This window comes from Devosia riboflavina, assembly GCF_000743575.1.
Taxonomy (GTDB): domain Bacteria; phylum Pseudomonadota; class Alphaproteobacteria; order Rhizobiales; family Devosiaceae; genus Devosia; species Devosia riboflavina.
Window position 1 is genome coordinate 1 of record NZ_JQGC01000024.1, and the last position, 57671, is coordinate 57671.

At 58.6% G+C, this 57671-nt stretch carries 48 protein-coding genes and 1 tRNA gene (1 of these 49 running past the window's edge); 23 read left to right on the forward strand and 26 right to left on the reverse strand.

Going from position 1 to position 57671, the window contains the following annotated elements:
* Window positions 1-78 precede the first annotated feature (78 nt).
* The 4 genes from JP75_RS19675 to JP75_RS19690 all read left to right on the forward strand — a co-directional run bounded on the left by JP75_RS19675 (window position 79) and on the right by JP75_RS19690 (window position 5593).
* A complete protein-coding gene (locus JP75_RS19675) occupies window positions 79-582 on the forward strand; it encodes a hypothetical protein (RefSeq protein ID WP_035086230.1) in 504 nt (167 codons plus the stop codon).
* Window positions 583-773: 191 nt separating this feature from the next.
* Window positions 774-2972 (forward strand): mechanosensitive ion channel domain-containing protein, encoded by a 2199-nt coding sequence (locus JP75_RS19680; RefSeq protein WP_051960958.1) that lies wholly within the window; start codon window positions 774-776, stop codon window positions 2970-2972.
* A 213-nt stretch (window positions 2973-3185) separates the two neighbouring features.
* Window positions 3186-4388, forward strand: coding sequence for a lytic murein transglycosylase (locus JP75_RS19685; protein ID WP_051960959.1), 1203 nt, complete (start codon window positions 3186-3188; stop codon window positions 4386-4388).
* A 209-nt stretch (window positions 4389-4597) separates the two neighbouring features.
* Window positions 4598-5593, forward strand: a complete 996-nt coding sequence (locus JP75_RS19690; RefSeq protein WP_244446363.1) for an alpha/beta hydrolase — start codon at window positions 4598-4600, stop codon at window positions 5591-5593.
* Window positions 5594-5699: 106 nt separating this feature from the next.
* On the opposite strand, the gene JP75_RS19695 is transcribed toward JP75_RS19690, so the two are convergent.
* On the reverse strand, window positions 5700-6113 hold the full coding sequence (locus tag JP75_RS19695) for a VOC family protein (protein ID WP_035086234.1): 414 nt from the start codon (window positions 6111-6113) through the stop codon (window positions 5700-5702).
* Between the two features lie 210 nt (window positions 6114-6323).
* Window positions 6324-6809, reverse strand: a complete 486-nt coding sequence (bfr, locus tag JP75_RS19700; RefSeq protein ID WP_035086236.1) for a bacterioferritin — start codon at window positions 6807-6809, stop codon at window positions 6324-6326.
* 507 nt (window positions 6810-7316) lie between these two features.
* Here bfr and JP75_RS19710 point away from each other — a divergent pair.
* Entirely contained in the window at window positions 7317-8258 is a 942-nt protein-coding gene (locus JP75_RS19710) for a diacylglycerol/lipid kinase family protein (protein ID WP_051960961.1), read from the forward strand.
* Complete coding sequence (locus JP75_RS19715; RefSeq protein ID WP_035086237.1) at window positions 8255-9082, forward strand: metallophosphoesterase family protein; 828 nt, start codon at window positions 8255-8257, stop codon at window positions 9080-9082. The genes JP75_RS19710 and JP75_RS19715 overlap by 4 nt, the downstream gene beginning before the upstream one ends.
* On the opposite strand, the gene JP75_RS19720 is transcribed toward JP75_RS19715, so the two are convergent.
* Window positions 9051-9695, reverse strand: a complete 645-nt coding sequence (locus tag JP75_RS19720) for a pseudouridine synthase (protein ID WP_244446366.1) — start codon at window positions 9693-9695, stop codon at window positions 9051-9053. The genes JP75_RS19715 and JP75_RS19720 overlap by 32 nt on opposite strands.
* A 97-nt stretch (window positions 9696-9792) precedes the next feature.
* Between JP75_RS19720 and JP75_RS19725 the strand changes: the two genes are divergently transcribed.
* On the forward strand, window positions 9793-11061 hold the full coding sequence (locus tag JP75_RS19725) for a tetratricopeptide repeat protein (protein WP_160194737.1): 1269 nt from the start codon (window positions 9793-9795) through the stop codon (window positions 11059-11061).
* A 29-nt stretch (window positions 11062-11090) separates the two neighbouring features.
* Here JP75_RS19725 and JP75_RS19730 read toward each other — a convergent pair whose 3' ends face one another.
* Together JP75_RS19730 and JP75_RS19735 are read right to left on the reverse strand one after the other, a co-directional pair.
* Window positions 11091-11822 carry a DUF599 domain-containing protein gene (locus tag JP75_RS19730; protein WP_084587809.1) on the reverse strand — a complete coding sequence of 244 codons (732 nt, stop codon included), beginning with the start codon at window positions 11820-11822 and terminating at the stop codon, window positions 11091-11093.
* Window positions 11823-11851: 29 nt separating this feature from the next.
* Window positions 11852-12889, reverse strand: a complete 1038-nt coding sequence (locus JP75_RS19735) for an aldo/keto reductase (protein ID WP_035086239.1) — start codon at window positions 12887-12889, stop codon at window positions 11852-11854.
* Between the two features lie 261 nt (window positions 12890-13150).
* On the opposite strand from JP75_RS19735, the gene JP75_RS19740 reads away from it, so the two are divergent.
* Window positions 13151-13227, forward strand: a tRNA-Met gene (locus tag JP75_RS19740).
* Here the strand turns inward: JP75_RS19740 and JP75_RS25990 are convergent.
* From JP75_RS25990 to JP75_RS19790, 9 genes are all read right to left on the reverse strand, one after another.
* Window positions 13184-14980: a recombinase family protein gene (locus JP75_RS25990; protein WP_084587814.1), complete on the reverse strand. Its 1797-nt coding sequence runs from the start codon at window positions 14978-14980 to the stop codon at window positions 13184-13186. The genes JP75_RS19740 and JP75_RS25990 overlap by 44 nt on opposite strands.
* 296 nt (window positions 14981-15276) lie before the next feature.
* A complete protein-coding gene (locus JP75_RS19755) occupies window positions 15277-15678 on the reverse strand; it encodes a hypothetical protein (RefSeq protein WP_035086244.1) in 402 nt (133 codons plus the stop codon).
* An 8-nt stretch (window positions 15679-15686) separates the two neighbouring features.
* Window positions 15687-16118 carry a hypothetical protein gene (locus tag JP75_RS19760; RefSeq protein WP_035086245.1) on the reverse strand — a complete coding sequence of 144 codons (432 nt, stop codon included), beginning with the start codon at window positions 16116-16118 and terminating at the stop codon, window positions 15687-15689.
* Window positions 16115-16576, reverse strand: a complete 462-nt coding sequence (locus JP75_RS19765) for a hypothetical protein (RefSeq protein ID WP_035086246.1) — start codon at window positions 16574-16576, stop codon at window positions 16115-16117. Before JP75_RS19765 ends, JP75_RS19760 begins: the two co-directional genes overlap by 4 nt.
* Window positions 16569-16820 (reverse strand): hypothetical protein, encoded by a 252-nt coding sequence (locus tag JP75_RS19770; RefSeq protein WP_035086248.1) that lies wholly within the window; start codon window positions 16818-16820, stop codon window positions 16569-16571. Before JP75_RS19770 ends, JP75_RS19765 begins: the two co-directional genes overlap by 8 nt.
* Window positions 16813-18522, reverse strand: coding sequence for a type IV secretory system conjugative DNA transfer family protein (locus JP75_RS19775; protein ID WP_035086250.1), 1710 nt, complete (start codon window positions 18520-18522; stop codon window positions 16813-16815). Before JP75_RS19775 ends, JP75_RS19770 begins: the two co-directional genes overlap by 8 nt.
* The gene (locus tag JP75_RS19780) at window positions 18519-19043 is read right to left on the reverse strand and encodes a hypothetical protein (RefSeq protein ID WP_035086252.1); all 525 of its coding nucleotides are present in this window, start codon (window positions 19041-19043) and stop codon (window positions 18519-18521) included. Before JP75_RS19780 ends, JP75_RS19775 begins: the two co-directional genes overlap by 4 nt.
* Window positions 19040-20290: a hypothetical protein gene (locus JP75_RS19785; protein WP_035086254.1), complete on the reverse strand. Its 1251-nt coding sequence runs from the start codon at window positions 20288-20290 to the stop codon at window positions 19040-19042. The genes JP75_RS19780 and JP75_RS19785 overlap by 4 nt, the downstream gene beginning before the upstream one ends.
* 78 nt (window positions 20291-20368) lie before the next feature.
* Window positions 20369-21094 (reverse strand): hypothetical protein, encoded by a 726-nt coding sequence (locus JP75_RS19790; RefSeq protein WP_152565919.1) that lies wholly within the window; start codon window positions 21092-21094, stop codon window positions 20369-20371.
* 259 nt (window positions 21095-21353) lie between these two features.
* Between JP75_RS19790 and JP75_RS19795 the strand changes: the two genes are divergently transcribed.
* From JP75_RS19795 to JP75_RS26340, 3 genes are all read left to right on the forward strand, one after another.
* Window positions 21354-21608 carry a hypothetical protein gene (locus JP75_RS19795; RefSeq protein WP_035086258.1) on the forward strand — a complete coding sequence of 85 codons (255 nt, stop codon included), beginning with the start codon at window positions 21354-21356 and terminating at the stop codon, window positions 21606-21608.
* Complete coding sequence (locus JP75_RS19800) at window positions 21605-21937, forward strand: DUF3768 domain-containing protein (RefSeq protein WP_035086260.1); 333 nt, start codon at window positions 21605-21607, stop codon at window positions 21935-21937. The genes JP75_RS19795 and JP75_RS19800 overlap by 4 nt, the downstream gene beginning before the upstream one ends.
* 111 nt (window positions 21938-22048) lie before the next feature.
* Window positions 22049-23317: a hypothetical protein gene (locus JP75_RS26340; protein WP_152565920.1), complete on the forward strand. Its 1269-nt coding sequence runs from the start codon at window positions 22049-22051 to the stop codon at window positions 23315-23317.
* Between the two features lie 164 nt (window positions 23318-23481).
* Here JP75_RS26340 and JP75_RS19810 read toward each other — a convergent pair whose 3' ends face one another.
* The 4 genes from JP75_RS19810 to JP75_RS19830 all read right to left on the reverse strand — a co-directional run bounded on the left by JP75_RS19810 (window position 23482) and on the right by JP75_RS19830 (window position 32242).
* Complete coding sequence (locus JP75_RS19810) at window positions 23482-26772, reverse strand: DEAD/DEAH box helicase (protein ID WP_035086262.1); 3291 nt, start codon at window positions 26770-26772, stop codon at window positions 23482-23484.
* Window positions 26765-27565, reverse strand: coding sequence for a hypothetical protein (locus JP75_RS19815; RefSeq protein WP_035086263.1), 801 nt, complete (start codon window positions 27563-27565; stop codon window positions 26765-26767). Before JP75_RS19815 ends, JP75_RS19810 begins: the two co-directional genes overlap by 8 nt.
* 428 nt (window positions 27566-27993) lie before the next feature.
* Window positions 27994-31602: a hypothetical protein gene (locus JP75_RS19825; protein ID WP_035086265.1), complete on the reverse strand. Its 3609-nt coding sequence runs from the start codon at window positions 31600-31602 to the stop codon at window positions 27994-27996.
* 61 nt (window positions 31603-31663) lie between these two features.
* Window positions 31664-32242, reverse strand: a complete 579-nt coding sequence (locus tag JP75_RS19830; protein ID WP_035086266.1) for a recombinase family protein — start codon at window positions 32240-32242, stop codon at window positions 31664-31666.
* A gap of 225 nt (window positions 32243-32467) precedes the next feature.
* Here JP75_RS19830 and JP75_RS19835 point away from each other — a divergent pair, with 225 nt between their 5' ends.
* Together JP75_RS19835 and JP75_RS19840 are read left to right on the forward strand one after the other, a co-directional pair.
* Complete coding sequence (locus JP75_RS19835) at window positions 32468-32779, forward strand: hypothetical protein (RefSeq protein WP_035086267.1); 312 nt, start codon at window positions 32468-32470, stop codon at window positions 32777-32779.
* A complete protein-coding gene (locus JP75_RS19840; RefSeq protein WP_035086269.1) occupies window positions 32779-33516 on the forward strand; it encodes a hypothetical protein in 738 nt (245 codons plus the stop codon). Before JP75_RS19835 ends, JP75_RS19840 begins: the two co-directional genes overlap by 1 nt.
* On the opposite strand, the gene JP75_RS19845 is transcribed toward JP75_RS19840, so the two are convergent.
* Window positions 33509-34132 (reverse strand): recombinase family protein, encoded by a 624-nt coding sequence (locus JP75_RS19845; RefSeq protein ID WP_051960963.1) that lies wholly within the window; start codon window positions 34130-34132, stop codon window positions 33509-33511. The two genes, JP75_RS19840 and JP75_RS19845, sit on opposite strands and share 8 nt — an antisense overlap.
* A 675-nt stretch (window positions 34133-34807) precedes the next feature.
* On the opposite strand from JP75_RS19845, the gene JP75_RS26345 reads away from it, so the two are divergent.
* The 3 genes from JP75_RS26345 to JP75_RS19860 all read left to right on the forward strand — a co-directional run bounded on the left by JP75_RS26345 (window position 34808) and on the right by JP75_RS19860 (window position 38807).
* Entirely contained in the window at window positions 34808-37042 is a 2235-nt protein-coding gene (locus JP75_RS26345) for a hypothetical protein (RefSeq protein ID WP_152565921.1), read from the forward strand.
* Window positions 37043-37151: 109 nt separating this feature from the next.
* The gene (locus JP75_RS19855) at window positions 37152-38132 is read left to right on the forward strand and encodes a hypothetical protein (protein WP_152565922.1); all 981 of its coding nucleotides are present in this window, start codon (window positions 37152-37154) and stop codon (window positions 38130-38132) included.
* 75 nt (window positions 38133-38207) lie between these two features.
* A complete protein-coding gene (locus JP75_RS19860; RefSeq protein ID WP_152565923.1) occupies window positions 38208-38807 on the forward strand; it encodes a hypothetical protein in 600 nt (199 codons plus the stop codon).
* A 19-nt stretch (window positions 38808-38826) separates the two neighbouring features.
* On the opposite strand, the gene JP75_RS19865 is transcribed toward JP75_RS19860, so the two are convergent.
* Together JP75_RS19865 and JP75_RS19870 are read right to left on the reverse strand one after the other, a co-directional pair.
* Window positions 38827-39744: a nucleotidyl transferase AbiEii/AbiGii toxin family protein gene (locus tag JP75_RS19865; RefSeq protein ID WP_035086275.1), complete on the reverse strand. Its 918-nt coding sequence runs from the start codon at window positions 39742-39744 to the stop codon at window positions 38827-38829.
* Window positions 39734-40573, reverse strand: coding sequence for a type IV toxin-antitoxin system AbiEi family antitoxin domain-containing protein (locus tag JP75_RS19870; protein WP_035086277.1), 840 nt, complete (start codon window positions 40571-40573; stop codon window positions 39734-39736). The genes JP75_RS19865 and JP75_RS19870 overlap by 11 nt, the downstream gene beginning before the upstream one ends.
* 384 nt (window positions 40574-40957) lie before the next feature.
* On the opposite strand from JP75_RS19870, the gene JP75_RS19875 reads away from it, so the two are divergent.
* Window positions 40958-42790 (forward strand): ParB/RepB/Spo0J family partition protein, encoded by a 1833-nt coding sequence (locus JP75_RS19875; RefSeq protein WP_084587810.1) that lies wholly within the window; start codon window positions 40958-40960, stop codon window positions 42788-42790.
* Between the two features lie 10 nt (window positions 42791-42800).
* Here the strand turns inward: JP75_RS19875 and JP75_RS19880 are convergent, their stop codons facing one another.
* Window positions 42801-46961 (reverse strand): NACHT domain-containing protein, encoded by a 4161-nt coding sequence (locus JP75_RS19880; RefSeq protein ID WP_152565924.1) that lies wholly within the window; start codon window positions 46959-46961, stop codon window positions 42801-42803.
* A 293-nt stretch (window positions 46962-47254) separates the two neighbouring features.
* Here JP75_RS19880 and JP75_RS19885 point away from each other — a divergent pair, with 293 nt between their 5' ends.
* Complete coding sequence (locus JP75_RS19885; protein ID WP_051960968.1) at window positions 47255-48049, forward strand: competence protein CoiA; 795 nt, start codon at window positions 47255-47257, stop codon at window positions 48047-48049.
* Window positions 48050-48119: 70 nt separating this feature from the next.
* Here the strand turns inward: JP75_RS19885 and JP75_RS19890 are convergent, their stop codons facing one another.
* Both JP75_RS19890 and JP75_RS19895 read right to left on the reverse strand, forming a co-directional pair.
* On the reverse strand, window positions 48120-49379 hold the full coding sequence (locus tag JP75_RS19890) for a relaxase/mobilization nuclease domain-containing protein (RefSeq protein WP_051960969.1): 1260 nt from the start codon (window positions 49377-49379) through the stop codon (window positions 48120-48122).
* The gene (locus tag JP75_RS19895; protein WP_035086305.1) at window positions 49376-49753 is read right to left on the reverse strand and encodes a hypothetical protein; all 378 of its coding nucleotides are present in this window, start codon (window positions 49751-49753) and stop codon (window positions 49376-49378) included. Before JP75_RS19895 ends, JP75_RS19890 begins: the two co-directional genes overlap by 4 nt.
* A gap of 279 nt (window positions 49754-50032) precedes the next feature.
* Here JP75_RS19895 and JP75_RS19900 point away from each other — a divergent pair, with 279 nt between their 5' ends.
* Window positions 50033-51454 (forward strand): mannose-1-phosphate guanylyltransferase/mannose-6-phosphate isomerase, encoded by a 1422-nt coding sequence (locus JP75_RS19900; protein ID WP_035086279.1) that lies wholly within the window; start codon window positions 50033-50035, stop codon window positions 51452-51454.
* Between the two features lie 141 nt (window positions 51455-51595).
* Here JP75_RS19900 and JP75_RS19905 read toward each other — a convergent pair whose 3' ends face one another.
* Window positions 51596-52990 (reverse strand): L-serine ammonia-lyase, encoded by a 1395-nt coding sequence (locus JP75_RS19905; RefSeq protein ID WP_035086282.1) that lies wholly within the window; start codon window positions 52988-52990, stop codon window positions 51596-51598.
* 113 nt (window positions 52991-53103) lie between these two features.
* Between JP75_RS19905 and JP75_RS19910 the strand changes: the two genes are divergently transcribed.
* The 3 genes from JP75_RS19910 (at window position 53104) to JP75_RS25515 (ending at window position 56677) form a co-directional block, all read left to right on the forward strand.
* Window positions 53104-53703 (forward strand): alpha/beta hydrolase, encoded by a 600-nt coding sequence (locus JP75_RS19910; RefSeq protein WP_035086285.1) that lies wholly within the window; start codon window positions 53104-53106, stop codon window positions 53701-53703.
* A gap of 106 nt (window positions 53704-53809) precedes the next feature.
* Window positions 53810-55555 carry a sensor domain-containing diguanylate cyclase gene (locus tag JP75_RS19915; protein ID WP_035086288.1) on the forward strand — a complete coding sequence of 582 codons (1746 nt, stop codon included), beginning with the start codon at window positions 53810-53812 and terminating at the stop codon, window positions 55553-55555.
* Between the two features lie 84 nt (window positions 55556-55639).
* Window positions 55640-56677 carry a DUF3298 domain-containing protein gene (locus tag JP75_RS25515; protein WP_051960970.1) on the forward strand — a complete coding sequence of 346 codons (1038 nt, stop codon included), beginning with the start codon at window positions 55640-55642 and terminating at the stop codon, window positions 56675-56677.
* Here the strand turns inward: JP75_RS25515 and JP75_RS19925 are convergent.
* Window positions 56674-57228: a tetratricopeptide repeat protein gene (locus JP75_RS19925; RefSeq protein ID WP_051960971.1), complete on the reverse strand. Its 555-nt coding sequence runs from the start codon at window positions 57226-57228 to the stop codon at window positions 56674-56676. The two genes, JP75_RS25515 and JP75_RS19925, sit on opposite strands and share 4 nt — an antisense overlap.
* 128 nt (window positions 57229-57356) lie before the next feature.
* Between JP75_RS19925 and JP75_RS19930 the strand changes: the two genes are divergently transcribed.
* Window positions 57357-57671, forward strand: the 5' portion of a protein-coding gene (locus JP75_RS19930) for a RidA family protein (RefSeq protein ID WP_152565926.1). 60 nt of this gene lie beyond the right edge of the window; the window shows 315 of its 375 coding nt (coding positions 1-315); it begins with the start codon at window positions 57357-57359; its stop codon lies off the right edge, out of view.

Sequence of the window (57671 nt, forward strand, 5' to 3'; positions counted from 1 at the left end):
CGATACAAAACTAAAAGCCTCCGCCAAAAGCGGAGGCTTTTTGCGTTTATAAGCGCGAAATGAAAGGGAGAAGCACAAGTGGAAACCGACTTTTCCGCCGATTGCGGCAAATGCTTCGCCCTTTGCTGCACGGCCCTCTCCTTCGAGCGGGGACGCCAGTTCGGACACGACAAGGCGGCCGGCCAGCCCTGCCACAATCTCGCAGGTGACTTTCGCTGCACCATTCACGCCCGGCGCGAAGAGCTCGGCTATGATGGTTGCGAGGAATTCGATTGCCTGGGCGCCGGGCAGCGGGCATCGGCCATCTTCGCCGCGGAGAACTGGAGGCGCGATCCCCCCATAGCGCGCCGGCTCTATGCCAGCTTCTCCTTGCTACTGCGTCTCCAGGAAATGCGCCGGGCGCTGGTGACGGCAGCGGAGCTGGACATCGGCGAGGATTTGCATGGTGAACGTCTGGCCCTGCTCGAGCAACTGGCGACGCAGGCGGATAGCCTTCGCGAAGACATTGGCGAAGAGGCAAGCAAACTACTGAAGGCATGCCGGGAATTTCTGCGCCAGTTGCGGTTCGTCATCGCTGCCTAGACGGAAGATTGCACCTGCACTGATATTCGGCCGCGCGCCGCGGGCAGTTGGCGATCCGAGCCATAAGGCCGAAGGCCGCCTCAGGTTTTGTCTTTAGGCGGCCGCAAATTGGGCTGGATGACGATCCGGGCTTGACCTCAGATGCGTAGGCGCCATGTTGAGGCCAATTTTCTTGGCCACTTGCGGTGCTTATGCAGCTCATCATCCGCCTTCTCATCGCTGTCTTCCTGCTCTCAACACCGGCCTTCGCGCAGGTGCCGGGGGTGACAAGTGCCCCTGCGAACGCCGAGGCCACGGCCACCGAATCGAGCCAGGCCGTCGACGATCTTGTTCGCATCCTTGAGGACGATACGGCGCGAGCCGCGCTGATCGAGCGATTGAAGCAGGCGGCGCCAGCGGCGGCTGAGGAGACTGCCACCGAGGAAATTCTGCCCGATCTCAGCATTGCGCGGCAGTTGGCGGAATATACGCGCAGCGTGGCGCAGGGGGCGTCAGCCACGGTTCGGGCGGTCGGCGGCATCTTTGTCAATTTCAGGCAGGCGGTCGATGGCACGCTCAATGCGGACTATGAGATGCTGGGGGCGCTGGCGGTCAATCTGGGGATCGTGCTGGCCGGGCTTTTTGGCAGTTTTTGGCTTTTGCGGCTGGCAACGCAGCCGCTCATGGCGCGGATATCGCGCGGGGCGGCCAATCGTAATATCTGGCAAAAGCTCGGGATCATTGCTGCGGGGACCTTGGTCGATACGCTGAGCGTTGTCGTGGCCTGGGCGTTTGGCTATGTGCTGGCGCTCAATTTCGGCACGACGCCGCGCGGCGAGATGGGGATCAATCAGAGCCTGCTTCTCAACGCCTTCCTTGTCGTGGAGCTGTGCAAGCTGGCTGTGCGAATTCTGCTGGCGCCGCGGCATACGAGCCTGCGCTTCCTGCCTGTCACCGATGACAATGCGGCCTATTGGTCGTTCTGGTTGGCGCGGTTAGTTTCGTTGCTGGGCTACACCTTCATGTTCGTGTCGCCGATGCTGGCCTCGGCGATTTCTCCCGCGGCCGCCACGGCCGTGCAGATCCTGATCATGATCACGGTGGTGACCGTGGGCGTGATCATCGTCTTGCAGAACAAGGACGATGTGCGGGTCTGGCTTTCCGAGGTCGCCGTGCGGCGGGGCAATGCCGGGCTCTGGCGTGTGCTGGCTGCCGTGGGGCAGCAATGGCATGTGCTGGCCATTGCCTATCTGCTGGCGCTTTTGGTGGTCTGGTTCGCCAATCCCGAGGAGGCGCTGCCGTTTATGCTGGGGGCAACGGTGCAGTCGCTGCTGGCGATTGTCATCGGCTCGCTGATCGTCGGTTTCATCGGACGTTTCGTCAATGTTGGCCTGCGGCTGCCGCCCGATATCAGCCAGCGCCTGCCGCTGCTCGAGAACCGGCTGCAGGCCTTCGTGCCGGCTGTCATGGCCGTTGTGCGCTGGGTGGTGATTGCGGGGGTGATCATATCGGTTGGGCAGGCCTGGCAATTGTTCGATTTCGCCAATTGGATTGGCAGCGACGAGGGGCTGGGCGTGGCCGGGTCGGTGGTTTCGGCGGCGCTGATCGTGCTGATCGCCATTGTTCTCCACGTCGTGGTGGCGTCCTGGGTGGAATATCGGCTGAGTTCGAGTTCAGGCAAGGCGCCGACGCCGCGCGAAAAGACGCTGCTCAATCTCTTCAAGAACGCCTTTACGGTGGCGCTGGTGATCTTTGGCGTCATGCTGGCCCTGGCGCAGATCGGGGTGAATATCGCGCCGCTCCTTGCCGGTGCCGGTGTCGTCGGTCTTGCCATCGGTTTTGGTGCGCAAAAGCTGGTGCAAGACATCATCACCGGCATCTTCATCCAGTTCGAGAATGTGATGAACGAAGGCGACGTGGTGGAGGCGGCCGGGCGCACGGGCGTGGTTGAAAAACTGACGATCCGGTCGGTGACCATTCGCGACATGACGGGAACGGTGCATCTGATCCCGTTCTCGTCGGTCGATCAGGTATCGAATATGATGCGTGGCTTCTCCTTCTATGTGTCGGAGGTGGAGATTGCCTATGACAGCGATATCGAGGGCGCCAAGCAGGCCATGCGCGATGCCTTTGCCGTGGTCATGGAGCATCCGGACTATAAAAATGTCATTCTCGATGATCTCGATCTGCAGGGGCTGATCGCCATTACGCCGGCTTCGGTGACGCTGCGCTCGCGCATCAAAACCTTGGCGGGCAAGCAATGGGGCGCTGGGCGTTTTTATAGCGAAACGCTGATGCGGCTTTTTAGCGAGCGCGGCATAGAAACGCCGACGCCGAAGATGCGCTATGTGCCTGGCAAGGGCGGAAAATCCTATCCGGAGCTGCCGCCCATGGGCGAAGATCCGAGTTAAAGCGCTAGGCGCTTCAACTTCTGTTTTTGCGCATATCTTTTCCCGAAACCGGTGACCACTTTCGGGAGACATGCTTTGAATTCATTGTGATCGGACCAAAGCCTTGCCTTAAGGTGATCTTAATCGGGTGCGTTAATTCTTTGATACGCGCGCCCGATGCTGTTCGGCCGGCGCGCCCGTGACTTTCAGTTAGCGCGTATCACGAGGCTCGACATGATCCGATCCAGCGGACTTTTTGCCTTTGGCAAAGCCATAGCGGCTTTTTCGCTTGTTCTTGGCCTGGCCGCGCCGGCCCATGGCAATAGCGCCGATTTCGTGCGCGGCCTCTGGCCGGATGCGCAGGCCATTGGCGTGAGCCGACAGGCGTTCGATGCCTCTTTTGCCGGCTATTCGCCGAGTTCCAAGGTGATGGAGCTGACGCGCAAGCAGCCCGAATTCTCCCAGACAGTGCAGCAATATATCGACAAGCGCGTCACCGCCGCCCAGGCGGGCAAGGGCGCGGCCATGCGCAAGGAATGGGCGCAGACCCTCGCGGGGGCGCAGCAGCGCTTTGGGGTGCAGCCGGAGGTGGTCCTGGCCATCTGGGGCATGGAAACCAATTTCGGCGGCTTCATGGGCGGCAATAATACCATCCATGCGCTGGCGACGCTGACCGAGGGCGGCTATCGCGCCGACTTCTTCCGCAAGGAGTTGCTTACCGCGCTGCGCATCGTCTCGGATGGGCATATTGCGCCCAATCAGATGGTTGGGTCGTGGGCGGGTGCCATGGGGCATACCCAGTTCATGCCCTCGAGTTTCATGCGCTATGCGATCGACTATAATGGCGATGGGCGCAAGGATATCTGGAACTCGGTGCCCGATGCGCTGGGGTCGACCGCCAATTATCTCAATGCCTTCGGGTGGCGGCCGGGCGAGACCTGGGGCTATGAGGTGAAAATTCCCGCCGGCTTTGACTTTGCGCGCGCCCGGCAGATGGAAAAGGCGCCGCTGAGCCAGTGGCAGGCGATGGGGATTTCGCGCGTTTCCGGGCGGGCTTTTCCACGGGCGGGCGATGTGGGGCGGCTTTATATGCCGGCAGGGGCGAGCGGCCCGGCCTTTTTGCTTTTGCCTAATTTCGATGTGATCAAGCGCTACAATAATTCGGACAGCTATGCGCTTGCCGTGGGCCATCTGGCGGATCGGATCATCGGCGGGGGCAGTTTTGCGACGCCCTGGCCGGCGGGGGATTATGCGCTCAACAAAGAGCAGCGAACCGAATTGCAGAGCCTGCTGAGCCGGGCCGGCTATGATGTCGGGACGCCCGATGGCGTCGTTGGGCCCAAGACGCGGGCGGCGGTCATGGCGTTCCAGGCACGGGCCGGACTGCCTGCGGATGGGCATGTTTCGGGGCTGCTGCTCGATCGGCTGAAACGCTGAACGCTCTAAAGCGTGATAATACGTTAACCTTTTGTTAACCCCCGGAGAGTCAGACTCGGGGTGCTTAAGTAGAGGGCAGGCTAGCGCCAAGAACGGTGCGCCTGCCCTCGCCCATTGTGGGCGGGAGCTTTCCCAATCCACCACGTCACAAAATGTCCGGCATTGCCTCCCATAGTGCCGGTGCCCTCCCAACCATCATCAGTTACGCAATGACCAGACTTCGTATTTTCGCCGCGCTTGCGGTTCTTGTTTCGCTGCTGCCCGTGCCGGCTTTTGCGATTTCCATGATGGACCCGTTCAACCTGCCGACCTCGATGGATTCAGGCACGTCCAAGATCGGGGATGGCATTCCCTATGCCGATGGGCCGCGGCACAAGCTCGACATCTATGGGCCGGAGCAGCGTGGCGCGCCGGCGCCGGTGGTGTTTTTCATCTATGGTGGTGGCTGGAACCGGGGCGAGCGCAGCGACTATCAGTTTGTCGGCCGGGCGCTGGCCTCGCGCGGCTTTATCACCGTCATTGCCGACTATCGGCTGGTGCCGGAAGTGCGCTTCCCCGACTTTCTCTATGACAGCGCGGCGGCGATGCGCTGGGTGCAGGACAATATCGCCAATTATGGTGGCGACCCCAATCGGCTGTTTCTCGCCGGGCATTCGGCGGGCGCCTATAATGCGGTGATGCTGGCGCTCGACCCGTCCTATCGGCAGGAATTCGGCGTAACCATGCCGATCCTGGCCGTGGCGGCTTTGTCTGGTCCCTATGATTTCTATCCGTTTGAATATGGAGAGGTGAAGGACGCGTTCGGGAGTGCACCGAACCCCGAGGGGACGCAGCCGATCAACCTCATCACTTCGTCGTCGCCGCCCATGTATCTGGCGAGCGGCACGACCGACCCGATCGTGCGCGTGCAGAATACCAATCACTTTGCCGAGCGGTTGCGGGCGCAGGGCGTTTGGGTGACGACGCAATATTATGAGGGCTTTGGGCATATGGAGCCGGTGATCGCCATGGGCGCGCTCTGGCGCTGGCGCATGCCGGTGCTGGAGGACATGGTCGGCTTTTTCCAGCGGTTCGGGGCTTTCCCGAGCGGCGTACCCTATGTGGTTGCGACGCCGGAAGCGCCGGAGCAATTGCCGGAGGCCATCGCGCCGATGGACCAGATTGTGTCGCAGCTCAATTCGATGTTCCAGCCGATCGAGGAGTGAGGCGCTCAACTCCACCCACCGGCCGTCATCCTCGGGCTTGACCCGAGGACGGTTCACTTAAGTGCAGAGCCCTCGGGTCAAGCCCGAGGGTGACGACTTTGGGGTATTACCGCAGCGGCTCGATGACCACTGACTCTGCCGAGCGCTTGTTGGGGCCGTGGTAGACGGCTTCGATATTGTTGCCGTCGGGGTCGGTGACAAAGGCGGCGTAGTAGCCGGGGTGGTAGTCCCTCTCGCCCGGGGCGCCGTTGTCCTTGCCGCCGGCGGCGAGGGCGGCCTGGTAGAAGGCGTCGACCGTGGCCTGGTCCTTGGCCTGGAAGGCAAGGTGGACGTGACTGGGGAGAATATCGCCTTCGGTCTGGTCGACGAAAAGCTCGTCGGCCTGGAACCAGTTCTTGCCCGAAGCGGTGATCGGGATGTTGAGGACGGCGAAGACGGCCTTGTAGAATTTCAGCGTCTTTTCGAAATCATGCGCCCGCAATTGGACGTGATCGATGAGGCGTCCGGTATGGAAGGCCATTTTTTGTCCCTTTGTGCTGGTCCGGAATGGCGATCTATGCCATCCGGCCGATCTCAAGATGGGCCCCGGCCTTCGCCGGGGTGACAGTCAGTAGTGGAATCGCCGGACAGCAAAACGCCCGGACGAGCCGGGCGTTCCTGGGGCCTATTGGGTATCGCTGAACGGAAAACCGGTTTCCACTTTTCCGCGCGATACCTAGAGGTCGAAAAATTATTCGGCTTCGTCGGCCGAGGCCGAATTGAGCTGGCCGTACTTTTCCGGGCCGATCTTTTCGAGGAGATCGAGCTGGGTTTCGAGGAAGTCGATGTGACCTTCCTCGTCCGTAAGGAGGGCCTCGAACAGGTTCTTGGAGACATAGTCGCCAAGCTGTTCGCAAAGCTCGCGGCTCGCCTTGTAGGCGGCGCGGGCGTCATATTCGCCGGCAAGGTCGGCTTCGAGAACTTCCTTGATGGTCTGGCCGATCCGCAGCGGGGCCACGCGCTGCAAATTGGGATGACCTTCAAGAAAGATAATGCGCTCGATCAGCCGGTCGGCGTGATGCATCTCTTCGATGGATTCAGCGCGTTCCTTGGCTGCAAGCTTTTTATAGCCCCAATCATCCAGAAGGCGGAAATGAACCCAATACTGGTTGACGGCGCCGAGTTCGAGAAAAAGGGCTTCGTTAAGCCGCTCGATGACTTGTGCTTCGCCTTTCACGACGTACTCCACTGCGTTGCTGCTTAAGCTTCTCCAGCCCAGTCTGGAACGTCAAAACGTCCCCAGGCGGATGGGCATGCTGGGCGTGATAATTCTCTGTGACCTGGACGATAATGTCCACCACATTCGGCACACAGCCCGCGCATTTCGCACGTCGGTTGAGCTCGCTATAGACCTTCGCCGGAACCACCAATTGCCAAGGGTCTGCCTTGAGAAGATCCAGAACAATGTCCTCGATCTCTTGCGAGGTGATCATATTGCACTGGCAGACAAGCATTGGTGGGGCCGGAAAGTCGTCTCAACGGGCGGCAATAAACGCCCAACATAGTTGAATGTCAACATCATAAATTGCCGCGACGCGCGCTCGGGAGCCTCCGTAGCGCCGGGGCGTATGGCCGGTTTGCTTGCCCGCCAGGGGCGCTGCGTCCTAAAACTGGCGTCCTTCGGCAACCCCCGCGCTGCGTGCCCGTTAAGCACGGACGATTTCGGCTTTCGCGACGGGTACTTATGCAACAGACAGCGCCGCACCGCTTTCACATCATCCTCAATGCCAATTCGGGAACAGTGCTCGCGACCGGCATTTCCGTCGAAGCGCTTGAGGCGCTTTGCGCGGAAACAGGGCTCGATGCCGAGGTGGACGGCGATGTGGAAACCCCGCTGATGCAGAGGGTGGAACGGGCGGTCGAGGCCGGTGCCGAGGTGATTGTGGCGGCAGGCGGGGACGGTACGATAACGGCGCTTGCCGGCGCCCTGGCGGGGACGGATAGAGTGCTGGGCATATTGCCGCTCGGGACGGTCAATGCGCTGGCCAAGGATCTTGGCATACCGCTCGAGGTGAAGGCGGCCATAGCGGCGCTGGCCACGGGTGTGACGCGGCAGATCGATGTGGGCGAGGTCAATGAGCGCGTGTTTCTCCACAAGGTAGTGATCGGCGTGATCCCGTCGCTGGCGGCGGCGCGCGAGCACATTCGCGGGCAGGGGACCTGGAGCTCCAAGTTTGCCTTCATGCGTTTCCTGCTGCACCGCTTGTCGCGGGCGCGGCGCATGGCCGTGGCGATCAACCCGGAGGATGGTCCCGAGCATATCGTGCGGGCCAAGGCCGTGGCAGTCGCCTGCAACGAATATGAGGAGGGGCTCGGGAAGGTCTTTTCGCGCAGCGAGCTCGATGGCGGACGGCTCACCATTTATACGCTAAGCTCGTTGACGGTGGGGGATTTCGTGCGGCTGGCGAGCGGAATGGTGCTCGGCACCTGGAGGGATGCGCCGGCCCTGAGCATCGAATCCTCGCGCGCCGTGATCATCCGCAGCCGCAAGAAACTGCTCAAGGTGATGTTCGACGGCGAGGTGGAGACGCTGCATAGCCCGCTGCGCTTTAAGATAAGGCCACAGGCGCTGACCGTGCTAGTGCCTGCCGGGACCGGAGACAATGCGCAAGGAGGGGCAGCATGAGGATCGTCCATATTTCCGACCTGCATTTTGGGCATCACGATCCGGCGGTATCGGCGGGACTGGCGCAGGATATCGAGCTGCAAAAGCCGGACCTCGTCGTGGCGAGCGGCGATTTTACCCAGGTCGGCACCAGGGCAGAATTCATCGCGGCGCGAGACTTTCTCGACACGCTGACGGCCCCGGTCTTTGCCGTGCCCGGCAATCACGACGTGCCGGCAATCAACATTTTTCGGCGGTTTTTCAATCCCTATGGGCTTTATCGGCGCTATATCGCGAGGGAACTGGAACCGTTCCTCGAAATGGACGGCGTGGTGTTCGTGGGGATGAAGACGTCGCGGCGGGCGCGGCTCGAATGGAACTGGGGCCATGGAACGATTTCGGAAGATCAGCTCGAGCATCTCGAGAGCCGTTTCGCCAAGGCCTCGCCCGACGCGCTGCGGGTGATCGTCGCGCACCACCCGGTGATGTTTCCCACCGAGGCCATGGTACAGCGGACCAAGCTCGTCAAACGGGCCGATGATGCGCTGGCCACCTTTTCACGGCTCGGGGTGCGGTTGGTGCTCTCGGGGCATTTTCACCTCTCCTATGTGCGCAAGCATGAGCATCCCGGCGATATCAAAGAAGGCGCACCCACCGGCATGCGGACGGCAGCGGCGGCGCCGATTCTCGTGGCCCAGGCCTCCTCGGCCATCTCGACGCGGCTGCGTGGCGAGCCCAATGCCTATAACCTGATCGATATCAGCCCGGAAAAGATCACCATCACGGTGCGCGAATGGCGCGACATGAAGTGGTTTACCCGCGAGAAGGCTTCCGAGCCGACCTGATGTTTTGGGCGGGTTTGGGGGACGCGGTCGGTCGGGCGGGCGAGGGGGCGTCGCGCCATTCGCCGGGCGCGAGACCTTCCACAGTCCAATCCCCGATCTGCCAGCGCACCAGCCTGAGGGTCGGGAGGCCGACGGAGGCGGTCATGCGGCGCACCTGGCGGTTGCGGCCTTCGGTGATGGTGAGGGAGAGCCAGGTGTCGGGGACGCTCTTGCGATAGCGCACGGGCGGGTTTCGGTCCCAGAGGGCCGGGGGATCGATCAGCTTTGCCTTGGCGGGAAGCGTGGGGCCATCGTTGAGGGTGACACCCCTACGCAGCTTTTCGAGGGCTTCTTCGGTGGCAGTGCCTTCCACCTGCACCAGATAGGTTTTCGGCAGTTTGAAGCGGGGCGAGGAAATCTCGGCCTGCAGCTTTCCGTCGTCGGTGAGAAGGAGGAGGCCCTCGCTGTCCTTGTCGAGCCGGCCGGCGGGGTAGACTTCAGGCACTTTGACGAAGTCAGCCAGCGTCTCGCCCGGATTGCCGCCGGAAAATTGCGAGAGCACGTTGAACGGCTTGTTGAGAAGGATGAGGCGGGCCATGGGGCAGTGATAGTCGATCACGGCGGCGTTGACCACGGTCAAGCATTTGTTGACTTGAGGTCTTTTGTTGGTCGCAATGGCTGGGCTAACATCGGATGGCGGCCTCAGTGTGCAGTTCTTTTGGGAGAGAGCAATGAAACCGATCCGTTCATCGAGACGAGCCGTGTTGGTGTTGGCATCAGCCGGTTCGGTGCTGGCTCTGTCGGCAGCGCCGGTCCTCGCCGGCCCCGCCTTTGACGCCTGCGCCGCGGAGGCGTCGAGCCAATATGAGGTGGGGTTTGAATCGATCGGGCGGGAAACCTGGGACATCGACACCTCGGCTGCGATCAAGGCCTGCAGCGAGGCGCTGAAGGAAGAACCCGATTCAGCCCAGGTCAAGGGCTGGCTGGCACGCGCTTACTTTGCCGATGGCGATACCGAGAAGGCCGTGCCGCTTTTCGAAGAGGCGGCCGAGGGCGGCCATGTGATCGCGCTCGCCATCTATGGCGACATGCTGACGACCGGGGACGGGGTCGAGACCGATATGGAGCGCGGCGCGCAATTGCTGCTGCAAGGCGCCGAGGCCGGCTTTGCGCTGGCGCAGAACTCCATGGGGCTCTCCTATGATTTCGGCGAGGGCGTCGAGCAGAACTATGATGAAGCGGCGCGCTGGTATCGGGCGGCGGCCGAGCAGGGCATGGCCAAGGCGCAGTCCAATCTGGGGCTGATGTATCAGGAGGGCCTTGGCGTGCCGCGCGACTATGTGGCAGCGGCGGCCTGGTTCGAAAAGGCCGTGGCGCAGGGCGATGTGTCGGCACAGGTCAATCTGGGCAAGGTTTTGCAGGACGGACTGGGGCAGGACGTCGATATGGAGCGCGCCGTCGAGCTCTATCGGCTCGCGGCCGATGCCGGCGACATGTATGGCCAGAACAATCTCGCCTTCCTCCTCGAAAACGGCGAGGGCGTGGAACAGGATGTGGCGGAGGCCGCGGAACTCTATCAACTGGCGGCCGACCAGGGCATGGCGCTCGCCAAGCACAATCTGGCGCTGCTCTATGAAGATGGGCGCGGCGTGAAGCAGGACTATGCCAAGGCATTGCAGCTTTACGAGGAAGCGGCCGAAGGCGGAGAAATGCGCGCGGCGGTCAATCTCGGTCTTCTTTACATGGATGGGTTGGGGACTGAGGTCGACTATGCCGAGGCCTTGAAATGGACCCAGATTGCGGCCGACAAGGCTCAGCCGATCGGGCTCAACAATATGGGCCATATCTATGAAAACGGGCTGGGGGTCGATGTCGATCTCGACCTCGCCAAGAGCTATTATCAGCAATCGGCTGATCTTGGTTATCAGCTCGCCGTGGATAATCTGGCGCGGCTCAATAGCGGCGGCAGTTCGGGCGGCGGCAAGACCAAGTCGAAATAGGGTCCTGCGGAAATCGAAGAAGGCCTCGGCTAGAACTCGCCGGGGCCTTCTTCTTTTTTGATCTCGCTTTCGGCCAGCTTCTTGCGGTGGCGTGCAGCAATTACGGCTGCCGAGGCGGCGGTGCGGTGGGCCGTCGAGAAGAATTCGCGATGGGCGAGTACGAGGACGGTCGCAAGGCAGGCAGCGACGGCAAGCCATTCGGAAATGAACCAGGCGACGGTCGATACCGAGAAATAATAGGCGCGAATGCCGGAATTGAAATTTTTCGCGCCCAGCGCATTCATGCGGGTGATGGCGTCGATCTCTTCTTCCGAAGTGACCCGGTCGTGCTCAAGGGCGCCGAGCATGATGCAATAATGATTGAACTGACGCAGCGACAGGGTGAAGGCGAAGAAGGCCAAGACGAACATGGCCAGCATGACCATGAGGTGGATCTGCACATCGGCGATGGAGAAGCCGCTATCGACAGAGAGCGAGTCGAGCGTTTCCATCAGGGTGGGCAATTGGCCGAAGACGGCAAAGACGGCCAGCACCAGCAGGACCGAGGTTGAGGCCAGAAAACTGACCGAGCCCATGATATTGCCCGAGAGGATGGCGTCAAACGGGCTTTCGCGGCGCGTCGCATTGGTCACCCAGCGGCGGCGCTGCATGTTCATGATGGTCGAGAGCGAGGGGCGGCGGCGCTCGATCAGCGGCACGATGAGATTATAGGCGTAATAGGCAAGGAGCGGAAAAAGCGAAGTGAAAAGCGTTGCCGTCATGCCGGGCCCCCGAAGCGATCGATCACAACTTACAATGGGCGCGGGTGGCGGCGGAAGAGTGCGTCGATCTCGCCGAGGACTTCGGGCGAGAGTGTGAGATTGACCGCGCCGAGGTCGATGGCCAGTTGTTCTGTGCTGGTGGCGCCGATGATGGTGGAGGTCATGAAGGGGCGGGTGCGGCAGAAGGCGATGGCCATCTGGGCGGGATCGAGGCCGTGCTTTTTGGCGAGGGCCAGATAATCGCGGGTGGCGGCCTCGGAAAACTCGTTCTGGCGCCAGAATCCCTTCTGGTACTCCTTGCGGCTCCCCTTAGGCGTCTGGCCGTCGAGATATTTGCCCGTCAGCATGCCGGCGGCGAGGGGCGAATAGGCGAGGAGGCCGACATCTTCGTGGTGGCTCAATTCGGCCAGGTCATGGTCGAAGAGGCGGCGAAGGAAATTGTATTCGTTCTGCACGGAGGCGAGGCGCGGAAACCCCTTGGCTTCGGCGATGCGCAGCCACTGGGTGATGCCCCAGGTGGTTTCGTTGGAGACGCCGATGGCGCGGATTTTTCCTGATTTGACCAGCTCGTTCAGGGTTTCGAGCATGTCTTCGAGATTGGCGAGAATGTCGGCGGTGTCCTGCTTGTGCGGGGCATAGCGCCAGTAGTTCTCAAAATGGTAGTGGCCGCGGCTCGCCCAATGGATCTGATAGAGATCGATATAGTCGGTCTTGAGGCGTTTGAGGCTCCCATCAACCGCGATGCGGATCGAGGCGCCATCGGCGCGCTTGCCTTCGCGTAGGAAGGTATTGCCGCCGCCGCCGATCTTGCTGGCGAGGACCCAGTTTTCGCGGTCCTGGTGGGTAGCGAACCAGTTGCCGATGATCTCTTCGGTGCGGCCGGAGGTTTCGGGGCTGCCGGGAACGGCGTAGAGTTCGGCCGTGTCCATGAAATTGATGCCTGCATCGCGCGCCATGGCGATCTGGGCATGGCCTTCGGCTTCGGTATTCTGGCTGCCCCAGGTCATGGTGCCCAAGCAGATATCGGTGACCTCGATGCCGGTACGGCCGAGTTTTTTCATTTCCATGATGGGCGCCCCAATCCAGAATTTCCAGCGGCCGGACAGTTGGCTGTCCAGCGGGCCGGACGGTAGACCGTTCGACGCGACGGGGAAAAGACGGGAACGGGCCAAGGCGGAGTTTTCCACATGCCTTGCGCGGCAAGGCCCTGATTTTGCTGATGTCGGGGGTTGGTGTCAAAAAACCGTCACCTCATCCGCTTTGGGGGTTGAGGTCTTCGGAACTACCCCCTATATAGCCCTCACACCGCGCCGAGGCGCTGTGTTTGACGCGGGATGGAGCAGCCCGGTAGCTCGTCAGGCTCATAACCTGAAGGTCGCAGGTTCAAATCCTGCTCCCGCAACCAACACCACCTGCCGGTAACGGCTAGGCGAAGAGATGAAAGCCCCCTCACGGGGGCTTTTTTCATTTCTTGCCCCGTCACTATGATTGCGCTCGTCGGCAAACATAGCGTTTTGGTCGGAGGGACCTTCGAGGCCCGTCTCGTCAAACTGCCCGTTAGCATTAGAGTCTGGCACTAGGTTAAGGTCAGACAAGTCCGCCTTCACGGCCGCCTTGTCGCGGTTTGAAGCGATCGACAGAATACCTGCCAGATCGCCCACAAGATCGACAACCAGCCGGTCTCCGTCCGGAGCGGGCGTGAGAACGACTTTCTCGATCAAGCTTCTTAGAATTCTGGACGCCTGCATACGCTCCGCCGGGTCTTGCAGCGTCGTCACTAGTTCCCGAATCGCGTTGTGGTAGCGCTTGGCCATGTTGGGGTGGAAAATCACCGGCTCATCCGAAGTGACCTCCAGAATCTTCTGGAGTTCCTCCCGGCGTTTTTGCAGCGCGTTTGCCCGGTCCTTGATCAGCGATACGTCGATGCCTTCAGCAATCGCGCTGATTATCTTTTCGCGTTCACGCTCAAGCTTGTTGAGCTCGGCGCGATAACCGTCGCGGGCGGCATTGTGGGCAGACCGCAGCTCGTTCATCCGCCGCGTATATTCTTTGCAGAACAGATCGCAGAGAGCCTCGTCCATGAGGTGGACTTGCAGGGCGGACAGGACGGAGGCCTCCAGCTCCTCAACGTTCATTGCGAGGGCGTTGTCGCATGTGCCCTTATTCATGCGGTTGGCGCAGCGAACGCGCTTGCGGCCTTCAACTGTGTAGCCACCGCCGCAGCATCCGCAGCGCATAAGTCCAGTCAGCAGGTATCTTGGGCGGTTGTGAGAATGCAGTGGCGCTCGCTCTATCAGTGTCTGGCGTGATTTCAGCTCGTCCCACACAGCCTGGTCAACGATGCGCAGTTCCGGCGCTTCCGTGACCACCCATTCAGACGGCTCATTGAGGCGGGAAATGCGCTTTCCCGTGGAAGGGTCCTTCACATACCGCAGTCTGTTCCAGATGATCTTTCCGACATACAGCTCATTGTTGATGATGCCTGTGCCGCGACGGCGGTTACCGTTGATGGTGCTTGGCCCCCACGTGCCGCCGAGCGGACCTGCAATGCCTTCAGAGTTTAATTGCTTTGCGATGGCCGTGGGCGAGAGGCCCTTTAGATGCTCACTAAAAATACGGCGGACGATGTTTGCTTCGGCGTCATTAATCCGGCGCTCGCCGTGTGTGTAGTCACCGGTAGCGTCAACGCCGCGGACTACGTCATAGCCATAGGTCAGCCCGCCGCCGGATTTCCCCTTCTCGACGCGCCCGCGCATGCCGCGGTGGGTCTTTGCCGCAAGGTCTTTCAGGAACAGAGCATTCATCGTGCCTTTGAGGCCGATGTGGAGGCTTGAGATTTCGCCTTCAGAGAGTGTGAATACCGTGACGTTCGCGAACTGCATGCGCTTATAGAAGCCCGCGATGTCTTCCTGATCACGTGAAAGGCGATCCATCGCTTCCGAGACGACGATGTCGAATTTGCCGGAGACTCCATCCTGCATGAGCTTCTGAATACCCGGTCTCAACAAGCTGGCACCGGAGATAGCATGGTCGCTATAGACCTCTACCACATGCCAGCCCTCGCGCACCGCGCGCTCCTTGCAAATGCGGATTTGGTCCTCGATAGAGGCGTCCCGTTGGTTGTCTGATGAATAACGTGCATAGATCGCTGCGCGCATGGCTAGTCCCTTTCGTTCGATGAATTGCTTTGCGCCTTACCGAACTGCTGAAACTCAGCGAAATCGCGCTCTGCCGCGCTGGATGCCATTAACCGGACGAAAGCTACGAGCCGCTCGTCGGGCGCTGGCGAAATGGAATTTGGCGCTCCTCTCCGAGTGTCGCTGTCTTTAGGGGTCCGGGTCAACTTTTTCTTACGCCTTTCTTTTTGGTTTGGGGATGATATCTGTTGTTCTCAAATACAGAACAAACAATGAACAATGTTATAGGAACACTTTCCTATTTTGGCAAGGTAATTTTACTTTCCGAAATCTTCCTGCGTGGCCGTATGTGCAGCCGAATGGCCGGATTCTGCCAATTTCGACTTCGCAATCGCGGTGAAGATTTTTCGGGACCTGCCTGCGGTTGTAATCACGAGGGTTCGCGCATGGCCGGGTGCGTCGACCGACAGGACACCGACGCATGCCGAAACGGCCAAGAGCGCCAGGGGAGTTATGACTAAGACCGCCCGCTCTTGGTCAGTAAGGAGATCGGCGTAGACGGTGAGTGCTCCCCCGGCGAGCATGCCGATTGCGGCGGACAGCCAGAATAGATCGCGGCGCCGGCGCACGGTGGCATGGCTGAGGGGATAGATTCCGGTCGGTGTCGACAAGGCAGATCTTGTTACCGTGTAGCGGCCATCATCGAACTGAGGGTTCATGACATTCCTCATTTGCAGAAGGAGAGTGCGCTAACGGCAGCGCGCTCGCGAAGTGCGGCCGCCTCAGTGGCAGGTATGAGACGGAAGCTTGCCGTGTGAACGGCGTAGTCAAAGCGCAACTTCGTTGTGGTGAGGGCACCGCAAGAACAGCGCGCCAGTTTCTGGGCGCGAGAGAGCGGCTCCGGCATCGCACTATCGATGATGCGTGCCTCAAGATCGTCAAGTTCGGGCATGCCGAGCAGGGATCCTATCCCTGAACCCAAAACCGGGGCAGGGGTGTCTGCAATGCTGGCCTCTTCACAAAGCGCCTGGACAGGCTCGACCAACTCGCGCTGCAGGGCGCGATCGGCAAGGACCGCATAGTTGAACCCGAACCATGTCGCACCGGCTAGGAGGATGCCGAGGGCACTTTCCGGCAGTTTGGTGAGCAGATCGATCATTGCGAGGGGCTCCCTCTCTTTTGGCTGATGTTTTTGCCCGGTCCCTGACTCTGCGAAGGTGAGCGCGCCTGCAGGTTGCGGATGACCGAGTTGCTCATCCGCGTTCGAATGCCGTTGATGCTTGTGAGGCGCTGAGTCATGCGGGCCCGTACATTACGCCGGGCTTCCGTCATCACGCTCTGCGCCGTGTATTCTTTGGCCAGCGTGGGAAGGGCGGGCGTCACCTCGGCGAGGCCTGCCCGCTTCTTCCAGAGGGCAACACTTTCTTTGACGACCCAGGTCTCTTCGTATTTGCCGAAATGGGCCCGGGCCCGGGCCTTCACTCGCGCTGCCCTATCTTCGATAGCCCGCAGTTGCGTGATCGCCGCAGGGTCTCCATTCGCCAGGGAGAAGCTTTTTGGTGTCGTTGCTGTGAAGGACGCGGTGACGACCTTGCCGGGTGGAGCTTGCTTAGCCATGGAGCGCCCCCGCAGGTTTCAGCAGCATGACGAACGGACAATCGCCATGGCTGGGCGAGACGGTCTGTGAATCGCGCCCGACATAGTCGCAGCTCGTATAGTACTTGCTCTCGTAGCTGCCGGTGTAGCGGTAGTTCCAGAGCATGTGCGGTGTGCCGTAAAGCCACATCGCACCAAGGGCTGCCGTTATCACGGCGACCCACAATAGCTTTGACGGGCGGACCCAAAGGGTGCGCTTACTCATCTTGCGTCTCCGGCTTCAAATAGGGGGCAATTGTGAGGACAGGCTTGGAATAGAGCCGCGTGCCCGAGATCGGACTGGGCGCAACGTAGTCACGCCACCAATCCACCTCGCCGTAATGGACCATGCGAAGCTTCATGGGATTCATGCCGCGCACGAACACCCAGGCGTGGCCACGCTCCATTGAGAGGACTTCGTTGGGCTTCATCAGCGGCCGTGAGAACTCGCTCGTGGCGATGCTGATTTCGCGGGCGTGGCTCTGGTAGGAGAAATCTTGTTTGCGTAGCGTCGTATCGGAGAGGGTTTCCGATACCGCCTTGGCTCGTTCCGGACTGTTCAGTCCGGCGGTGATCCGCACGTCGCTATAGGCCTCGATGGAGCGCGCGGCATCGCGCCCGTACGCTTTCTCAAGCCCGGCGAACCCCTGAATGAAGAAATCCATGCTGACACCGAGACCGCGCAGCGTCTCCATGTCCGAGGTCAATTCGCTGAACCTGTAGTTCAGCGCCTCCTCGGCCACGATGTGGACCTTGTGCCCGTGCGGCTTCGACTTGCAGGCTTCAAGGATATTGTAGTTCAGCAGCGAGACGAGGGGCGCGAACTCCCGCGTATGGGTGAGCGGGCTCATGATGAACACGATCACCTGGCGCTCACGTAACTCACCCAGCCTGTGAAATGCCCTCTCTCCGTACCCGCTGAGGTGGCCGACGGGATTGAACGACAAGAGGCGCTGGCTGGCGCCTTCGACGAACGAGCCGAAGTTTTCTTCGTTCTTCTTCGCGCGGTCGATGAGGTTGAGCGCTTCCACCTTCAGGAATGCCACAAGCGCGTCGTTGGGATCTATGCCTTCAAGTTGAAAGGCGAGCAGCGCCAGCCGCTTTTTGAAGGCGATCGGGTCCGCGATCAGCGAATAGAGAGCCGAGGGCGTGCACTCTGCTGGATTGAGGAATGCTTCGCTCAGGATCGCGACGATCAGCACCCTGCGGCTGCCGTGGGCGAAGTACGGGTTCTTCTCCTCGTTGTTGAGGGGATAAAGGATGACCGCGTAGTCCATTGCTATCCGCACCGCGTTTTTACGCTCGTGCGCTTCACCATGAACGGCATCAATCACTGCCTGAAAGGCACCCAGCTCGACTTCGCCTTCTATGCCGAGCAGGCCGCCGGCGGGATTGACGGCCCAGACTTCGAATCCAAGCCTCCTGAGACCAGCAGAGAGCATAGGAAACAGCTCTCGCTTCGGGTCGGCAATCACCAGCGAGTAGCCGCCGGTAGCGCGGCTGATAATCCACGTCATAACGTAGCAGATGGATTTGCCGACGCCGGGAGGCATCTCGATGATCGAAAACGGCAGCGAGCGGGGACGCCATACCGGACGCCCCTTGTGGTCAAGGCCGAGCAGTTCGGATGGTTGATCCATACCTGCCGCCGAGCGCTCCGCAGGCGTCGCCTCTCTCGCCGACCCGTGGCTATCGCTGATGTCTTGCGAAATCGCGATATTTTTGCGCAGGCGATAATCTTTCAGAACATTGCGGCCTGCTGTCATCAGCAGGATGGCAGCCCCGGAGGCAAGGGCTCCTGCCATGACGAAATCCTGCCAGTGCTGGGCAGTGGGCCATAACAGTGATGCCGAGCCTCCCAGCGCCGCCGCCGCTATGACGGGCCGATTCACCGGCCCGCTTTTCGCGATGATCTTGACCGGCGTCATTCTTCGGCGCCCGGCAGGGTAAAATCAAAATTGCAGTGGGACCTGGCGAGCGCGGCCAGTGCGGTCGCGCCAAGCCGGAAAAGGTCAAGCTGCTGAGACGGCAAGCCTTCCAGACCGTGAAAGACCGGATTGTTCGAGCCCTGCTGATGGGCCAGGGTAATCTTGCGCTCGACTCCATCCCCGGCTAGTGCGGCGATGTAGCACCAGCGCGAGCCCACGAGATTTCCGGCAAGATCGGCGGGGCTGGCAAAGCGCACGCCCGTCGTCACCTTGAAGGGCAAGCCTGCGACGGGCGTTTCCTTGAAGAAGGTGATGTCCTTGGCGCCGGCAAGTGCCGGGACTTCTTCAAGGTTGGGAGCTACCACTGCAGCCTGTGGCTCGCGCTCGCCGAAGATCGCGGCCAATCTGCCGAAAATTAGGTCCTCGCCAGCGAGATCCATGGCAACGATGAGCCCTATACCGGCGACGGCGACAGCTGTGACGCAGAGCGCCACGCTCGTACCAAAGAGACGACCGATCATTTGCTCGCTCCTTCGCGGTGATCGTTGTTGAGGTGTTCGACTTCGCGCCGACCTGCGAGCTGGATCACGAGCAGTGCCAAGGGGCTAAGGTCGAGGAAGATGGACGCGATCCACTGGGGTAGCAGGGCCACCCAATAGGCGCGGATTGCTTCAAGGGCATCGAGGGGACGGGCGGGTCGCGCCGCAACTGCTTCGCCGTCCAGGTTTGCCAGAGCGTGCCGCAGACTGTCGGCAACCGGCTTCACCATTTCCGCAATGACACGCAGTTCGCGGTTCTGGACGGCCTCGAAATCGCTGCTGGCATCGCCCTGATCGGGCACCAGATTTTCAAGGATCGACAGCGTCGCTTCGATCGAAAGGACGTAGTCGTACTGGCGCACTTGCGCGAGCAGGCGGTCGATCTTGTCGGCTGCAATGGAGACGCCCCGCGAGCGTTCTCCGATATCGCCAGTAATGAAGACGTAGCTCTTCATCTCGGCAAGCGTGGTGCTGATCTCGCCTTGCACCTTATTGGCCTGCGCCATGCCGCCTTGGATATCGGTGCTCAGGGTGCCGAGAATTGTCGAGACCTGGCGGAAGGTTTCCGACACCTTGCCTTCGCCCTTGCTGCCTGATTGCGCGCCCGTGGCGACTTCGACATCGGCCAGTGATGCAAAGCGTGCGACCTGTGATGTCATCACGGGGACCAGCTGTGCCGCCGTGCTCGACTGCCCGGCTACGGCGGTTGTTATGTCCTCATAGGATTCAACCGTATCCGCCATCGATAGCTTCACAGCGGTGGGGCCGCCGAGGGCAAGAACGGAAAACGGTGCGTCGATTGCGGTGATGCAGAGGGCGTAAATGCTACCGGCCAAAATGCCGGTGAGCATCCTGCGTTTGCGCAGCCGCGGCACGATGCTGAAGATATGCTTCCAGCCGAGCCAGGCGAGGACAGCCACGATGGTAGCAAAGCTCAGAGCGTGGGCCTTGCCGAGGAGACCCTCTCCGGATTCCGACAGCGGCATTGATACGCCGGCATAAGTGAGGAGAAGGATGCCGACGCTGACGATCATCAAAAGGATCGATGTCAGGGCCTCGATGTAGTCGACTGTGACGTGAAGGCGGGTGCCCTCACGAGATTTGCCCGATGGTCGGAAGCGGGCTTCGCCGAATTTGCGAAGGCGTGAGAAGTAGCTGTTCCTGCGACGGACATCCGTTTCGGCGCGGTGGCCTACCTCGTCGGCAGGAATTGGCGTGTACTTTTTCATGGCGCACCCAAGGTTGAGTGCGCCTAATGTGTGGGTACCCACCAATTATGTCAAGTGGGTCCCCACGCATTTTGATTTCTAGGGTTCGATACCCAGCTCTTTGATAATCAGACCTTCAATCCACTCGTTCCGGGTGACGCCTTTGCTTTGGGCTCTAGCCTCAGCTGCTTCGGCCAAGGCCGGAGCTAAACGGAGCTTAACTTGTTGCTTGGAACGATTCTCTTCCGCCCATCGCGGCTTCTCAGGATTCGAAAGGGGGGTTGTGCGCCGACGACGGTCCGCCGGTGGCTCATTAACGGCCAGCCCGGTCTGCTCTTGCCCCTGCTCTGATTGACGCGGCGCGCTTTTGTCGAATTCGTTATCCAAAATGGACTTATCTGTGCGTCCAAGTAAATCGCTTGGCACGTCTCCATTCTTAAATGTAACAGTCTTTACGATTTTGTTCTTATCGTTCCAAAATCGAATCTGCAATATTTGTCTGTATGCCGTTGAAACTACGGCGTAATTTATTTCATCAATGTGTAAATACTTCGAGGCTAGATTGATGTCTCTGGCGAATTTCTCAATATCATTTGGCATTCCAGCTTCATCTGTTTCGACAAACACTAGATTTACCATCAGGGATGGGTGATCAAATGCGACTGCCTTTTTGGGGCGTTTGCGAAAGCTTTCAAGGGCGGCACGGCCATCTGGACTTGGTTGCCGTTCGCCCCGGAGGGAGGCCCGGTTCATGAGTTTTTGCCGCGTGTCCGGCGCATTAGGGATATCCTTGGAACCCCTTCCTGGGAGCTTGTTTTCGGTCACTTTTCAGCCTCCAGTTAAAGCCACGCCTTATACCACAATCGGTCCTATTGGTGCAGCGATCGATGAATTCCTAACGGCCGGAAGACCATCCAGCCAGTATCCGAGTGCGCCTACCGATCCCGTTCTCAGGGATCAATGTCGGGCCCGCTCCATTCGGACCTAAAGGTCCTCCCGTGTTCTCCATGACCCGTTCGCCCTAGTGCCCGGTCCTTCTCGCGCATCGGCTGGATGGTCCAGCCCATAACCGAAAGGAAATATCATGAACACGAAATCCAATAACGAACGACCGATGTTCCAGGTCAGCTTCGCCCGCATTACCGGCAAGGACGAGAACGGCAACGACATTCTGGCCCGCCCAAAGGAGATCGGTGCCGTCTGGCCCCGTCGCGGCGACAAGAAGGGCGCGATCCTAACCCTCGACATCATCCCGATCGAGCTTACACAGCGTCAGGGTGTCATCTTCCTGGTTCCGCCGCTGGAGCCCCGCGATGGCGACAGCGAGGGCTCGAAATGAGCTCTCGCACCGAACAGATCGCGAAGCTCAACGATCTGCTGCGTGCCACCTTCCTCACAGGGAAGGTGGTGCTCACCGAAGGGATCGCTTCACTGGATGACGACCGACGTGCCGAAGTTCTTTCGCGGGTGCAGTCGTTCAGCAACTTCTCGACCGACAACGATCCCTACGGGGAGCGCGACTTCGGAGCATTCGAAGTCGCAGGCGCGGGCAGGGTCTTCTGGAAGATCGACTACTATAACGGCACCCTTGACGGCGGCTCGGAAGATCCGGCTGACGCCAAGAAAACCACGCGCGTGCTGACGATAATGCTCGCCAGCGAGTACTAACAGGAACGCCGCCGCAAGATTTGGCGGCGTTCTATTCCATTGCGGATAGGCCCACGGGTCCCCTCAAATTGACAGTTTGCGAAGTTGAGCACGTGATGACAATTTGAGAGCATGACCGACATCTTAGAGAAAGACCGTTACGCTGGCACCCTCACTGTGGGGGGACACGCACTGCCGCTAGGGTTCCAACTGAGTGCGGGAGCCGACGGGCGCTTAGTGTTTGAACCCGAGCCCATGGATCCCAGACACTATATGCAAGTCGTTCGGGCCGGTGGGCGGCCCGGGCAAGAAAGAGAGCACTTTCATCTGTATGCAGAAAGCACCACCGGGAAGAGTGTTTCCTCCGAAAGTGTATACCTTCTTGGCCACGGTTCCGGCGCGGAAGGTCTCACCGTAAACTTTGGTGCGAACGTCGCCACTGTAACTCTTCCGCGTTTGAACCCCGTTGCAAGGCCCTGCCTGCAGTTGTGGCTCCGGTCCTTTAGGTCATTTAGGAATTCCCTTGTCAAAACCCCGCTTGGCGACGTTGCGGTGTACGGGGCGGACCGCCCCGAGACGCAGGATTCGCTTTCCGGTAGCTTAGTTGTTCAGGCCGCAACTGGCTCACCTGGTCCGACTTGGCGGGAGGATGCCGATGGGCTTCTGAAGCACCTGCATCAGGGGATGGCACTGGCCCATGGCGGACGCCTCCAGGTTCCGATCGTGGAATACGCCTCAGGCGATCTCACCGAGGCCAAATTCTATGCTGGCCAAGGGTCCGCGGCTGAGTTCGCCGTTTTCCCCTATCTGAATCATGGGCCATTTATCCAAGCCCTTGCCGACCGGTTTTTTGATAAAGGGCCGCTGCCCGAGACCTTGTGGACGGCGATGGTGTGGATGCATGCCGAAACGACGTTCGACGAAATTCGCTTCTTCACCGGCATGACCGCACTTGAAGCAATTATCGAAAGTCAGCTTGGGGAACGGCGCGGCACGATCATTCCCAAGCAAACCTTCGCGCCGCTCCGTTCAGCGATTGATCAGGTCATTGATGGTGCCGACGGCCTGTCGAAAGAGGCCATGGCGATTCTGAAGGGTCGCATCGCGGGCATCAACTCGAAGTCGTTCGGCGAAAAAATAGACGCGCTCTTTGACGAGTATGGTATCTCACGCGCGGACTTCGACGGCCCAACAATCGTTGGTTTGGTAAGGTTGCGAAATGAGATCGTTCACCGTGGCACGATTCCCGGTGACAGCAGCATTTGGCCCCAAATTATCCTCGTCAGAGAACTCATCACGCGGATACTGCTGAGCGAAATTGGCTTTGTGGGTCACTATGATTGCTACATCTCGGAGCGACATATGCGGGCGTTCCCGGAATGCGTGCCGATCTCCGATTGAGGTTGCGCCAGATGGCTGGCCTCGGCGGTTCAAGCCAGTCCAGATTAGGGAAAGTAAAGAAAGAATGCGTACCGCAAGATGTGCGCTGTCATACAGCGCGAAGAAACGGTGCATCTGCGATGAACCTGCAAGGGGGGCGCTGCGCCCCCCGTTGCATCCCCCCGTCAATCCTCCAGTGACGAGAAACCTTCAAGTACTCTTGCTTGCCGAAAACGATGAAGTGTTTCTTCGAAAGTTTCGTCCGCCTCGCGCGGCGCAAAAAGTCCCGCAAGTTCTTCGTATCGCGCTCGCGCCGCAGGGCGTGAAATCCCCCGGCCCAAGGCAATTCGAGCGGACAGCACTTCTGGACTATCAGCCCCCTCCTTAACGCAAGTGCCCAACGTCTCCAGAATCAAGCCAATCGGCAGACTATTGGGATCCATTTGGCGGCGTGCGGTGACCAAGCGTCCTGGAAGGCCTGCCGCGAAGGCGAGGTCCGGCACAAGACGCAACGAGAAGTGCCGGGCATGTTTGCACCTACTCGTATCAGGTCTATCAGGATAAATTGCCTCGAGAGAGCTTAGTGGTAGCCCCATCATCCAGAGCCTCAGGAGTTCGTGGATCACAGGGAGCGCCATATTTGCTCGATCTATGTCTGAGTCTAACTTCTCGTAGCTGGTTCCAAACAAGTCATCGACGTTTTCTGGCCTCACCAGTGAGAATAGGTGAAGGGGATTCTTTTCCAACCAAGAAAAGATCCGATCAATCGCCTCCATAGTTTCGATTTCAAGGCCCTCGTCTGGAAATAGGGCGTTGAGCTCCTGTAGCACTGCAACGGGTACACCAGTCAAACCCGCCACGCTTTCGAGCCAAGTAGGATTGCCGTCTGGTACCATGGATTTCCGCGCTGCCCGTGCGGTTTCGATCCTTGTCGTCACCCAGCTATCATCGCCCCGCGCCTTCGCCTTGAACGCGGCAAAGGATCCGCGAAGCAGTGTCTGAAATTTCTGATCGCCTTTGGGATCATCATTTTCGACATGGGGGAGCCTACTCAAGAGGTAAGCTGGCATCCCACTCCCGAAGGTTCCCGCATGAATGTCATCAAGAAGGCGGGTAAGCGGATCTTCAATATCGAGACATTGGTCACTTTGCGAAAATATTGACTGCAGCGTCATCCAATGAGAGCTGATCAGGTTTGTTTTATCGTCAAAGCTAACAACCCGGCTGGGGACTACCAGGACAAGACCTTGCGAACTTTCGCCGGCGCGCCCTGCGCGCCCCGCGGCATTCAGCAGCTCATGGGCCTCTAATTGGGCGAGCTTGTTCTCTGACGGATCAAACCGACTGTCGCCAGATATCAAGACCACTTCAGCAGGGAAATTCATGCCCTGTGCCACTGTCGATGTGGCGACCAGTACGTTTACGCCGCTATTCCGTTTGAATAGAGACTCATGCACGGATCGCTCTTCGCGCAGCAGCATGGAATGATGAGTCACTGCCCGACCAAGCAATGCCCCTTCCTCATCTAGCGGCGTGTACAGGTACTGTCGGCCTCCCATCTCTTCTTCGGCCAACTTAATTGTCGCTGCCTCTTCGTCAGTGAGAAGGACAGGGGGGGCACTGAGTTCTTGCCTCACCTCTGCGGCAGCGGACTCGGCCCATGGAACAGTTTGTACGAATAGAAGAGTTTTCATTCCTCCCTTCGAGGACGACGCTGCCAGAATAGCCCCTGTGTGGTTTCCATTAGGGGTTAGATACCAGCCCCGCGTTCCCTTTCCGGTTGAGAGCCGATGTTCGTCCTGAAACAGACTGAGCAGTGCGTAGTCGTTTCGATCCTGCGAAGCCCATGTCTGCCGTAAGCTGAAAAAGCCGTACGGTCGCGCATTGAGAGTACGTGCAATCTTGACAGGTAAGTTGTTTGTCTTGGGGTGATCTAGTCTGGCGGCCGCAAGGACATCGTTCAAGCTGTCGATGGCGGAAGATGAGTACACGACGCACCCGCGAACCTGCCGCGTGGGCTTCCACGCAATATTCAAGGGCAGGCAGGGACGTTCGGTTAACATGGCGATCCAACCAGATATCTCCTCTGCGTTCTTCATCATCGCTGACAAGAGAAGAAAATCTGCGCCTTTAGCAGCCGCGGCGAGGTTCAACACGGCGAGCATCGAATCGACGCTGCGCCGGCTCTTTTCGATTTCTCTCGGGTGTAAGAGATGGCATTCATCGAACGCCACAAGACCGAGATCGGTAAACGCCTCTGGTTGTGATGAGAGTATCATCAGACAACGTTCTGGCGTCGTCACTATCACTTCTGGCAACTCTATAAGCTCGGCTGCAGACGTTTCATCTTCGACGTCGCCGATAATTTCAAAGTCCGAGAATGTTTCCTTAAGTGCTCGGGTAGTTTGATCCACCAGCGCGTGTGTAGGAACGAGAAAGACTACTTTTTTCTTCCTAAGGAGCGACGCGGCCACCTTTAGCTCCGCCAGGGTCGACTTCCCGCCACCCGTTGGAAAGCTGATTGCTGCTGAGATTCCCGGCTCCAAGTATCCGCTTGCGATTGCGTCGCGGTGATTGCGCCATAGATAAGGGCGCTTCCTGGCCATCCTCCGCAGAATGTTCCACCAGCTGTTCCCATCCACTCCCTTGGGTGGCGGTGTTCTCGCAAGTGCGGACCCTCCTAAGTCACGATCTACCGCCAGCAGCAAATTCGCTAGATGTGAAGGGCCGGAGAAAGTGCTGAATATCGCGTGATCGGCAACGGCGTCACTGAGGTCCGCACTGCTTAATTCCCGGACTCTATTGAAGGTATTCGAGGCGGGCTCTATCCCGCCCGCGGCGACCGGGACGTCGATACGGCTGAGGATTCTTGCCGAGAGGCTCTGAACTCCTTTGTATAGTTCAAGATACAAAAATTCGATCGCTCGTTCCGCACGCTCTTCGGATGTCGGTGTGGGAATGTCCAGTTGCCGGACAGCATCAAGACGACCTTGGCACAACAAACGGATGGAGGTTAGCAGTCGTCCGATAACGGTGCCCTCGGAGCCGCCGTCCACCACGATCCTCTTCGCGCACTCTGCGGCATCGGCATGAGCGTCTGCGGCGAGGAAGAGGAGACTGGCAGAAACCTCAGGCGCGATCCCTGAGCCCGATAGAAACGATGCATTGCGTTCCGATTCAGACTTTGCCAACAACACGGCCTGGTGAGCGGAAGCGGCAACAAAAGCAGCGGCCACTCTTGTCTGATAATCTGGATGGAGAGCGACATGAGCTTCGTGAGCTGCCGCTAGCCGGCGCAACTCCGAGACTGTCTCCGAAAGACGCGCTGAGGCGCCGCTACCAGCTTGCCGCAGGGTAATTCGAGCGGTGACAATGTCTGCGTACGCTTCGGTCAGCCGCTTAGGAAGAGCGTCGAGGTCGAGACCGGTAAGCGCTGGCGATGACGAAATAATCCTGGATGTGATCTCATCAAACATTGGCCACCTCATCGATTTTTTTGGCGACCAAGTCGACAAATTCGGCCATCCAAACACGCAGGTCGTCAAAGTGCATTGTTTCCCCGGTTCGGCGTGACCGGTCCCCCAAAGCCTTTACGTCGAACCCGTCAAAGAGCCGCATACGGGCTTTGTCGGAGGAGTGCGTTGCACTCGTCGTGATGCTTACCCTGTAGCGCCGCATTTCCTGCCAAATGATCGTATCGATGGCCTGATCAACATCCATGTTGGGGAATCTAATCTGGTTCAGAGCAAGCAGGGTGGTCGCCTCGCTCGTCAATTCACCCACACGTTTCCCTTGCTCTAAATCAACGATATCGGGCCAAACTTCATCTCTGATAGTATCGCGTGGATTGTCGGTCGCTTTATCCTCGAAGATAACTATCGCCTTCACTGTTTTCTGATCATCCGCCAGTTCAAGCTGTATCCCGTCAAATCCTTTGTGGGCTTTGTAGATATGTGGTGCTTGGCTAACGGTATTCTTGCCTTGCTGCTGAAGCGCCGCCATCCACGACAAGACTTGAAAAATCCACCCGTCGCGATGCCAAGGCGAGCCGTCAGCAGCCAGCTCTAGCTTCAACTTGGCGTCGTTCGCGTGTTGTTGAGAACTTCGAGGTGGCTCTCCCGCCAGACCCTCCAAAATTTTGGATACGTGGCGGTATTGTCCCATCGCCACTCTCGCCACACTCTCGGCGAGTAAGTCTATATCTTCTACTTCCCACCGGACTCCGTTGCAGAGCTCCCCGTGGACTATAGGCGTAAGCTTGAGCGTCATTTCTTCCCCCAGAGTAGTCTAGGGTATTGTGGCGCCTAAAGAAAGTCGTTGAGGTTTCGCTAATTCTCAGTGGAAATTCCGTGACTTCACCTTAAACCGGTCAATATGTAGATCGGGAATATAGATGTCGCGCAGCTGGGGCGGTCGGTCTCGGCTATCGGGCGCGGTCCGCCGATGCGCACCTCGTCGTCGCGTCCCTCGTGAATCTGCATGCTACCTGATCTATCCCCGATCCGGGCAAGGTCGGCAGAGAGGTCGATGATCTCATGTGCGACGAGGTGGACCACCTCGCCCTCCCGTTGCACCTTGTGTTGATTGCCACTGAGAAGCCGCTGAAATGGTTGCCGGTCCTTGACGGCGAGCCCGACGGCGGCGATCCGCTGCGTCTTTCGCTTTAGGCGGATCAGGTCCGGCCTCGAGCGGCTCCGCTACGAAACTCTACGAAACACCGCAAACCGTGTGTCCGCGATAACATCTTCCAAATAGCTGGAGTCTTCACCCGGCCATGCTCGAAGGCGATCTATGTCGCGCCGCTGCCCGAATGTCCTTATTCCGCGCGCCACCACGTCCAGTGCTTGTTGCCGACTTTCGGTCTTGAGCCATTCCTCTAGATAACCTGCCACTACCTCCCAGGAAACGCCTCTCTTAGTCAGCCGCTCAATATCCCATTCGATCGGGCCCGCCTGGTATTTTTTAGAATACTCCTTCAACCCTTTCTCCAGTCGCTCTCGTTCGCCCAGGGAGGTCTCGCCCAATAGTGGGTCGAACAAATCCATGCGTAGCTTGTACCAACCGTTGTCGTTGCAAGCTTCGCTGAGACTGCGCAGATCTGAATTCGAAATCAGGGATAAATAAGGTTTCAATACCAAGACCTGGTGCTCTCGGTTGATGCCAACCTCTCCCTCGGTTCGAACACCGTAGGTCATGCATAGATGATTGAGCAAGGAGGGCGGTTCCGGATGCGATTTAATGACGCTATCCGCTGCGGATAAGAGCGAAGGAGTGCCGAAATATAAGGCCGCTTTGACGAAATTGGGGGTAGTTCCAAGTGAATCCCAATAACGCTGTAAAAGGGGTTCTGCATCTGAAGGTGAAAGGCGCAAAAGAACGCCAGTTATAGTATAACCGGCATTCTCAATTTTGTTCTGATCACGTTCGGTCGATAGTCTGGCTAGTGAACGATCCAACGCTTCGTACAGTTCGGGTGACCAAACATACCTCGCATAGTGCCAATAATGTGTATCACCTCGCTCAATCGCGGCAATCAGTTCGGGAATCGTGTCGGAGCAACCGAGCTCCAATCTTCGCTTAAAGATCCGATCAGATAGGGTGACATCTTCCTTATAGACATTCAGGATCGCCTCGTCCGATCTGCTGGAGTTGACGGCCCATAGGTCAAAAGCTGCAATTCGTAAGTTTTCTTCTTCCTGACAGTTCTGCCAAATTGAGCACAGAGCAATTTTTGACTCTACTGACATAGCCGATTGTTGGCGATCTTTGGTAAAGCGCCAGTGGTCGCGTGCTCGGTTGTTGACCGAATAATGGTCCAGGGAACGCCGCCTCCTTTCCGCGCTCTTGCGGACTTGAAACACAACCGCTTTTGGGTGGTCGGTGCCATGAAAAAGATACTCGATTTGCCAAGAAAGATCGGGCTTCGCAGCGCGCTCAATCAAGTAGTCCAGGGCAGCCACAGGGATTGCTCGTTCAACGGCCCATCGTACCGAGTGGCTTGCGAGATCATCTTTTGGAGACGGTTTCGAGCCGTCATTACTTTCGGGTAGGAGCGCCCATTCGTGACATACACCTTCCAACATAGGCGCTGCTTGATCTTCTGTTGCACACCGCATTAGTGCCCAAAGGTAGGAATCCAGTCGCGCGCCACGATTTGTGTCTCGCTCCCACATACTAAAGAGAGAATTACCAAGCTTCGGAGAGCCAAGGACGCCCGCAAAAGTCAGGAGACCTCCGCAGTATTTTGGGTCTTGGAAATGACACCGCTCAATCGCGGTGACTACATCAGCTATCAACTTGTCTGGATGGGTAGCCAGTGCATTTTCTACGGCGGCCCCAAGCCAAGCTGTCGCAGTGTGTATTTCGACCGTCATGCACAGTTCAATGCCGCCGCCGGCATCACCATTGTGCAACCGCGCTATTTGTCCCGGAATCCATTTCGATGGGAATAGAGAAATCAGCTCTAGCACTTGGGGGCTAGCAACGTTCGTCAGACTTGTGAGGCACTGCCACCTAAGCTCTTGGGTTGCTCGTCCGCGATTGCCTGCGATTTTGAGCCAGTCTCCGGCTACGCTGAACAGCCTCTCAGCTAGCGTATCGTCCTTGATACCGATGCGCACTGCATGAAACACGGAAAGCGGATTGAGTGAACAGATGCGCTTAATAAAGCTGGCGTCAGGACCAACATTCACGATCAATCCAGCGATAACCTCTGCCAAGGAAGGGTCAGCGATAAGTTCGTCAGATAGTGAGGCGTTGCGATGTAAGTTCACCGCTGCCTTGACCAAAATCCACTCGCGAACTCGATCATGACGGAATTTTACTTTTGACCCGGCGGCCAAAGGCTCGACCCGAAGGATGTCATTGCTCAAAGCGATTTTGCTCAGGGCGTCAATGCTCTGACTTGAAAGCTTCCATGCCGTTATCGCGGGCCAATCGATGTCAAATTGACGATGGGCGAGCATGGCCTCGCCAAGCTCAATAAGAGCTTGGTATGCAACCGCGCTGAGTAAGCCAGCATTCGCTTGCACGCTAGCTAAAGCGGCCTCGACATATGATGTAATGGCTGCATCAGCGGTTGGACTAGTCCAATCTTGATTGAGTGCAATAAGAAGGGGGTCGTTTCCTAACGCCCGTGCGATGACCTCAGCTTGATGCTTGTTTAGGTGAACGCCGGATTGAATCGCGCGAAGCAAGATTGCTGACGAACATTCTTGCGTGGACATAGGAGCTGCGCGCATTTCCTGGGCTATGGTTTGCTTCTTTAGTTGGCTCCTGACACCCGCAAATACATGAGGCCAGACTGGGCATAAGATCTTCCAAGCACCGACGCGCTGGCCCTCGTTCCAACCAGATATCTTCTCTATTAAGCGTTGTGGCTCCCTCGAAAGGTTGACGTCTTCGACCAGAACTATCGCTGGTTTGTCCGGCGAAAAAAGGGTCGACGGCGCGCGGTCGTCAGAAAGCGAAGGTTTGAAAGCGCGCAGTGTCGCAGTAAGCGCTTGGTCGAAGGTGTGTGATTGTTCAACCGCGCTATGGGATACAACGAAGGAGAGCCCACCGCTTGCCCGATGCGCTTCGAGATGTTTGTGACAAGCCACCGTCTTTCCAGTTCCAGACTCGCCCACAAGGAACGTAATCTGCTCTCGACTGTCACTAAGTTGATCGTCTAGCTGTCTACTAACCCGGGTGTCCGCAATATCCCCAGCGGAGAATGCTCGCAGGCTTGCGTCTGATAGCTCGTCGAGCAACTCGATCGACAAAAGCTCTTCGTCGATTCCTAACAGCTTACTGCGTATAAATTGGCCAGTAGGATTGGTGTCCAGAACTGCAGCGATTCTCGAAAGCGACCATACGTCGATGCTGATTTCATGGTCTCGTCCGTGCCCCATAATTTGACGAAGCAGGTCATGGTCGGGCTCGGTGTTCGTCGTTAGGATGAGCGTGGCCAGTAGATTAGGATTAGATTGCCGCTCACTCCTGACTAGCTTCAGGGTCTTATGAAAGTCGCCCGGCTCGGGAAGGGGAGAGCGCGTCTTGGGTCGACGGACGATTTTAGTTGGATCTAGCAGCCATTTGTCGCGAAGTTTATTCTGAGCGGTTGTCGTGTGATGGGCAATCAGAACGTGATTGCCGATATATGTAACCCCATCGACGGGAGACTTTCTCGTCTTACCGCCTGCTGTAATGCCGGGGTGCGACAGCCCTTCATAGTCGGTCCGTAGACGGAGGACAGAAGTCGCTATTCGCTCGAAGAGCCCTTCGTCGGTGATTTCTGCGAGTGCTTTGGTTGTTCGGCTTTCCACGCCAGTATCTTAGCTCGTATTGTATATATTTCTACGAAGAACTCCGTCGGTGTTGCATAACTCAGGGTTGTTGCCGCCCCTTTGTGAGAGTCACTCTCCGCATGGACCGTGTGAGGGTCCATGTCGCCACTCCATATTTCTTCGCAATATCGCCTCTCTTAGTATGCCCTGCCTTTATCAGCTTTTCAGCTTGCTGAAGTTGTTCATCAGTTAGCTTTCTCGGACGTCCCAGTTTGGCTCCTCGTTTACGCGCAGACTCAAGGCCTTCTTTTGTTCGTTGCGATAGGGTGTGCCGCTCAAATGTCGCAAGGGCCGCCATCAGAGTAAAGACGAACAAGCCTGCGGGCGTGGTGGTGTCGATGTCTAGGTTGACGATGCGTATGGCGATTCCGCGCGCCTGAAGTCGATCTATCTCATTGAGCGCTTCCCGTGATGACCGGTAGGCGCGGTCCAAGTCCCACACCACCAGCACATCTCCGCGCTCCAGCTGTGAGACGACTTGCTGATAGATCGGTCTGTCAGATTTGGCGCCCGAAATCGTCTCGACGAAGAGTTCGTCGCAGATTGCCGTGAGCCCATCGACTTGCCGGGCCGGGTTTTGTTCCTCTGTAGAGACTCTTAAGTACCCGATTTTCTTCATAAAATCGCAATCTGACGGCTATTGCTGAATAACTAGTCTCGCCACAAAAACGACCCTTTATGTGCCTTCGCTACGGACATTGTTCCCTCGTCCCAAATTGATGTCGCGAATACGACAATTACTACTTGCAGTAACTATAGAATAACACTTCTTAAGAATTTATGAAAATTGCCACAAAATGGGTCGTTTACGAGCGTATTGCGCAATTATTCAAATAGAAAAATTGTGGCAATTTCGGTTGGAGTTCTTGGGTTTTATTGTTCTGCGGTCTCCTTCGCCGAAGAATTGACGGCGGGTGTTGTAGTTACGAAGATGGAGGCAGAGGATCGCTTCCCATTTGTTACGGGGATAGTCGAGGGTCTGGCCTACGAGCGTTATCAACGGGATGGAAAAGCCACTGCAGGAATGAAGTGCATCTACGAGTGGGGTTTCAACGCCGAAAACGTCGTCAAAATCTATGACGCGTTCAAAGCCTTCCCTGACTACACGCCTGCGGCCGTTGTTTCGGCCATGGCAGAGAAGGAGTGTCCGCGCTGATGGATCTGACGCCTGTCCGAACATCGATGGCAGAGTTCGCACGGAGCGCCGATGGAGAGCGTTACCGTGAAATCTTGCGCCGTGTTCAGGAGGAGATCAAAAAGCGTGACCGCGAGAATCTAAAGGCTGAGCGAGACGAAGAGACTCTTCAGCTCGTGGAGGCGGTCGTCATTATGGCGACTGAAAGCGAACTTGTCGAATTCGGGATGACCCTCGACCACTATGACGCCGCTGCTTACGAAGCTCTAGCAAACAATGAAAAGCTAATCGACGAGAGCCGCGAGCGCCTGCGCGAGATGTACGAGAAAGCTTATGTTCTTCCAGACGGGCGACGCGTCTTTGAGTCCGACGACGGTGTCCACGTCTTCGACGAACACGGGGTTGAAATCGCCCCTGAGACAGTCTCAGCTGATGAGCTAGGTGACAATTTGCCAAGCTGGGAACAGTGGTCCGGCGAAAGGGAGGCCCAAAGGGATCTTCTGGAAGACCGCGCCGCGATTATCGAGTTCCAGAACGATATCGTGAACGCCCGCGAGCGCGTTGAAGCGGGCGAAATGACAAAAGACGAGCTCGAAGAGCTGAAATCGAGCCTGGAAGCGAACATGCCAGATAGTGTGCGTGCCGAGCTACCGGCGGAATTGCAGCCTGCCGCGCCCGTGGCTGCGACGCCCGAGGTTACGCAGGAGGCGGATGCCAATTGGCGTCTCAATGTTAAGCTCGACATGCCGGTCATGTAGCGCCCACGATCGCCAGCTCGTTAAAAAATCGAACGAGTGATCTTTGATCTGCGATCAGGAGGTTGGGCGCCGCGAGGCGCTTTTTTGCTGCCGACATTCCTGCCCTGGTTCGCTCTCGCACCAAATCGAGTTCGAATTCTGCGAAGCAGGCCAGAATACCCATCATCAACCTGCCTTCCGCGCTCTCTGAATGAAGGCCATCTCCGTCGCCAAACAGGACGCGTACGAAGACACCACGGCCGCGGAGGCCTTCAACGATCTGGAGGGCCGTCAAAAGCTTACGGCTTAAGCGGTCCAGCTTCCAAATGACCAGCGTATCGCCCCTTTTGCAGTAGAGAAGAGCAGCTGCGAGGGCTTTTCGACAATCGCAGTGGCCCGGAGCAATTTCTCGATAGACGACATCGCAACGTGCGTCACGAAGCGCGTCGATTTGCAGGTCTAAACGCTGCTCAGGTGTCGAAACGCGAGCGTAGCCGATATGCAGGGGCAGGTGAGTAGCACCGTCGCCCGCCTTGGGTCCGGTTTGGCCCGAGAGGGTTTCAAGTACACAACCTTGGCCTTCTGCCGGGCACAAAATCCGGTGCCACAACAGGGCCAGCCGACATATCACGCGCATCAAAAACTCGAAGAAAAATCGTCAAAAGAAGGCCATAGTCCGGCTTCTTTTGGGTCGATCAAGACCGAGTACCAACGCATGAACTTCAGCTGCGGAGGAGCGTGCTTTTTTGGGTGAGTAGCGGTAGATTTTTACGACACGACTAAGCCGAACGACGCTAGGCCCGTCGGCTTTCGCTCAAATCGGCCCGTCGACGATGAACCGCAGAAAAGTAAAATTAGGTCATCGCCGGGTACAATAAATGCAGTAACCCACAATTTACATATAAAATTCCGTCTGCAACATTTTGTGCATTTCATGTATTGTACGAGATATCTCTATCCTATTCAAAAATATTTGAATAATTCTGCAAAATACATATATAATTGTGGAGGTCGTCGCGGGTAGTCCTCGGCGATCAGGGGCTTCAAAACCCTTTGATAATGCGGCTGGCATCGGTCGAAACGTGATGCCTCTTCTATCTATTTAGGAATGGGCATCCCTTGATGGCGCTCGGTTAAATCCGGGTGGCGATGGCGTATGTCCAAGGCTTCGGCCTAAAGGCCATCGCGCCGTTTCATTATCAGCGGTTTTGAACACCCGGTTGCCAGAGACTACCTCTGGTAGCTTTTTCTTTTGAAAAAGTGGGGGCGTTTGAGACGGGTTAATTTAGACACGAGCCAACAGGCCGGTAATGTGGTGCTGGCTCTCTTTGCAGCGGTGGGACTGCTTGGCGCAGTCGGATTTGGATACTCGACCCTGATTAAGGGGCCAGCGCGCGGTGTCAGTGAAATCACCAGTCGCACGGTTTCTGAAACAGATATTTTTCAGGCTGCAAAAATCCTTGTGGCCGCCTCCCGCGATAACCAGTCGCCGACCGACTGTGATGGAGATACCTATATCGAGCCTCTGCCATGGCGTTCGGATGCCGGCGCACCTGCACCTGCCGGCGGCGGACTCATCCCGGCAGGAACCGCCGCCCGGACGAAAGATAGCTGGGGCACGGTCTTCGGTTACTGTTCGTGGGATCATGGACCTATCACGGTCGCAAGCAACAATGCGGCGTGCGGTGGGGCTTCGGCGATGCGCCGGAATGGCGGCGACCTGAAGACGGAACATGTCCTGGCCGTAATCAGTGCTGGCCCTGACCGCACTTTTCAGACCACTTGCGCCGACTATGTGAATACGGCAACGCCCGTCATCAGCAAGGCCGCCGGGTCGGACGATATTTTTGTCGCCTTTACTTATGGCGAAGCGTTCGAGGCAACAGGCGCTAGCGGGGGTGGCCTTGGCAACGTTCCAGATGAGGAGTGTACGCCGGATAATATCGGCCTTGTGCGCTACGAGCAGGAGGTGGTTCAGGTCTGCATGGACGACGGCGCGGGGGGCGCTGAGTGGAAAGAGATCGGTGCGGAAACCGGGAGTAGCCAAGCTTACATACCGCAGACCGGGGCCACTCTAAACACGGCCTATACGTCCAACGAAATCAGTTTCATGGGCTTCCATGGCACGAGGCTGGCAACAGTCGACAATGGCGGAATCATCGTCGTGAATGGCAATACTGTTGGCCCTTCCGCCCAGATTAAAGTCGGTGATTTGGTGGCGATCCGCGCGACGGCGGCGAGTGTTCCAGAAACGACCCAGACATACACATTGAAAATCGGCTCAATCCAGCGTCCCTGGAGTCTGACCTCGCGGCTCAAAACCGCGCACGTCCTTACCACATCTCCGGGTTCGATCAGCAACATGTGGGTGGATGGGACGAGCGGTGAGGCATATAGCCCGACGACCAGCGTGACAGTCAGGAACAATTCAGGCGAAGACAGCGCTGTGATGGGAGCAGTGAGCTTCTCTCCTGCTGGAAACTTCGAGGTCACGGCCAGCACGTGTGTAGGTCTGACATTGGCGCCGGGACAGAACTGCATCGTGACAGTGCGGGCAAAGGCCAGCGCGACCGCGATATTGTCTTCCACAATGACGGTAGCGAGCACAGGCGTCAGCAATCCCAGTGCGGTCAACGGAACAGTTGGCTTATCCGGTGATGCGCTATTCCCGGTGACCTTATCAAACAGCACGCATGTGAATGTGTCGTCGCTTGCAGTGTTCACGACCAATGGTCGGTGGGGACAGAGCCGTCCCAAGCGCGTGACTGTTCCGAGCGGTGTGACGATTGGTGCAACCAGCGCTTCGACACCTGCGCTGCGCTCTGGCACTGGCTGGGGCGGCACACTTCACATCACCAACGATGGCTCCATTCAGGGCGCTGGCGGTCAGCCCAATGGCGGGCAAGGAGGCACAGCGTTTCTCGCAGATGCCTCGGGCATTCAGCTCATCAACAACGGCACCATCTATGGCGGGGGTGGGGCGGGCGGTTATGGAGGGGCGGGTGGTGCAGGCTATTACTATGACTATCAAAATACCGGTCAGCAGTATTCTTCGTGGTCTAGTTATCAGTGGCATTGGGAACAGAACGGATCGAGTCACGCAAATATATATATCAGTGGCTCCAAGGCGGTAAATAATTACGCCGGAAATCCTACATCAATCGACAGCGGAGGTTATCGCTACACGCGGGGAACGCACTATGGTAACAGTGGTTCTTGGGCTATGTACGGGTTCGCGCGTCAGCGGATTACACCGATTACTTATTACACTACCGGAGGAGGTGGCGGTACAGGTGGACGCGGGCAAGGCTATGACGGTGCTAATACAAGCGGCTCTGCGGGAGCGGCAGGTGGAACGAATGCCGGTTCTGGTGGCGTCGGTGGAACGGGCGGTGGTTGGGGCGCCTCGGGAAGCGCCGGCAATACAGGCGTGGCTGGCAACAATGGTAGTGGCGCAGGCGGCGGTGCAGGTGGTGCGGCAGGCTACGCTATTCAGAATTGGGGCAACGTGACGCTGACGGGGGCGGGTACGAGGCTGGGTCTTTAGCCACCTCTTCGCAGCCTTTGACGATTTTCTGCATTCAACCGCACGCCAAGTCGGGTCGCGGGCTTTGGTCTCTCCTACATAACTTTGGCAAGCGGCACGAGGGAACGAATTGATACACGGAGACGAGAAACCGGGCGGCGAACTCCGGCGCTACTGGAAATTCTTCTGGAAAGATCTTTCTGCGCTGCCGCCCCTAGGAATGCTGGACTACCAGCCTAAGATCGGCGCAATGCGCCTTTTCGCCCAGGGTGACTTTACCGGCGAGCATCTTGAGCGCCTTCCCGCCATCAAAACGCGAAGGCGGCTCGAGGATTTGGGCTATTGTGCCTATTGCGGTCAGAGCGACGACAGCGTCGGCAACGAGATTGCACTTTCAAGCGAACACATAATCCCGGAGTTTTTGGGATCGGGACTTGAGCTGCCCGCGTCTTCTTGCGCTGCCTGCCAGAAAGCGACTTCCGCAGTTGAATACACAATTGCGAGGGAAATGTTCGGTCCGGTCAGAAAGTCGTTCGGTCTGCGCGGGAAGGATGGGGTTCTCCCGAACGTCAATTTTCCGCTCGATGTGGGAAGCTACACGAGTGAAGAGTTGTTCATGCCGATCGCACATTATCCGACGGTACTCGTGCTGCCTGCCCTATTTCCGGCTTCAACATATAGTCGGCGCGGCCCAGACTCGGCCGATCCATTCAACTTCCTTCTCTACAACATCAATGCGGACCGCAATCTCTTGGCCCGGTACGCAATTGACGGTGTGTCCACCCAGTCGGTCGACCTGGTCCGTTTCGCGCAGATGATTGCCAAGGTTGCCCACTCATACGCAACTCACTATTGGCGGGCCGCCCCATTCACGCAGACAGTGTCGAGCCTCATCCGCACAATTTATCCTCCGCAACAACCCGCCATTGGCCATCTCGCGCACGTCGGCTGTCTGCTTGGCATGCCGGAGACCCCGACGTCGGCGCTGCACGAGATTGAAGCCGGGCAAATGAGATGGGGCCGGATCAGAAGGCGGGCGGTTCGCGTCCGGCTTTTCGCAAGCTACGGCATGCCGTCATATTACGTGACCGTGAGCGAGCCTGAAGACTGATGCCGTTCCGGCCCGGCAGAGCTTAACCTGACTGCGGCTATGCCCCGCCTCGGAGATGAATTTATGGTCTGGCCTATGGATAGCGGCGACGACATCACTGCTGCAACAAGGGCAAAGGCAACGCAGATCCAGTCGCAATATGGACTGCCCTACAGCGTAGCCCTCTCCGTCGCCCGCGGACGGTCTGAGCTCTCCATCGCCGTCGAGCGATATCGGGAGCTCATAGATGAGATCGAGTGGACAAAGGGTTTCAAGTATGTGCCCGGCGTATTTACGCCCCGATGGGACATGGATCCATCGCGGTACTATTTATCTCGGGACGGCATGGCCATAGGCACGTTCGCGACGACATATCCCTCGCTGGACCTGCTTCGTGTCCAGCTAGCTGAACTCATGCCCAAACTGCATTTTTCCTCATCAAGGGCGGAGACGCCATTGCAGCAGTGGGAGGAGCGGGACAAGACCAGAAGGCTCGGCTACAGATGGCATTTGGGACGAGCGGTCAGCCCGCCATTGCTGAATGTCTACAGCGCATCGGAAATAGCCATCGCCGGAGGGATGCATCGGGTGCACCTGGCCTTCGCGGAAGGTGCCCAAACGATACCGGCGCTTGTTGAGACAAAGGACGCTGCCGCGATCCATGTCTTATTGCCGAATGCCATTCCGTGGGTGTGAGGTTCCGGGTTATGCGGCGTTATCCTGCGAGGCTCTCAATGTCCTGGCGCAACGCTGCGTGTTTTGCCGGATTGCTGGTCTTCAGCTTTTCCAGGTTTTGCAGCTTCCATTTCACGGCCGGAAGGTTCGCAGCTTGCGGCAATCCAATGCTGTCAAAATCAGGCTCGCCATCGTGCAGCGTGAGCAGGAATTTCATGGCAGGCTCGTCCAGCCGCCCAAGAATGTCGGCGAAGAATTTGGTGCGCGCCTCTTCCAGCTCGGCAACCGTCACGGGGTAGGCGGTCATGCCGTCAAATTCGGCGACGAAGCGTTCTTCCAGCGGTTGCGGCGTTGGCCGTATCAGCTCGTGCGGCGGCCTGCGCGAGCTCGCGACATAAATGAGGAAGGTGCGGAAGAGGTCGGTGGTGACGCCTTCGTTTTCGTAGAGCAGTTTGACGTCGAAAAGATCGCGTGGGTGCTGACGGTCGGTTGCCGCATGAAACTTGCCGCCAAACAGATCCTCGAACGCAAGCACCGGCATTTCGGCAAAGCCGAAGCGTTCTTGCACGGCGTCGCTGACTGGCATCAGAACTGGCTTGTGTACGGTGCCGCGGGCAACGGGCGATGTCTCGATCTTTACCGTGGCGTCCTTCTGGCGGACCAGGATGCGCGTTTCGTTGTCTCCGCCGCCTGCGATGCGCTCCACTTTCGAGTCCGGCACCGCCTGGGAAATATCGGCTAAAATTATATCCAAAGTGGCATCGATGTTTGCAAGGCTTGTCGCGCGATCTTCGATCGGCAGATAGGTGAGATCGATGTCAACGGAAAGGCGGGGCATATCGCGGTAGAACAGATTAATGGCCGTTCCCCCTTTGAGGGCGAACACCTCCTGTTTTGCGATGGACGGCAGACACGCAACGAGAAGCCGGACCTGATTTTCGTAGGCCTCATGCGCCATCTTGTTCTCCTGTGCTTATGAACTCCGCCGGCAGCGTTATGCGGTAGCGCTTGTGCAGCTTGCCGCCTTCCACGAGCATGCGGTCTCCGCTGCCGAGGTCGATGTCGCTCTCGTTGATGTATTTGCGCCAGGCATGGGCGTGGCGGTCCGCAAACACGAAGAAGAGGCGCTTGGTCTTGATGCTGCGGCACATCTTCAAAAGCTGTGTCATCAGTTTGGGACGAATGTTGCCCATCGACTGGAACAGCACGTCGAGCTGGTGAAAGCTTTCCTGATTGGGCGTCTCGTCGATGGTTTCGAGCAGTGCGCGTTCTGGCGAAGACATACGCATGGGCCATTCCCATGGGCTCAATGGAAGGTCGGGGCCACCGGCCTCGAGGGAGAAGTCCTTGTTCTCGACGCCCGTTTCCAAATCCTGAAAGAGGGAGCCCTGCCGCCAAAAGACCACGTCGTTCAGCTCTAGCTTGGGAAGCCACTTCGGGGCTTCACCATGCACATAGAGTCTGCGGGGACCCGACATGCGCAAATAGTGCGTGAAGCCGTGCAGCTCCATCGCAGTCGTTGCCGCGACATGGAATTTGTAATGCATGATCCACTGTGCGGAGAGGACGGGTATCTTCCAGTCGCGCGCAGCGCTTTCGCTGCTGCCATCTGTGAAAGGGCGCCGATACAGGCCCTGTAGTGGCCTCTCGAGCCAGCCAGCTTCCAGATAGGACTGAGCGAGTTGCCTGTAGATGCCGTGCGCTTCCAGCCAGCGTGAATCCATGAGGAAGCCCGGCGGTATGATCTGCAGTAGGTTCTTTAGCTTGCTGCCGGTTTGTCCAGTCATGCTTGACAATATAGCACATTTTTAAAGTGGACGCAAAGGTGCGCTTTATCTGTATCTAAAAATGTAAAGTCTGACTGGACATAAGATCGTACATTCAAAGTGACTTATATGGCCCTTGATCGCACTCTACGCCGCTAGGCTCCTCGCGTTGCCAAGCTTTGCCGAGCCTCGGTCTCGGCCCATACGGGTAACGATCGCGGGGGAACATATGGGGCCTGGCCTAAGCCACGCAATTCGTGAGGGGGCGCCGTATCCGGCGCGTGAACCCCATTTCGTCCAGCTTATGTCGACGTCGAAGGCTTGCCCAATAGCCTTCAGTCCTTCCGGCCCGCTCCATTCGGCGCTACGCGCCTCCCGTGTTGTCGGACCCGCTTCGCGGCCGCAATGGCGGTGAAGCTTTGGAGCCTTCTCCTTACGACCCAATCGTCCTGCCGCGCGAAGAGCGCGCGGCTGAAGAAGGACGCTCGGCGCTGGCCAAGGGTTCATGCGCGGCAAGAGGTGCTGCGCACCAAAACCCAAAGAAAGGCTACCACCATGAAACTAACCCATCTCAACCTGAACCAGTTGAAACCATCCCCGCTCAATGTCCGAAAATCCGGAATCGGCAACATCGAAGACCTGATCGCCAGCATCAGGGCGCTCGGCGTGATACAGCCATTGCTGGTGCGCGAAAAGGAGGGGGTGTTCGAAGTAATCGCGGGGCAGCGCCGTCTTGCCGCCCTCGCCAAGCTTTCGGATGAAGGACTGACTGAGCCCGTGCCTTGTGCCGTGCTCGAAGACGGGGATGATGCCATCGCCATCGAGGCCTCCTTGGCAGAAAACATCCAGCGTCTGCCGATGGACGAGCTTGACCAATATGCGGCGTTCTCGGATTTGCGTGAGAAGGGCAGGACCGTTGAGGACATCGCGGCGCATTTCGGGGTCACGGAAAGGCTGGTGAGACAGCGTCTCGCCCTCGCCAACCTTAATGGCGGCATCCTGAAACTCTACCGCGAGGACAAGGTGAATGCCGAGACGATGAGGACGCTCACCCTTGCCAGCAAGGCGCAGCAGAAGGCTTGGCTCAAGCGCTACCGCGATCCGGCGGACTATGCGCCCATCGGGCGGCAGCTCAAATTGTGGTTGCTCGGCGGGGCCCAGATCAGCACCAGCGCGGCCCTCTTCGATGTCGCCACCTACAAGGGCGCGATCATCACTGACCTCTTCGGTGAGGACAGCTTCTTTGCCGATGCGTCAGGCTTCTGGTCACTGCAGAACGAACAGATCGCAGCCCGCGTCGAAGCCTACCAAAGCGCGGGCTGGGGCGAGGTAGTGGTGCTCGATCCCGCAAGCCACTGGCCGGAATACGAGTACCGCAAGGTGCCCAAGAAGAAGGGAGGCCGCGTCTATGTCGCTATCACCCAAGGCGGCGAGGTCGAGTTCCATGAAGGCTACCTTCCGGAAAAAGAGCTTCGCGCAAAAGAGGCCCGCGAGAAAGCCAAGGCGGAGCCGAAAGTGCCAAGCGTAAAGGCTGCCTTCACGAACGCTGCGTCCAACTACATGAACCTACATCGCCACGCCGCCGTGCAGGACAAGCTGGTGCACAATGAAGGCATTGCGCTGAGATTGGTCACTGCGCACATGATCGGCCGTTCGCGTCTTTGGAATTTGCGGATCGAAACGGGCCGCGCCGACAAACCCGAAACAGCTAAAAGCGTCGAGTCTTCCGTGTCGCGGGCAGGGTTTGAGACGTCAAAAGCCGAAGCCATGGACCTGCTAGGCGCCGATGAAGAAGAGCGCCCTGACCATCTGGTCGATCATTCGTGGATGGGCAAAAGTGTGGACGACGTCTTTGCCAAGCTTTGCACGTTGCCGGATGGGCAAGTCCTGAAACTGATGGCGGTCGCCATGGCCGAGACGCTTGAGCAGGGAACTGACCTGATCGGCACGCTGGGCCTTATGATGAAGATCGACATGGCGGAGCGCTGGTCTTGCGATGATACCTTCGTGGACCTCATCACGAGCAAGGCGACACTTCTCTCCATGCTGGAGGATATTGGTGGACCCGAGGTTGCCAATGCCCACAGGGACAGCAAGGGGCAGGTGCTGCGCTCGTTGATCCGCCAGTTTGCCAGCGGCGAGGGCCGTGAGAAAGTAGACGGATGGGTGCCACCTGCCTTGCGGTTTGAGGAGAAGCCGCAGGTGGTCAGTGGCGGCGAAGACCGCGCAGCGGCCTAGAGACCCTTAACTAACCGGACGGCTTGCCGTCCGGTTTTTTCGTTCGGGCAGTACGTTTCGCTGGCGCGGCCGCAGTGGTCTTGACCGGTGACTTTTTGCGCGGTTTTCGGACGGTTTTGGGCTTGGCAGGTTTCGGCTCGGGTTGCGGGCGAAACAGATCGAGGACCACCACATCGATCGACTTCTTCAGATCATCCGGCATTTGTTTGAGAATTGCCTCCCGTAGTTCAGAGGCACTCGTGATTGTTGCGTCCACCTTCCCCGCAACCGTTTCGCCGTTGCCAAACCAGAAGACCAAATAGATGCCTTGGCCTGACGCATTGGGGTGGATGGAATAGCGCTCATTCAACTGCGCTGCCGCCGCCGTGAAAAGCTCGGCGTGCCACTGTCCCTTCGCCTCCACGACGAGAAGGGGATTGGTGCCGGACACCGAGGCGGTGGCCGTAAAGTCCGCCCTGTTGCCCTCCGCCATGTGCTGTTCGATCACAACCGGAATTCCGAGCGCCGTCAGGCGGGCCCGCACCATGTCAACGACCCGGTTACGCGCCGTGTTTTCGTTTACGCGTCTTCCGCCATCGTAAAAGGTGTCCAGCGGATCAGTGTCGAGGCCCTTAAGATCGACCTGAACGCCCTCTAGTACTTCCACCATGAGCGCACGAAGGTCTTCGACGCTGGCCACGGCATTGCTGTCCAGCAGTTGAGAAATGCTGTCAATTGTGGGTGGTCGGAAGTCAGCAAGGGCTGCTTCGCGCATCGCATCAGCGCGCAGGGTCAACAAGACCGGCTCGTAATCTTCAAATCGCTTGTCTTCGATAAGTCGATTGAGAACGGGAAGCTTTCTGGCTGGTATGTCAGAGGCGATGCGCCAAACAACGTCACGCAGAAACCGATATGCAGCTTCGTTGTCCGGGTCGCCGGAGCCGTAGCTGCTGGGCAGGTAGACCTTGGGCCAGGATTCTACAAAAGCGTCCAGTATGCTGAAGATTGCTTCGGCGGAGAGCGGAGGTAGGTGGTCACTTTCGTGCCGACCAAACCGACCGGCACGGTCGGCAATGGCGAGGATCGACTTGGGGTCCTGCCGCAAATCGGCCAGGGCTTGGCCGCTTCGACTAGTGGAGAAGAAAAACGCATTATGAGCCCAAAAACGGTGACGATGCTCAGCGATCTGCTGCTCAGGGCTATTCGCGCCAAGCATCGGGAGCGGTTCGTCGAAACCCTTATCGATCAGCGCCTCAAGCTGTTTTCGGTCGCCATGCTTTGCGGCCATTGCGAACAGGCTGTGTTGAGCACTGACCGGCATGTCCGGATAGCGTTGCAGCCACTCGAGGGGCATTGTGTCACGCAGGCCATGGAAGATTTCCTTGCGCTCTAACCACTCAACGTTTGTCGGCGTGTCATTCTTTGCCGCGAGTGGAGGCTCAATATAGGCGCGCGCAAACTCCAGCACCGAGCCGGCTTCCGAGAACACCAAGCGATTAAGCTCGGCCTCTATGGCGTGGAGCTCCTCTTCGCTTTCGATTGCGGGATAGGAGGCGACTTCGGTCACGGCAGCGCGAAGTATCTCCGGGGCAAGCTCATCAAGCGGTTCATTGGCGCGGAAGCGGATCAGACAGTGTGCGAAAAGCACTTCTGCAATGTTGGCCCCTTTTCGCTGCGAAAGTTCCCCAAGGGTTGGAACGTGCGGTGTCAGGAACGGGATGCAATTGCGCAATGCTAGCAGCGGCGTATCGCCGTGGTCTGGATCTATGAGCTTTTCGGGTTCGAAGAGATATTGGTTTGCAAACTCGGCGAGCCATCCCCAATGCTCCCCGGCCTCGATTTGCGCCCGGTTCGCGACAAGATGTGCCCGGTTGTGTTCAATGGCCTCCGCCTCGCGGCGCTCGAAACGCTTTCGCCGCGACCGGAACTTAAAGCGCCGTTCGTCGTCGTTTCGCTTGGCCGACCTGTCGAACTTGGCCCAGACTTGCATGAAACGTGCATCGCCTTTGGCTTGAGCCCTCATGAGAGTGCGGAGCGGATTTGCCCGGCTTTGCTCGTCATGAATGTTGTGCCGTACCCAGAGGGCAGACCACACATCAAGCAATCCCTGATCAAAGGCATATGTCGCAAGCGAAGTCAGGTCGGTTGCGTGGAATCGGATGCCAGAATGCAGGTCTGCGTGAAAGAAACGACCGACAGTCTCATTCGCCTGCTCGCCAACTAGTCCGGTGACAGCCAGCCTCTGTATCGCTTGGCGCAAATCCGGGTTCTCGTTGAAAAATTTAACCGCCGGACTATCGTCATGAGAGCGGTGATCGTGAAAGACGAGAGCGCGCGTCCATTGCCACACCTGCGCGGCACCCAGATCGCCCGCCTCCGGCAGGTGATGATCGAGAAGATGCCCGACTATTTTGCTTACCCCGGGGCGGCAGATGCATTGAAACTCATATTTTGGATTGCAACTGCACACTAGGCCGGTTGTCAGTTGGTCGAGGGCATGAGCTGTGATTTGCTGATCCAGCGAGTCGACCATCATCTTGATGAAGTAACGAGAGTCCCGATTTCGGTCGCGTGCGCCGTCCTTCTTCGGATATAGCTCCGATAGTTTGCGGAGCAGATCGACAACGTGAGAAAGCTCAAACCTGTCTGAGCCGAATATGCGAACTGCAGTCGCCGCTAATTCGAGCGCGACCCGCGACCCCTCCAATAGAAGCCCGGGAATATCTGGGCGCGGATCATACTGTGTGTCTTCTAAAAGCAGGGAATATGCTGCCTTGCGAACATCGCGCCTCGCGGCATTGTCCACGGCAAGGGTTCGCAGTTCGTCCGCAAACTGCCCGGCTGCATGAGAAGATGACAAAAGCTCCAAAATGAGGTCGCGAAGCGCATTCTCGACCGGTGCTGGGGTCAACAGGGCAGCAACATCGTCCTTTATGTCGGCGGTGAAAAACGTACCAACGTTGAATTGCCGCCAAGCATCGCTGCGCCGGAAAAGCGGGTTGGTTTCTGCGAGCCCGCTCAGCGTCCTCAGCAACGTCTTTTTCGAACCTGTCGAGAATTCGGACGGATCACCGTTCGCGACAACAGCGTAGGGATCTAGCTCGATCAACTGGCGTTGTGTCGACCCTTGTGCAAGGGCCGCCATCCAGCCAAGCATACCTCTCAATTCGGTTCGGACCGTCCCCTTGGGCGCGATGATCGCCAGAACCCGCGCCAGACTCAACCGGTCGGCGGGGTCGTCTATCCGGCCAACAAGATACCTGGCGGCGCAGTACTCCGCGACGATGCGATGGGTCGGTTCGTGTAATCCCGGACCGGACGAAGGTTTTAGAAGGCGGGTATCGGAAAGGTAGTGCGCGCTCTGGGGGTTGTCTGCGACGAGCGATCGAAGGTACGGATATTCGCTCGAAGGAGGGCCTTCACTGGCGCTGACACCAGTGCTTCCCGAGAGCATTAGCTTGGCAAACACCTCGCACGCCATTTCGACGATTTGAGCATCGGGCGGGCGGGTCGGACGTCTTAAAAGCGGATTCGCTTCGTGGGCCAATCGGCGCACGGCGTCGAGATAGATTGCCTTCTTCGATACGAAGTGTCGGCCGCTCCCGATATAGGCCTCACCGAACAGCAAGAGAAACTGCGGGTTTCCAAGAAGGGCATCCAGCTCGAACCGCACGCACTCAGTTGCGAATGCATCGAAGCTTTCTGAGGGAAAGCTTGCAGCGAAAAGCTGTCGCTGCTCCGACTGGGTGAATGCCTTCAGTTGCACGACAATGGGATCAACCGCAAAATTGTCTTTCACGTGCTGGGTTTCGGCAGCATCCCACTCGCTGGAGCGGCCCGCGAAGATAACCGTGCTTGCGCCAAGTTCGCTGGCTTTTACGATGATGCCTTCAACGCCCAAAGGATCTACACGCGCGACTTCATCCATCGCGTCGATCACGAGGGCCTGGATGGGCGCCCCAAGTGTCCTGTTGCGAAAGACGCTCGCCCTGACGGGCGTGACGGTTAGTAGCTGGCCGAGTTGCGCAAGAAGCGCGGTTTTTCCTGCGCCGGGTTCCGCAAGGACAACGAACAGCGAGCCCGTGCGGAGTAGCTGCTCCTCACTATAGCTTCGATCGCCAACAACCAGCTCTCTGGGGATGTATAAGTCGCTCACAGAAGGAGCGTAGCGATTTTTCAGTGCATCTGCCACTACTTGGACGGCGGTATCAACGAGTTACTTTGCTGGTGATGATTACGAAACTGCGCGAAAACCGCCCTACTTTTTGCTGCAGTGCGAGACTGACTACTTGATTGAAATGCCGATTCAGCATGAAATGTATGGGGCGCCTTTAAGAAGCGCAGGGTCGAGGAGACCCAAATAACCGGCGGGAAACGCCGAAGAGAATGAGAACGGCCCCGGACCTAACCGAGGTAGCTGCCAACCAACTCCCAATGACAACAACAACGCGCCTTCGCGCGCGGCTAAACACGCATGGAGAAAAAATGCATATAGCTCTGGTTAACGGCGTCCGCACGCCTCCATCCCCTGGTCTCAGAGGTCATTGTCCTGTCTGCGAAAACGAGACCATTGCCAAATGCGGTGAGCAGCGGATTTGGCATTGGGCCCACCGTGGAAAGCTCCACTGCGATCCCTGGTGGGAGCGAGAGACCACATGGCATCGCCACTGGAAGAACCTGTTTCCAGAGGCATGGCAAGAACAGCTTTCCCGAGACCCTTCAGGCCAAAAGCATATCGCCGACGTCCGCACGCCCTTCGGCACGGTGCTGGAATTCCAGTATTCAGCTATTGCCCCGGAAGAGCGGCGGATTCGTGAAGGCTTCTATGGCAACCTCCTTTGGATCGTCAGTGGCGCTCGCCTAAAAACCGACTTTCCCCGCTTTGAGGCTGCGTTGAAGCGGTTTACTCCATCGCCCTATAAGGACGTCTCTATACTCCGATTTCCTGAAGAGTACTTTCGCAAGGCTTGGCTTGATAGCTCTGTGCCGGTCATTTTCGATTTTCGGGGTGTTGACGCAATTCTACCCGCATCGAAGACGAAGGAGCTGATTTGGTGCCTTCTGCCAAGGCAATTTCAGCGCCACGTGGCCGTCGCCGCAATTACACGTTCGTATTTTGTGGAGGCGATAACCAGCGGACACTCGTTAATGGATCATCTCGAAATTCTCGAAAGGTGCGAAGCTTTGGTGCGAAAGCAGCGCCAGCGAGACGAGGCAGACTGGAATGCTCGCTTCATTGCGTCCGTGAGAGGAAAGCGGGGGTACTATGGCCGCGGCTAGTGCGTGGCCGACAGTACGTGCCTTAGGGACGAGGCAGCCTCCTACCTGAGCTACATTCGCCCCGTATGGTTCACCGCTGCGGTCCTCTGCGGAAGGCACGCCGCGGAGTGACTGCAATGGTAGCGGTTGGGATATCTGTCCTGGGTCGCGCGCGAACCGGTTTGTCCGCCAGCGTTTCCGTACGACGCCGTAGCGACCGAATTTCGTTCTGGAGCGACCGGCGCACCTTCAGCTGGTGATCAATGAGGAGCTGCCGCTCCTCGTTATCGCGCTGCTTGGCGAGGCGGACCTCGATCTCATTCGCAGCCATCGTCCGCGCCTTGCGGCCCGTGAACCAGTCCCAAATTCCGAGCAGGCCACGCCGTAGGCGGCTAGCTCGCTGAATCTCCTCTGAGCGCCAACGCTTGCGCAGGTGTTCTTCGAGTTGGCTTCGCGCTTGCCTCTGATGCTCGACAAGGGCATCTCGTTTGACCTTTAGTGCCCTCTGCGCGGTCTCAAATTGGAGAGTGAGCTCTCCATCAAATGCCTTTAACTTCTCATCGACCCGAGTTTGCAATGACTTGGCTACGTCCTTGACGGGGCTTAAGGGCAGGTGCTTCAGGCGATCTGCAACAAGTTTGGTCGGAACACCGCACCATCGCGAAATCGAGAAGATTTCCCCGTTGACGTCCACGGCCACAAAGCCACGCCGGTCGCCACGAGCCAGATGGTAGCCGCGCTCCTCCAAGGCCCGCTCAAACGCTGCGCCGGAATCTGAAATGGCCCAGGCTTCCTGAAAGAGGGCTTTGATGCGAGTGGCGTCTCGTCCCATGCGCTTCGCCTGCTGCCATTCGGCGAGCGAGAAATTGAGCGGGTTACGCGGTGCGAACTTTGCGAGTCCGCTCGGCATCTTCCATCGATGCTCGAGATAAAGCTCCCGCGACAGTTCGGTGAGCTTCGTCTTGAAATGGCCCATCTGCCTTGCTCTCATGGTCTTTGGATCGATGCGCGACCACACGCAGTGGGCATGCCTGCGTCCGTCCTTCTCATGAAACACAATCGCGCGGGGCTGGCCTGTGAGGCCAAGCCGCACCTCGATCTTCTCGATGGCGCGCTCGAAAACCTCAACAGGAACGCGCTCAAGGGCAGGTGGGCTCAAGCTCAATGAAAACAGGAACTGTTTGCACTTCGTCCCGCGGCTGATGGCATAGGCCTCTTTGAACGCGTCCATGACGTTGTTCCGGACAAATCCTCTGACCTGATGAACCTGGACGTGATCGTTTTCATCCGTGCGCAGTAGGTGGATAGCCAACGCCTTTCCACCTGCCCGCTGGCTGCCCTTCAGGATCATTCCTCGTCTCCCTTCAACCCAAGGGCGACAATCAGGGCTGATCGCATCTGATCGACGGCGGCACAGGCGTCATTGATAGCTTCTTCGGTTTCTGGAAGCACGGGCAGGGCGCCTATGCTTGCGGCGTGTGCCAATTCACGAAGGCTGTCGGAGATTTCAGAGGAGCCGAGGAGGGCCAGGAGTTGGCCAACATCTTGTGAGTTGTGCGATGGGATGCGGGGTGCCTTGTGTCGGCGGCCAGCTCCGAAGAGTTGGCCGCGGATAAAGGCGCTTATCCCAGCATCGCCCGCGCGCTGCTCCAGAAGCGATCGTTCGCTTGGGGTTAGCCGTATTGAAATCGGCTTGGTAGGCTGGTTGTTCAGATCGGTCTGCAAGGTTGTCCCACGAGGAACCAAACCATTTGACGCTTTCGAAAATATCCATATTTTTCATGGTTTTACATCGATGGCGTCGGTGGTTTGATATCCCATGCTGCGTGCAGACTCCTTTGCGGGTGGCGCTGGCTGCGGTCTCCCGCAACCAATAAAGGCCCACAAGACAATTCGTCCTGTGGGCCTTTACCTTTTTGGGTGTCGGTTTTGCATGGGCATGGCAAAGCCCGGTCGCTTCCGCTAAGGGATGGACAATCTCGAATAGAAGCGCAGGTCAGTTCCTTGTCAGCCATTGTTCCTGTCATTCTCGCCGGGGGTCAGGGGACCCGTCTGTGGCCGAAGTCGCGTTCGGCGCGGCCCAAGCAGTTCATCGATCTCGTGGGCGAGACCAGCCTCTTCCAGCAGAGCCTCGAACGGGTGAAGGATGCCGGGCGCTATGGCGCTCCCATCGTCATCACCAATGCCGAATATCGGTTCCTCGTTGCCGAGCAGGCGCAGGAGCGGGGGATTGCGTTGGGCGCGATCCTGCTTGAACCCGTTGCACGCAATACGGCGGCAGCGATTGCTGCGGCGGCGCTGGTGGCGGTGAGCCAGGACGAGAATGCGGTTATCCACGTGCTGGCGTCTGACCATCTGATCCCGGCCAGCGCCGAATATTTCGGCGCGGTGGATAATGCGGCGCTGGCGGCTCGGGATGGGCATCTCGTCACCTTTGGCATCACGCCCGATCGGCCGGAAACCGGCTATGGCTATATCGCCATTGGCGAGGCGCTGCGTCATGGCGCGCACAAGGTTGGGGCTTTCGTCGAAAAGCCCAATCTGGAAAAGGCCGAGGCCATGCTGGCCCAGGGTGGCTTTGCCTGGAATTCGGGCATGTTCATGCTGCCGGCAAAGCTTTTCCTCGCCGAGTGCGAGAGGCTGGCGCCCGAGGTCTATGCCGCGGCGCGTGGCGCGGTGGCCGGGGCCAAGAGCGATCTTGATTTCATCCGGCTCGATGAGGCCGCTTTTGCCGCTTCACCCAATATTTCGGTCGACTATGCGATCTTTGAACGCACTGACAAGGCGACCGTGCTGCCGGTGTCGTTCGAATGGTCCGATCTCGGGGCGTGGGATGCGGTGTGGAAGGGGCAGAGCCGGGATGCGGCCGGCAATGCCGTGACCGGGCCGGCGATGATTTCCAATTCGACCAATTCGCTCGTCGTTACCGAGACCGCGCATGTGGTGGTCGATGGGCTTGATGATGTGGCTGTTATTGCGACGGAAGACGCGGTTTTTGTCGGTCGGTTGAGCCAGGCGCAGAATGTCGGGGCGATTGCCAAATCGCTCAAGGCCGATGCTTCGACGCGGGCGCTGACCGAGACGCACAAGACCTCCTACCGGCCTTGGGGCGGGTATTCATCGATCCTGATGGGTGATCGGTTCCAGGTGAAGAAGTTGTTTGTGAAGCCTGGCAAGAAGCTGAGCCTGCAAAAACATCATCACCGCTCGGAGCACTGGGTTGTGGTGCGGGGCACGGCTGAGGTGACGGTGGATGGTCAGGTGACCATGCTGACCGAGAACCAGTCGATCTATCTGCCGCTCGGCTGTACGCATCGCCTCGCCAATCCGGGCAAGATCGAGCTGGAGCTGATCGAGGTGCAGACCGGGTCCTATCTCGGGGAAGACGATATTATCCGGATCGAGGATGAGTTCGGGCGGAACTGAGTGCCGACCGCGATGCGTCATCCTCGGGCTTGTCCCGAGGACACTTCACTTGCCGATGATGCAGGAAGTGTAGAGCCCTCGGGTCAAGCCCGAGGGTGACGATTTGGGATAGCGATGACGGCTGCGCTCATTTGCTGGGCCTCAGCAGGCCACGACGTTGACCGCCAGGCCGCCCTGGCTGGTTTCCTTGTATTTTTCGCTCATGTCATTGCCGGTCTGGCGCATGGTTTCGATGCAGGCGTCGAGCGGTACGGCGTGCACGCCGTCGCCCTTGAGGGCGAGCGAGGCGGCGGTGACGGCCTTTACGGCGCCAAAAGCGTTGCGCTCGATGCAGGGGATTTGTACCAAGCCCCCGACCGGATCGCAGGTCATGCCCAGGTGATGTTCCAACGCGATCTCGGCGGCGTTTTCCACCTGTTCGGGCGTGCCGCCCTGAATGGCGCAGAGGCCGGCGGCGGCCATGGAAGAGGCGGAGCCGACCTCGCCCTGACAGCCCATTTCGGCGCCAGAGATGGACGCATTGTGCTTGAGGATGCCGCCGATGGCGGCGGCGGTGAGCAGGAAATCGTGCACCGCGGCGCGGCCCATGCCGGGCAGGAATTGCGTGGCATAGCGCAGGACTGACGGGATGACGCCGGCCGCGCCATTGGTGGGCGCGGTGACGACGCGGCCGCCGGCAGCGTTTTCCTCGTTGACCGCCATGGCGAAGAGGCTGAGCCAGTCATTGCCGCTCAGAGGGTCGATCTCGTTGCGGCGCCATTTTTCGGAGAGGTGCTCGTGGAGCGCCTTGGCGCGGCGGCGCACTTTGAGGCCACCGGGCAATTGCCCATCCTGGGTGAGGCCGCGGTCGACGCAGCCGGACATGGCGGTCCAGACCTCGTCGAGGTCGCGGTCTAGTTTCTGGCGCGAGATCCGCACTTCCTCATTGGCGCGCTTCATGGCGGCGATGGAAAGGCCGGAGCGCCTGGCCATGTCCAGCATTTCGGCGGCATTGGCGAAGGGCCAGGGCACATCCTGCTTGATGGTGGGGGCGTCCTTGAGCGCAGCCAGCTCGTCCTGGCTGACGACAAAGCCGCCGCCGATGGAGAAGTAGACCCGGCGCAGCAGCAATTGGCCGTCGCCATCGAGAGCGCAGAACTGCATGCCATTGGGGTGGCCGGGGAGCGGCGTGCGCGTATCGAGCACGAGATCGACGGCGGGACGGAAGCGATAGGCCGGGTGGCCCGGCGGCTCGATCTGGCCGGTCTCGCGGATTTTTTCGACGATCGGCTCCATCTGGTCGGGATCCACATCGCGCGGATTTTCTCCGGCGAGGCCAAGGATGACGGCGCGGTCGCTGCCATGGCCGATGCCAGTATAGGCGAGGGAACCGTGGAGGCTCGCGGTGATCGCGGCAGGCCGGGCCTGGCGGGCGCGGGGCCAATTGCCCTCGCGCAATTCATCGAGAAAACGGCCGGCCGCCGACATCGGGCCCATGGTGTGGGAGCTCGATGGTCCGATACCGATCTTGAAGACGTCAAAGACAGACAGGAACATGGCCCATCATACTCATTGTTCCAGAACCGGCAACAGAGCGTGGCGGGGAAGCGTGATTGCGTTTGCGTGAGGCATGCCGATATCGGTGGGACCAAGAGCCAAGGAGACGCGTTATGGCCTCATATCAATTCCGTTCTGCCGAAGGTGCGGCCGCCGACTCGCCGCTAATCTTCCTGTTCCACGGCACTGGCGGGGATGAGAACCAGTTCTTTGATTTCGCGGCTGAACTTGTGCCTGGTGCGGCGCGAGTAGCGCCGCGTGGCGATGTCAGCGAGCATGGCGCGCTGCGCTATTTCCGCCGCACCGGGGAGGGCGTCTATGACATGGCGGATCTCGCCCAGCGCACTGCGGCGATGACCGAGTTCCTGCGGGCTGAAGTGGCCAAGCGCCGGCCGGCAAAGGTGCTGGGGCTGGGCTATTCCAATGGCGCCAATATCCTGGCCTCGGTGCAGTTCGGGGCGCCGGACCTGTTCGATGCGACGGTGCTGATGCATCCGCTCATTCCCTTTGCACCGCCGGCGGCCGACTTCGCCGGGCGAAAAGTCCTCGTGACGGCAGGACAATATGATCCCATAGCACCGGCCGGATCGAGCCAGGCGCTGGCAGACTATTTCACCGCCAATGGCGCGAGCGCCGAAGTGGTCTGGCACAATGGCGGGCATGAAATCCGGCGCGAAGAACTGATGGCGGCGCAGACGTTTTTACGCACTTAGTTATTTGTTTTTCCCTGCCCTATCGGCCTATTAACGAAGTCTAGAGGCCCGCGCCGCGATAGTGACGGGTGGGCCTCTGCCCTTCTGCCGCCATGGGTCGCCGCATATGTCGCTTCTTCGCCTCTTCACCGACAGTCTGCGCGCCCGCGTGTTGCTGCTGGTGTTGCTCGGTTTTGCCAGCGTTGCCGTGCCGGCCTTTTTTGCTTTCCAGTGGGTCGTCAATTCGACCGTCGTGCAATTGGGCACGCTCTTTGCCGAAAAGCAGGTGCTTTACGATCGGCATCGCGGGCTCGGCACGCTGGTGCGCGAGGTGTCGCTGGCCGAAGCGCTGGCGGGCAGCCAGGCGGTGCGTGACTGGGCGCAGGACGAAACCAATCCCGAACGCCGGGCGCGCGGCATTGCCGAACTTGAGCACTATCGGCGCTATTTTGCCGACGGCTCCTATTTCTTCGTCGTCGCGGCCTCGGGGAACTACTATTTCAACGACAGCGCCAATGCCTATGCGGGCAACCAGTTTCGCTACCGGTTGCGCGAGGAAAACCCGGACGATGGCTGGTATTATTCGACGCTGGCCTTGGGCGAAGGGTGCCATCTCAACGTCAATAATGACGCCAACCTCAAGGTCACCAAGGTCTGGATGAACTGCGTAATCCGCGAGGGACGCGAAGTTCTGGGGCTCTTGGGGACCGGGATCGATCTCACGTCCTTCATCCAGGAAGTCGTCAATGTGCCGCAACGCGGCGTCACCTCGATGTTCGTCGACCGGCAGGGGATGATCCAGGCGCATCGGGACGAGACGCTGGTGAGTCTCGCTAATTTCGGCGACGAGGTTGGCAGCAAGCGCTCGGTCTTTTCGCTGGTTTCGGGGTCGGGGGATGCGGCGACGCTGCAAAGACTGTTCGACGATGTGACTGGGGGCGACATGCTCGCCGACTCAGCCTTCGTGACAGTCAATGGCAAGGAAACGCTGGTCGGCGTGGGTTATCTCGACAAGCTCGGCTGGTACAATGTCACCTTCATGGACATTGATACGATCATCGACCGGCGGCTTTTCGTGCCCATCGGGCTGCTTCTCGCCATCATGATGGTGGTGGTTGCGGTGGTGCTGGTGCTGATGTTCCGGAACCAGGTGCTCGACCGGCTGACCAAGCTCGAACATGTGGTGCGCAAAGCGCGTGCGGGGGACTATGGCCCGGCGCTGAGCATGGGTGCGGGGCGGCAGGACGAAATCGGGCGGCTGTCTTCGGCGCTGACGCAGATGGCGGCGCGGGTGGACGACCACACGCGGCTTCTCGAAGCGAGGGTCCGCGAGCGCACGCAGGAACTCGAAAGCCTCGCCTTCCGCGACGGGCAATCGGGCATTCTCAATCGCCGCGGCTTTGCGGCCGCGCATGGGGATTTCGCGGCCAGCGGGGCCGGCTACGGCATTCTTCTCGTCGATGTCGACCATTTCAAGCAGATCAATGACAGCCACGGCCATGCGGCCGGCGACCTCGTCATCGTCGCGGTGGCGCGTCGTATCCAGGAGACGATCGGGGCCGAGGGGGCCTGCGCGCGCTGGGGCGGCGACGAATTCATCGTGCTCCTGCCCGATTGCCGGCCGGGGGAGTTGCGCACGCGCGCCCATGACATCATGCGGGCGGCAATCGGCGAACCGATTGCGACGGCACCCGGGCGATCGATCGTCGTGTCGCTCAGTATTGGGGCGTGCCTCGCCGAAGGCGGAGACAAGCTCGAAGTGGCAACCGACATGGCGGACGCGGCGCTCTATACCGCCAAGCAGGCGGGGCGCGGCCGGGTCGTCGTCTTCGACAAGGACATGCGGCCCGATCCGCGTCGCAACGTCGCCTGACCCTTCAACATATCGATCAAAACTTGACGGCCAAGGCCCGATCGGGACCAATCGGGCCGCGCTGAAAATTTGAAGGGATGAGAGATGTTTCGCTTCGCTTTGCTGTTCGTTCTGGCTTTCTTTGCAAGCTTCAGCCTGCCCGCTGCGGCGGCAAGCTTTGATTGCGCCAAGGCTGCAACGCCCTTCGAACATGCCATTTGCGACAGTCCGGAGCTTTCGGCGGCCGACGACAGGCTGGCAAAAACCTATCAGACGGCAATCGGTGGGCTTTCCGAGGGGGCGGTGGCGGCCGTACGGGGCGATCAGCGCGCCTGGCTCGATTTTGCGCAGCGTGCCTGTGCGCCCGAGGCGGAGCCGATGACGAGCGGGCGCTACAATGAGGACCGCACGCGTTGCCTCATCAATCGCTTCGACAGTCGCAGTTCGGCGCTGGAAGACAGTCGCATGATCAATGGCATGCGCTTTTATGTGCGGGCGCGGTTTGACGCCATGCCCGATCCGAATGCGGAAAATGCCGATTCCTATTGGGCCGTGGCGCAGCACGAACTGAGCTATGTGCAGCTCGATTCGACGGAGCCCTTTGCCGGGGCCTTCAATGCCTATGTCGAGGGCGAGGCGCTCAAGCTTTCCGGCCTTTTCGGGGAGGAGGGCGGTTCCTCGGAGATGGACGAGGACGCTTCGAGCGACACTAACAATTCGATCGGGGTTGCGGAGGCCAATGCCAACCGCATCGACCTCAATGTCGGCACTTATTGGTATGGCCATGGTGCGGCGCATGGAAATTGGTCGAAGACTTTCCTCCACTATCTGGTCGATGAGGACCGGGAACTGGCGGCGAGGGACATTTTTACCGGCAAGCGCTGGCAGGCGGGGTTGCTCGACCTGACCGTCGAGGCGCTGAAAGCCGAGCATGGCGACGCGCTGATGCTCGACGACACCAGCTATATCGCCGATGCCGTGACGGATCCCGCGCGCTGGGACCTTTCCGATCCCTATGCGCTGATCCTGCAATTCCAGCCCTATGAAGTGTCGGCCTATGCTTATGGGGCGCCGACGGCGCGGATCAGCCTTGAAAAGCTGGCGCCCTATATTTCCGAAGACTCGGACTTCTTCCGCTACTAGCGCGCGAGTTCGGGAAAGAGGCCGCGTTCGGAGAGGAACGGGTGGACCTCGATAGCGGCCTTGATGGCGATCAGGGCTTCGTCCCGCCTACCCATGGTGTGGTAGACGAGGACACGGCCGGCGAGGGCACCGAAGTGGCGGGGCTCGCGGGCTAGGGTCTCGCTGATATCGGCGAGCGAACCCTCATAGTCGCTATTGAAGAATTTTGCAGTGGCGCGCAGGTTCCAGCCTTCGGGATAGTCTGGATAGTCGGCGATCAGGGCGTCGATCAGAGGTATCTGCGCGCCGGGGCCGCCAAGGCCGAACTGACTGACGATTGCGGCGAAGCGGGCAGCGACGACCTTGTCGTCGGGGTCAGTCCAGAGCGCCCAGATTTCCTCCGCAATGGCGCGGGCAGTGGCTTCGTCGGGCGCGATTTTGAGGTTCTCGAAGAGGATGTCGAAGCTTGCCTCTTCGTCCGCGCTCCAAAAGCTTGATTGGGCCAGCACCATCTGGGCCGGCGTCACGGCTAGCAGCATTGCGGCAAGCAGGGGGCGGACAAAGGGGCGCATGGAAGAAGCTTACGCCTTCTGTGGGCGAGGACAAGCGGGAGCGCGATTGACAGCGGGGGCGGGCGCGTCATGCTGGGTGGACCAACTGCCATAGGAAATATCAGGCCATGAACGACCTTATCCACCACATGATCTCCTCCGGTCCGCGACCGGTGGCGCCTTTCAGTCATGCGGTGGAGGCTGGCGGCTTCGTCTTCATAACCGGGCAGATGCCCACTGATCCTGCGGCACCCGAGGCGCCGCTGCCCGAGGGCATCGAGGCACAAACGCGGCGTGTCATCGACAATCTCAAGGTGGTGCTGGGCGGCGTTGGCCTCAGCCTCGGCGATGTCACCATGGCGCGCATCTATCTCACCCATTTCGAGCGCGACTATGCGGCGCTCAATGCGCTCTGGCCGAGCTTTTTCGAGCCGGGCAAATTGCCGGCGCGGACCACGGTGGGG

Coding starts and splice junctions, on each gene's coding strand:
- JP75_RS19680 (WP_051960958.1), top strand. CDS start 774: ATGCAGCTCATCATCCGCCTTCTCATCGCTGTCTTCCTGCTCTCAACA.
- JP75_RS19685 (WP_051960959.1), top strand. CDS start 3,186: ATGATCCGATCCAGCGGACTTTTTGCCTTTGGCAAAGCCATAGCGGCT.
- JP75_RS19690 (WP_244446363.1), top strand. CDS start 4,598: ATGACCAGACTTCGTATTTTCGCCGCGCTTGCGGTTCTTGTTTCGCTG.
- JP75_RS19695 (WP_035086234.1), bottom strand. CDS start 6,113: ATGGCCTTCCATACCGGACGCCTCATCGATCACGTCCAATTGCGGGCG.
- JP75_RS19710 (WP_051960961.1), top strand. CDS start 7,317: ATGCAACAGACAGCGCCGCACCGCTTTCACATCATCCTCAATGCCAAT.
- JP75_RS19715 (WP_035086237.1), top strand. CDS start 8,255: ATGAGGATCGTCCATATTTCCGACCTGCATTTTGGGCATCACGATCCG.
- JP75_RS19725 (WP_160194737.1), top strand. CDS start 9,793: ATGAAACCGATCCGTTCATCGAGACGAGCCGTGTTGGTGTTGGCATCA.
- JP75_RS19730 (WP_084587809.1), bottom strand. CDS start 11,822: ATGACGGCAACGCTTTTCACTTCGCTTTTTCCGCTCCTTGCCTATTAC.
- JP75_RS19735 (WP_035086239.1), bottom strand. CDS start 12,889: ATGGAAATGAAAAAACTCGGCCGTACCGGCATCGAGGTCACCGATATC.
- JP75_RS25990 (WP_084587814.1), bottom strand. CDS start 14,980: ATGCGCGCAGCGATCTATGCACGTTATTCATCAGACAACCAACGGGAC.
- JP75_RS19755 (WP_035086244.1), bottom strand. CDS start 15,678: ATGAACCCTCAGTTCGATGATGGCCGCTACACGGTAACAAGATCTGCC.
- JP75_RS19760 (WP_035086245.1), bottom strand. CDS start 16,118: ATGATCGATCTGCTCACCAAACTGCCGGAAAGTGCCCTCGGCATCCTC.
- JP75_RS19765 (WP_035086246.1), bottom strand. CDS start 16,576: ATGGCTAAGCAAGCTCCACCCGGCAAGGTCGTCACCGCGTCCTTCACA.
- JP75_RS19770 (WP_035086248.1), bottom strand. CDS start 16,820: ATGAGTAAGCGCACCCTTTGGGTCCGCCCGTCAAAGCTATTGTGGGTC.
- JP75_RS19775 (WP_035086250.1), bottom strand. CDS start 18,522: ATGACGCCGGTCAAGATCATCGCGAAAAGCGGGCCGGTGAATCGGCCC.
- JP75_RS19780 (WP_035086252.1), bottom strand. CDS start 19,043: ATGATCGGTCGTCTCTTTGGTACGAGCGTGGCGCTCTGCGTCACAGCT.
- JP75_RS19785 (WP_035086254.1), bottom strand. CDS start 20,290: ATGAAAAAGTACACGCCAATTCCTGCCGACGAGGTAGGCCACCGCGCC.
- JP75_RS19795 (WP_035086258.1), top strand. CDS start 21,354: ATGAACACGAAATCCAATAACGAACGACCGATGTTCCAGGTCAGCTTC.
- JP75_RS19800 (WP_035086260.1), top strand. CDS start 21,605: ATGAGCTCTCGCACCGAACAGATCGCGAAGCTCAACGATCTGCTGCGT.
- JP75_RS26340 (WP_152565920.1), top strand. CDS start 22,049: ATGACCGACATCTTAGAGAAAGACCGTTACGCTGGCACCCTCACTGTG.
- JP75_RS19810 (WP_035086262.1), bottom strand. CDS start 26,772: ATGTTTGATGAGATCACATCCAGGATTATTTCGTCATCGCCAGCGCTT.
- JP75_RS19815 (WP_035086263.1), bottom strand. CDS start 27,565: ATGACGCTCAAGCTTACGCCTATAGTCCACGGGGAGCTCTGCAACGGA.
- JP75_RS19830 (WP_035086266.1), bottom strand. CDS start 32,242: ATGAAGAAAATCGGGTACTTAAGAGTCTCTACAGAGGAACAAAACCCG.
- JP75_RS19840 (WP_035086269.1), top strand. CDS start 32,779: ATGGATCTGACGCCTGTCCGAACATCGATGGCAGAGTTCGCACGGAGC.
- JP75_RS19845 (WP_051960963.1), bottom strand. CDS start 34,132: ATGCGCGTGATATGTCGGCTGGCCCTGTTGTGGCACCGGATTTTGTGC.
- JP75_RS19860 (WP_152565923.1), top strand. CDS start 38,208: ATGGATAGCGGCGACGACATCACTGCTGCAACAAGGGCAAAGGCAACG.
- JP75_RS19865 (WP_035086275.1), bottom strand. CDS start 39,744: ATGGCGCATGAGGCCTACGAAAATCAGGTCCGGCTTCTCGTTGCGTGT.
- JP75_RS19870 (WP_035086277.1), bottom strand. CDS start 40,573: ATGACTGGACAAACCGGCAGCAAGCTAAAGAACCTACTGCAGATCATA.
- JP75_RS19875 (WP_084587810.1), top strand. CDS start 40,958: ATGGCGGTGAAGCTTTGGAGCCTTCTCCTTACGACCCAATCGTCCTGC.
- JP75_RS19885 (WP_051960968.1), top strand. CDS start 47,255: ATGCATATAGCTCTGGTTAACGGCGTCCGCACGCCTCCATCCCCTGGT.
- JP75_RS19890 (WP_051960969.1), bottom strand. CDS start 49,379: ATGATCCTGAAGGGCAGCCAGCGGGCAGGTGGAAAGGCGTTGGCTATC.
- JP75_RS19905 (WP_035086282.1), bottom strand. CDS start 52,990: ATGTTCCTGTCTGTCTTTGACGTCTTCAAGATCGGTATCGGACCATCG.
- JP75_RS19910 (WP_035086285.1), top strand. CDS start 53,104: ATGGCCTCATATCAATTCCGTTCTGCCGAAGGTGCGGCCGCCGACTCG.
- JP75_RS19915 (WP_035086288.1), top strand. CDS start 53,810: ATGTCGCTTCTTCGCCTCTTCACCGACAGTCTGCGCGCCCGCGTGTTG.
- JP75_RS25515 (WP_051960970.1), top strand. CDS start 55,640: ATGTTTCGCTTCGCTTTGCTGTTCGTTCTGGCTTTCTTTGCAAGCTTC.
- JP75_RS19925 (WP_051960971.1), bottom strand. CDS start 57,228: ATGCGCCCCTTTGTCCGCCCCCTGCTTGCCGCAATGCTGCTAGCCGTG.